Origin of the sequence: Mucilaginibacter straminoryzae (assembly GCF_022953055.1) — a bacterium.
GTDB lineage: Bacteria > Bacteroidota > Bacteroidia > Sphingobacteriales > Sphingobacteriaceae > Mucilaginibacter > Mucilaginibacter straminoryzae.
In genome coordinates this window covers 1-57,671 of sequence record NZ_JALJEJ010000014.1, presented here as the reverse complement: position 1 = coordinate 57,671, position 57,671 = coordinate 1, and the positions used below count along the sequence as shown (strand labels likewise).

Below are 57,671 nucleotides of genomic sequence, written 5' to 3'. Positions count from 1 at the left end.
GTAACTTCGCAAAACGTCAGGACGGTAACCCTAATACTCACGCTTTCGTAGCTTCTCCGGAGATTGTTACTGCGTTTGCTATTGCAGGTGATCTGACTTTCAATCCGCTGGTGGATACGCTAACTAACGAGAACGGCGAGCAGGTTAAACTGGAAGAGCCACTGGGCATTGAATTGCCGGTAAAAGGTTTCGCTGTGGAAGATGCAGGTTACCAGGCACCGGCTGAAGATGGCAGCAGCGTAACTGTACAGGTTAGCCCTACTTCATCACGCTTGCAACTGTTAGAACCATTCCCGGCTTGGGAGGGCACAGACCTTAGCGGTTTAAAACTGTTAATTAAAGCTAAGGGCAAGTGTACTACCGACCATATTTCTATGGCTGGCCCATGGTTGAAATTCCGTGGTCACCTGGATAATATCAGTAACAACATGCTGATCGGTGCGATCAACTATTTTAACAATACAGCAGATTCTGTTAAGAACCAATTAACAGGTGAGTATGGTCCGGTTCCGGCTACCCAACGCGATTATAAAGCAGCTGGCATCGGTTCAGTTGTAGTTGGTGACGAGAACTATGGTGAAGGTTCATCACGCGAGCACGCAGCGATGGAGCCACGTCACTTAGGTGTTCGTGCGATCCTGGTAAAATCATTTGCCCGTATCCACGAAACCAACCTGAAAAAACAAGGTATGCTGGCCATCACTTTTGCTGATCCGGCTGACTATGAGAAGGTTCAGGAGGATGATGTAATTGACATTACTGGTCTTACCACCTTTGCTCCGGGTAAACAATTAGGTGTTACCCTGAACCATAAAGATGGTTCTACAGACTCTTTTGCGGTTAACCATACTTACAATGCACAACAAATTGAGTGGTTTAAAGCAGGTGGTGCGTTAAACATCATCCGCAAGCAACAAGCTTAATTAAATCCCGGTTATCCGGATTGATATACTGAACGCCCTTGCTTTTGCAAGGGCGTTCTTGTTTTATTATGACCTCATATTTCTATCGCGCGACTGCATCGCGTGACGACTAAGTTGAAAAATTTTATTGTTAAATTAACGGTTAGGATTTCAGCGTTTTAAACGCGTGTCTACTTCTGCACGCGATGCAATCGCGCGCAAGTGAAAAAATTGAAGAATGCGCTTCTATATCTCTGTCGCGCGATTGTATCGCGTGACGACTAAGCTGAACAAATTTTATTGTTAAATTAACGATTAGGATTTCAGCGTTTTAAACGCGTGTCTACTTCTGCACGCGATGCAATCGCGCGCAAGTGAAATGGTTGGATTTTTTTTGCCATGCGATCGAATCGCGTGACGGCTAAGTTGAACAATTTTATTGTTAGATAGAGTTTTTTTTCGTTTAAAACGCGTGTCTACTTCTGCACGCGATGGAATCGCGCGCAAGTGGGTAGTTATATTTTTTCTATCTCTGTCGCGCGATTGCATCGCGTGACGACTAAGCCTTACAATTTTATTGTTACCTTCAATAAAACTTCAAACATTGTCGCACCAATACAAAGCCAGGAAGCCCGAAGAGATATACTTCGTGACGTTTACCATCATTGATTGGATTGATATCTTCACGCGTCCGCTATATAAACAAATCATCATTGATTCGTTAGACTTCTGTTGTAAGAATAAAGGATTGAATTTATACGCTTTTTGTTTGATGAGCAATCATCTTCATTTACTCGTGTCCGCCAAAGGGCACTACGCATTATCTGACATCATTAGAGATTTTAAAAAGTATACCAGCAAGAAAATTACCGAAGCAATTCAAAATGAAAATGAGAGCCGTAAAGCATGGCTTCTGAATGCCTTTTCTTTTCATGCGAGCTATAACAAGCGTTTTCAGGATTACAAGGTTTGGCAGGACGGCTATCATGCGGTAGAATGTGACAGTGCAGTTATTTTACAACAGAAGTTGGACTATATTCATCATAACCCTGTGCGTGCGCACATTGTTGCCGAGCCGCAACATTATTTGTACAGTTCTGCTGCTAATTACGCCGGAGAGGGCGGCTTGTTAGACGTACTAATAGCGATATAATCGCTTTACTTTTTCTGCACGCGATGCAGTCGCGCGCAAGTGAAAAAATTGAAGAATGCGCTTCTATCTCTGTTGCGCGATTGCATCGCTTGACGACTAAGCTTAAACAGATTCGTAATTGCAATAAACTCCTTTTTAACTCCTCTGCAATTATGAATTCAAAAGGCCCGTTATTTAGACAGACGTTCTTTTAAAAACTGCCCGGTATAAGATTTCTTCTGTTTAACCAAATCTTCGGGGACACCTTCAAAAACCAGTTGCCCACCGTTATCGCCGCCTTCGGGGCCGATGTCAATTACCCAATCTGCACATTTGATCACATCCATGTTGTGTTCAATCACGATAATGGTATTCCCCTGGTCGATCAGTGCTTCGAAGGATTTCAATAGTTTTTTGATATCCTCAAAGTGTAAGCCGGTGGTCGGTTCGTCAAATACGAACAGCGTTTTGCTGGTATTATTCCCTTTGATCAGGAATGATGCTAATTTGATCCGCTGCGCTTCGCCGCCAGATAATGTATTGGATGATTGGCCCAGCTGCACATAGCCCAATCCCACATCAACCAGTGGTTTCAGCTTGTTGATAATCTTTGCTTCTTTTTTAAAGAATTCAACGGCATCATCAATGGTCATATTTAACACATCAGAAACGTTTTTGTCTTGGTAAGTTACGTCAAGTACATTCTGCTTAAAACGTTTACCATTACACGCTTCGCAAGGCAGAAAGATATCCGCCATAAACTGCATTTCAATCTTTACCTCGCCTTCGCCCTGGCAAACATCGCAACGCCCGCCTTCTACGTTAAAGGAAAAAGCAGACGGCTTTAATCCGGCCCCCTTGGCGCCAGGTTGGGCAGCATATAGGTTGCGGATCTCGTCCCAGGCTTTTACGTAGGTAACCGGGTTAGAGCGCGAAGAACGTCCGATAGGGTTTTGATCCACCAGTTCTACCTGTTCTATCTTCGAGTAATCGCCTTCAATAGCGTCGTAAGAGCCTGTTTGTTCGCCGGTATAATTACCCAATACCTTTTGCAGGGCCGGGTGGAGTATGCGTTTTACCAGGCTGGTTTTACCCGATCCCGACACGCCGGTAACTGCAGTAAGCACACCAAGCGGGAACTTCACGTTAATATTCTTCAGGTTATTTTCGCGGGCGCCTTTAATCAGAATGCTATCGTGCCATTTGCGGCGGTGGGCAGGTATGGCAATCTCTTCTTTTCGGCTCAGGTATTTGCCGGTCAGGCTTTCATTGTCGGCAATAATTTCATCATAAGTGCCTGCAAAAATCAGGTTGCCACCGTGTGTGCCTGCCGCCGGTCCGATATCAATCAGGTGGTCTGCAGCCTGCATAATCTCTTCCTCGTGTTCCACCACTAACACCGTATTACCCACATCTCGAAGCGAACGCAATACGGTGATCAGTCGCTGCGTATCCCGTGGGTGCAGACCAATACTTGGTTCGTCCAGTACATAAACAGAACCAACTAAGCTGCTGCCAAGTGAGGTTGCCAGGTTGATGCGCTGCGATTCTCCACCAGATAGGGTGTTAGACAAGCGATTTAAGGTGAGGTAACTCAAACCAACATCATTCAAAAAGCTGATGCGGTTGGTTATTTCTGTCAGTAAACGGCGGGCAATCTTCTCGTCGTGCACATTCAGGTCAAGATTCTTGAAAAAATCAAGCGCTTTATCCAATGGCATCAGTACAATATCCGTAATGGACTTTTCACTCACCTTTACATAACTGGCATCTTTACGCAAGCGGCTGCCCTTACACTCGGGGCAGGTCGTTTTGCCACGATACCGCGACAGGATCACCCGATATTGGATCTTATAAGTCTGCTCTTCCAGTTCTTTAAAGAACTCGTCAAGCCCGCGGAAGTATTTGTTTCCCTTCCACAATAAGTCTTTTTGCTTATCGGTGAGCTGGCTATAAGGGCGATGGATGGGGAAGTCGAACTTAATGGCATTTTTTACCAGTTGGTCGTTCCATTCGCGCATCTTTTCGCTGCGCCACGGTGCAATCGCACCTTCATAAACAGTCTTGCTTTTATCAGGAATCACCAGGTCTTCGTCGATACCGATTACCTTGCCATAGCCTTCGCATTTCTTACAAGCACCATAAGGGTTGTTAAAGCTGAAGAAGTTTGGCGATGGCTCTTCAAAACGGATTCCGTCCAGCTCGAAGCGGTCACAAAAGAATGCTTCGGTTTCCTCGTCTACATCGGGAAGACGGTAGCGCACAAAACAATCGCCCTTGCCTTCAAAAAATGCAGTCTGGACGGAATCGCCCATGCGGCTTAATGTTTCATCGTCGGTATTAACAGTCAAACGGTCGACGATGATCCGCAACTGATCGTCTTCCGTTAAGGAATTATTCTCTATGGTCTCATCTTCAAGGATGCTTTCGATACGGTTCATCTGCCCGTTAAATTCAACGCGGACGAAGCCCTTCTGCATCAACACTGCCAGCTCTTCTTTTAAAGAACGGTTATTATGCGGGTGTAAGGGGCATAAAATAGTTGCCTGGGTTTCTACAGGAAGCCCGGTCAGAAAGTTGATGACATCTGTTACGGTATCTTTTTTTACCCGTCTGCCGGATACCGGCGATATAGTATGCCCAATACGCGAGAACAACAGCTTCAGGTAATCATAGATCTCTGTTGAAGTACCTACGGTAGAACGCGGGTTAGAAGTGATCACCTTCTGCTCGATGGCAATAGCCGGAGCGATACCGCGAATATAATCTACATCGGGCTTGTTCATCCGGCCTAAAAACTGCCGTGCGTAGGAAGATAAGCTTTCTACGTAACGACGCTGGCCTTCGGCGTAAAGGGTATCAAAAGCCAATGAAGACTTGCCAGACCCAGACATGCCGGTGATGACTACCAGCTTATTTTTAGGTATGGCTACGTCTATATTTTTAAGGTTATGTACGCGAGCGCCCTTAATTAATATATGGTGTTGCGGATCTTGTTCTGTTGCGTTGCTCATTTGTAAATTGACGTAAACAGGCTGCATTTGTTCACGTAATAACTTAAACTATTACGATGATAAACAGTCTATTAACTATCTGCTCTTTTTGGAAGTGCAAAAATCCTAAAACATTTAGCATTATCCAAACGTGGACGGCAAAATATGTTATAACAGATTTTTAAAATAATTTGTTTCTAAACGATTTATTTACCATATTTGGTATACGATTAAGGATTAAACAAGAGGAACCCCTATAGATTAGAACTTTTACTTAAACACATTATTGTTATTTAATTAAGTTTAAAGTAGTAGTTCTATGGATTTTCAAACGAAAAGTGATCAGGAATTAATCCATCTATATATTGCTGGTGAAGAGAGCGGTTTAGTGGAGCTGATTCGCAGATATCAATCAAAAATTTATACTTCAATTTATTTACTGGTAAAAGACCAATACCTGGCAGAAGATATTTTCCAGGATACTTTTATCAAAGTAATTAATACCCTTAAAGCCGGTAAATATAACGAGGAAGGCAAGTTCCTGCCATGGGTCACCCGTATTGGGCATAACCTGGTTATTGACCATTTCCGCCGCGAAAAACGTACGCCTTTAGTAAGCAATGGCGAAGACTTTGATATTTTTGAAGTGCTGGGCCATTACGACGAAAGTACCGAGGATAAAATGGTACGCGAGCAGACGCATAAGGATCTGAAATCATTGATCCACCTTTTACCTGCGGAGCAGAAAGAAGTGTTGATTATGCGTCACTATGGCGACCTTAGTTTTAAAGAGATTGCAGACATTACCGATGTGAGCATTAATACCGCATTGGGCCGTATGCGCTACGCGCTGAACAACCTGCGTAAAATGATGCAGACTAAAGAGTTGAGCCTGAAAAATTAGAGAAATTTTTTATTCTCTAAAATAATCTATTCGCGGTTGCGTTTGAAGTATAAACAAACTAAAACAGCGTATGGGTGAAACTTCTACAACTACTTTAACTGTAATCAATAACCAGGGCGAAATGGAAAAATTGAGTGTTACCGCAAACCTGGATGCTGATGAATTGATGTTCTATCATGCTATCCGTACAGATCTGGATAAAATGCAAGTGAAACCAAGTTTGCAGACTATCCACAACATCTTAAATTACTCCAAGCGCAAGCGTTAATGAAATAGCAGGAGCCCGCTACAGATAGTGGGCTCTTGCTATATTTGCACATGCTTAAACAGGAACGTTACCGCCTTTTTGTAGATTACTTTTCTAAACACCAGCCTAATGCGGTGACAGAGCTCCATTATTCAAATCCGTTTGAATTACTGGTGGCGGTTATCCTTTCGGCGCAATGTACCGATAAGCGGATCAACCAGATCACGCCTGCTTTATTTGAGCGTTTTCCTGATGCTGAATCGCTTTCGAAAGCATCGGTAGAAGAAGTGTTTGCTTACATCCGCAGCGTTAGCTATCCTAACAATAAAGCAAAGCATTTAGTGGGCATGGCCCAAATGCTGATGGGTAAATATAACGGTGAGGTACCTCCCGAGCATGCCGAACTGGTGAAGCTACCCGGTGTCGGGCGGAAGACTGCCAATGTGATCGTTTCCGTTATTTTTGATATCCCGGCCATTGCCGTAGATACCCACGTTTTCAGAGTGGCAAACCGGATTGGTTTAACCACTAATGCAAAAACACCTTTGGCGGTAGAGAAACAGTTGATCGAAAACTTGCCGAAGCAGACGCTTGGAGTAGCGCACCATTGGCTGATTCTACATGGCCGCTATATCTGCCTTGCGCGCCGTCCGAAGTGCGAGGTTTGCCCGCTTACCCATTTTTGCCGTTACTACCAACGTGCCAACACCACTACCGCACTACTAAGAGCTGCTGCTGCTGAACAGAAGAAGCTGAAAAATGCCAAAAAGAAAAAGCTGGACAAAGCGACAGATAAAGCCCTGAAAAAGATCAGCATAGACCCATCTCGACAGGCTGAATAATTTAGTCGATCAGGCAAAGCTGATAAAATCAATCGTCAACCTCATTTTTCTATTTTCTTGTTTAGCTTAAGAACTGTTATATCTTTGATTATAATAGTTTCTTAAAAGTTATTACCTCCAACTATAGATGGCCAAACTAAACCTGGATAAACAAGAGAGCGAGTTTTTAAACAAAGCCATCAATGTTTGGGAGCGCGACCAACTGATCGATCAACCTACGGCTGATCGGTTGCGACAGTCGTACGAAGTGAAGGGTTTCGACTGGATGCGTTTAGCCAAGTATTCTTTCTGGATAGCACTGGTTTGCGGCGGTGCCTCTTTCTGTTATTTGATTGCCAGCGATGCTGTGATCAAATGGCTGCAGAACCTGTATTACACGCCGGATATAATGATCAGTATTTTGTCCGCCGCGGCCGCCGTGCTGCTGTTTATCTGGGGCAGACGTTTGAAACGGAAGAACCCGGAAAGGATATTTAGTAATGAGGCAGTAATTTTTACTGGTGTATTGTTTACGGCCTGTTGCATTGCCTACCTGGGCAAATCGCTCGATAATGGTTCTGGCCATTACTCGCTGCTGTTCCTGCTGTCAGTTTTTGTTTATGCTGTTCTGGCCTGGAGGCTTGAATCGCGCCTGATCTGGTTATTCTCGCTGATCTCGTTAGGAAGCTGGTTTGGAACCGAAACAGGTTACCAGACACGCTGGGCCGACTATTTCCTGGGGATGAATTATCCTCTGCGCTTTGTGGTATTCGGACTGTTGCTGGTGGTGCTGTGCAGGCTGCTGAAAGAAAAAAAATGGTTCGGGTACTTCTATGAATTAACCTACGTAAGCGGTTTGCTTTATCTGTTCCTGTCGCTGTGGTTGCTGAGCATTTTTGGCAACTATGGTAATATGGATAGCTGGTGGAAGGTAAAACAGATCAGCCTGTTTTATTGGGGTATTATTTCAGCAGTAGTAGCGGGAGGATTTTTGCTTTATGGCTTGAAAACGAAAGATAGCATCGCGAGGGAGTTTGGTATTACCTTTTTGCTGATCTTTATTTACACCAAGTACTTCGAGTACTTCTGGGAACATACGAACAAAGCTTTGTTCTTTGCCATATTAGCGGCGTCGTTCTGGCTGATTGGCCGTAAGGCAGAAAAAATATGGAATATCAACAGTAAGGAGTAGCTATTGCCCTCCTTACTGTGATGATAAAAATCTTAAAAGATTCTCGTTTAAATTTTAATACGAAGCGCCAGGTTAAATACCCTGCCATCTATAGGCGCCCATAAAGGTTTGAAAACCGGGTGGGTGATGGTACCCGTATACAGGCTTTCATACCGCGACTGGCGGAAGTCGCCGATGTTCTCGCAGTTAAGTACCAGGCTTAACTTTTCGCCGAATTTACGTTCTACCATTCCGGCGAAGAATAGGAAGTTTTTCACCTTCTGGTTGTCATAAATGTACTGATTTGTTTCGTAGCTTTCTTCTACCCCAAACCGCCATTTGCCTTCTATCTCATAAGCTACTGTAGCGGCTATTTTGTTCTGCGGACTAAACGGCAGGTAAATGGTTTTATTAGTTTGCGCCTGTTTAGAAACCGTGTGGTTATAACCCAGGTACAGCTCTAACTCGTCGATCTTTAGCCGGACGTAGGTATCCGTCCCGGCCGAGTTAATGCGGTAGGCCGCATTATTCAAACTAACCGATCCGCCAGAACTAAGTACGGGGATCAAAGGATTATTGATACGGGTATAGTACAAGGCCTGATCAATGTCCAGTGTGGCTTCATCACTCAGTACCATGTGGTAATTTGCATCAAAGTTAACCCCGAATGAACGCTCGCTTTTCAGATTGCTGGTTACCGGCAGCAAGTTGCTAAAACCGCCTGCTAAGGTTTCAGGGATAAAAATGTTTGGTGCTTTATAGCCAAGCCCGCTACTCAAACGCATCGACAGCGAGGTTACCGGCTTGTATAAAAAGGCAATTCGCGGCAGCACAAACCAGCCAAAGGTATTATGATGATCAGCCCGAAGTCCTCCCTCTATCAGTAATTTCTCGTTCACGTGCAATCCGTCCTGCACAAAGGCACCCAGGGTGTGATAAGTATAATCGCTGATCGCGGTAGGGTCAGAGGCATTCTTACGAAAGTATTCACCGGTGTAATTTACGCCGGTTATCAGGTCGTTATGCTTCAGGTTCATCAGGTCTGATACCTCTGCGTAATCCAGCAACTGGTTACCATGGAAATGGAAGCCGTCGTCGTTACTGTTCAGGTTGTAATTGCTGGCGCTGCCCTTTACGTTCAGGTGGTGAATGCTATCCGGATTGTTCTGGTAATGGAAATCTACCGTGTTGCGGTATGATTTGTTGCTTTCGATATACTGGTGAATGTTATCTGCTTTACCATTGATCACCTGCATATCTCCGCCGATCCGGTTCTCATAACTCAAGGCATAACCTGCATCCAGCTTGCTTTTATCATTGATGTAATAGAAAAAGCGCGGGTGGATTACCGTTGAGTTTAACTTAGGGACATCAGAAAAGCCATCTTTATTCACGTCCACCTGGTTTTGTATTGTCTGCTGGGCAAGCATGGTCAGCCCGAATTTTCCGAAGCGTTGCGCGAAATAGCCATTGACGTTACTCTCTTTCAGGCTGGAATGATTAAGTGTGAAAGAAAGATCGCGCTGCGGGGTAGGAGTTTTCGAGATGAAGTTGATCAACCCCGCAATAGCACCACCGCCGTAAAGTGTGGACGATGAGCCTTTGATAATCTCGATCTGTTTTAAATCTAACGGTGGGATAGAGAGTACGCCGAAATTACCCGAAAACCCATCAAACAGGGGCAAGCCATCGCGGAGCAATTGGGTGTACCGGCCATCCAGCCCCTGCATACGGATGGTAGTATTACCCGTAGTTGCCGAAGTTTGCTGCACGTGGATAACGGAAAGATCGCCCAGGATGCTGGCCACGTTGCCGGGTTTGATCTGGTTCTCTTCATCCATTTCCTCCTGCCCTAATACCTCCACCTTCATGGGCAGGTCTTCAATTCTGGAATTGGTACGGGTTGATGAAACCACCACTTCTTCAATTGCATTCTGTGCGGCAGCTAATTTAACCTGGGAAGCTGCGTGGTCTTTCAGCGGGAAGCTGAGCGTTATTTGTTTTTGCTGATAACCGGTGTACGAGAAAACGATGGTCTGGCTGCCGGTGGGGATATTCCTTAAGATTAACTTGCCCTGCCCGTCTGATGCTGCCCCGATAGAGCTGTTTTTGATTCGTGCGCTTACGCCTGGTAAAGTTTCGTGGGTCGCGCTGTCTGTTACGATGGCTGTAAAAGTATGTTGCGCCAATGCTGCGTTGCCGCAAAGCAACAGCATTAGCCATAAAAATTTCTTCATGGATTTTTAAGTAGCTATTAAACTGATAAATTAATTACATCCGCTGCCAAGAGCGGTTCTTTCTGGGATTTTATCAGCAGGCTACCGGGGGGCGCAGCAATTCGCGGGTAAAAGGCTCGGGGGCAAAGCGGTCGTTAACCACCAGGTGTTTCTTAACAAATATTTTTACAGCTGGCTTTATAAAACCATGCTGTATCAGGATAACGTTGGCAAAGTTGGCCTGGTGCTGAAACTGGACGGTTTGATAAGGAATGGGTTTTCCTTTGTACATGTCACCGCCGGATAGCGCTTCTCCGTTAAGCAGGTAGTCTACCACGAAGTCAATAATGCCAACTTCTTTGGGGTCATCTATCCGGGTGTACTGCTGGTACATATCGTGCAAGTCTGCCATTAAAGCAAAATCGCCTTTTGGCAGCAGGGTACTGGCCAAAAAGAAATAAGTGCTTAAGAAAACAGCGATTGCCCGTTTACACATGCTGCAAAAATAAAAAATTAATGGGGCTTAAAGAAAAACAGGTAGATCAACTTGCCAATATGGTAAGCGGCAAATGAGAAAAATAAGATGGCGATACAAATATTAATCACCCGGGTGCTTAGCGCAAAGCGCTTTTTGATATATGCGGCAAACCGCGCGTACAGGAACAAGCAAAGGAAAGCCCCGGCGGCAGAACCCAAACTGAAAACAGCTAAAGCCATATTGCCGGTCAGGATCCATTCGTGGGTGATGACATAAGTACCTGCAATTAGCCAGAACGGAATCTGCATGGGGTTAATAAAGCCCAATAAAATCCCGTAACGAATGGTATCCTGGTTACTATAATTACTTTGGGGCGGTTTATTTCTTTTAAGCCAGGTAATGGTTCCCAGTATGGTGAACATCAGGAGCATTACAATATCGATGATCAGCGCCAGATGGATTTGCTTGTTCAACCACCGCGCTGCATTCATAATAAAGAAAGTGAAAAAGAATTCGATGCTCGAAAATGCGATGATAAATTGCAGGGCATGCTTCATGCCGCGGTTAATCGTGATCTGAACTAACGTAAGGTTGATATTGCCTGGAGGGATGTAGCCGATAAAGTTGGCTATTAATCCTATAAAAAAGGTTAGGAAGATCATCTGCTCAAAGTTAATCAGTCTTTTATATCTTTCATTAAAGAATATTTTTTATCAGTTGTTTTTGCCTTTTCTTTGCAGCAATATTTACAACCGCCCGATGTCTGATCTGAAAATAATATCGTTACTACCTGCTGCTACTGAAATTGTATGTGCCCTTGGTTTGCGTGAAAGCCTTGTCGGCCGTTCGCACGAGTGCGATTTTCCGGAAGATGTGAAGCTTTTGCCTGTTTGTACACATACCACGTTAAGCAACGAAATGAGCAGCGGCAATATAGATCGTGAAGTGAAGCAGCGGCTAAGCGAAGCGTTATCGATTTATGAGGTGGACCGTGAAGAAATTAAAAGTTTAAAACCTGATGTGGTGATTACACAGGCGCAGTGCGAAGTATGCGCCGTTTCATTGCCCGAAGTTGAAAAGGCATTGGGTGACGATTTAGGAAAAGACTCAAAAATTATATCGTTACAACCACAAAAACTGGCAGACATTTTAAGTGATATTACAACCGTAGCCTCGGCATTAGGGGTAAGCGAACGCGGAGCGCAATTACTGGAAGACCTGAACGAACGCATAGACCTGATCCGCCATAAGCTGAAGTTTATTGAAGCAAAACCGACCGTTGCTTGTATCGAATGGCTGGATCCGCTGATGGTTTCCGGTAACTGGGTGCCGGGCTTGGTGGAAATAGCAGGCGGAAAGCCGGTTTTAGCCGAAGAAGGTAAACACTCGCCTTATATAGATTGGACCGACATCCGGTTGGCAGACCCCGAAGTGCTGGTGGTAATGCCTTGCGGTTTTTCAGTAGAACGTACCCTTAAAGAAATTGACCTGCTATTAGCCCTCCCCGGATTTAACGATCTGCAGGCGGTTAAAAACAACCGGGTTTACATTGCGGATGGTAACCAGTATTTTAATCGCCCCGGCCCGCGCATTGTAGACTCCATAGAAATTCTGGCCGAGATAATTAACCCTAAACAGTTTATTTTCGGTTACGAAGGCCAGGGCTGGATTAAGTTTGGGGTGTGATTTGTTTGATTTCCCCTCTTGAGAGGGGTTTAGGGGTGTGTTTTATAATAACGTCTTATTTCTTTAATAAGAATTCGTTGATGACAATAAACGTAATCAGGCGAAGAAGATCCCTCGCTACTCTCGGGATGACACCATTTGGGAATCCTAAAACCTCACATTAAAACCCGCGTAATAATTCCGCAACGGTGCAGGATTATAATACCGGTTTCCAACTGCATTTAAATCATTACCCAGGCTATAATGTCTATTCAATAAATTATCACCGCCGACATAAATCTCTACCCGGTATTTCTTACCTGACAAGCAAGTCCACATCAGTTTGGCTTGTAAAAGATGGTAGCCGGAGGCAAAAGCGCTGTTAGCATCGTTAAGCGGTAGTTTAGCCGTATAGTTGTATTGCAAAAAGGTGCTTATCCGTTCCGGGAATAAGAATTGCACGCTGCTAATGCTGGTGGTGCGTGGTACACCCGTCAGCCTGTTATTGCTATAATTATTTCCGCCCACGTTATAACTGCCAAACTTAAAAGGGCTATACGTAAAAGCCTCGTTTAACTGTAATCCCCGGATGAAAGTGGTACTGTTTTGTGGTAGCACCCAGTACGTGCCGTAAAATTCAAATCCCGGCTGGCGTGTAGTCCCGGCGTTCACGTAGTATTCCGTTTCATCGGGGTGAAGCTGGCGAACAATGGCATCGTTCACCCGGTAATAAAATACAGAGGCATCAAATAAAAAGCGGTCATAAGCGTCACGCAGGCGAAAACCAGTTTCATAATTGGTGCCTGTTTGTGCGTTCAGGTCTGTGTTGATCACATTGTCTGTGGGCCTCACTTCTGCGGTGGTAGGGGTAGAGTAACCGCGACTAACCGATGTCCGCCAGATAAAATTCTGCGTGATCTGGTACGATAGTGCCACACGCGGCATCAATTCGGGCGAAAAATCACGATTGGTAAAATTGATCTGCCTGATAGGATAGTTGTTCTGGAAACGATAGCTGTAATAATTAAGGCTAAGCGCCGCCTCTGCATACAGGTTTTTCAAAATGGTGGCCGTGTACCGCGCAAAGAAAACGTGCTGATCGGTGTTAACTTCATCCAGGGTCTGCGGGTTTCCTTTTACACCCGCCAGGTTATCGTAGTTGTTGATGTCTGAATACGTTTTCTGCCACTCTAAGCCCACGTTTACTTTCCAATTTAACGGGTTTTCTTTTGCGGCATTCCATTCCAGGTAGGTGCGCAAGCCCAGGCTGTTTTCTTTTCGCTGTTCGTAGTTGGTAATAAACGGATTGGCGAAATCTACATGGTTTCCGAATACACTGATCACATGTTTCAGTCGGTTATTCAACTGGCTGGAATTAGAAATGCCTCCGTAAAGGATTTTGGTAGATATACCGATATTCTGCTGGATAGCGCTTGGCAGGGTAGCCGTTGCCGGTCGCGATGCCTGCGGATTATTGCGGTATTGGGCTAACGTTAAACCGCCCGGGGTCTGGTAATTTAGATCGCTGTAGAAGCTAAAAAACTTTAACTGGCTATTTGGCCGGTACTGCCACTGGTCGGCCACTTGCAGGTAAGTGCGCCGCATATAGCTATGATCGCGGTAGCCGTCATAGCTTTGAAAGGCCTGGTTAATGCTCAATAAGTTATTATTGAACTTTTGCTGAACCGCAGCTTGCTGATGAAGCAAACCGTACGAGCCGCCGTTTAACCCGAAGCTATAGCCGGTGCTATCTTTAATTGGAGGTACGGCGTTAATGACAACCACACCGCCAGAGTTTGCGCCAAACAGGCTGCCATCTGGCCCTTTAAGAATTTCCAATCCCTTAACGGCATTAAAGTCGATGGTGTTTAAATAAGTATTTCCACCAGCATCGGTCAAAGGAAATTCGTCCACATAAACCTTTACATCACGTACGCCAAACGGCGAGCGAAGCAGGCTCCCCCTAATCGAAAGCCGGTAGCTGCCGGGTGTGCGTTCCTCCATACGTACCCCTGCAACCGTATTCAGCGTGCTTACGAGCGAGAGTTCTGGCTGAAGCTTAATTTGCTGTTGGGTGATCACGCTGACCGAAGCCGGAACGTTAAGCATCGGCCTACGGTCAAGGTAGCCACGCACCTCTACAGTACCGAGGGTATGGGTTTGTTTGTCAGCTGTAGTATCTTTCGTTTGCGCTGATGCAAAAAGGTTAACTACCAGTAGTAGTGCTAAAAAAGTGAAACGTTTAATCATGGGGTAGCCTTAAACCTTTAAAAATCTTTCCAGCTGTTCGTCTACAAACCTGGTTGTATCTGGTTGCGTGAAATTCCCCTCTGCGTCTAAATCCTTATGCACTGCCGGGATATGGATACGGTTAGGGTGTACGTGTAGGTTAATGTAATTGCAAACGCCGGTAAAGTGTTCTACCCCGCGGATGTTGCCGTATTTGCCCGAGGATACGCCCACAAGCAGGGCTTTCTTGTCATAAAAACTTTGCGGAAAATCGCAGGCATCTATAAAAACTTTCAGCACGCCGGGGAAGCTGCCGTTATATTCAGGGATGATGAAAATGAACTTTTCGGTGTCGGTTACTAATTTCTGGATCGGCTTAAAGGCTTCGCTGCGGGCACCATACATATCAGTTTTAATTACATCATGCGGAAGGTCTATCAGCGACAGCAGTGTTGCTTCCACACCCTTTTCTGCCAGCTTTCGCTGATAATACCGGGCCACTTTTAACGTTGAACTTCCTGGCCTGTTAGTTGATGCAACTATGGTTATCATTTAAAGGATTGTTTGTAAGTTAGAGTACCGGAATCACGGGCTAATTGTTTAAATTTGTATCTTAGCCGCCGGTTTAAACAGAGCGAAATTATAAATATTTTATTTGTATTTCTGCCAGCTTCCCCGGTGTGTTTGTAGTTAAATTGATTATTGATAATGAGTAAGATTATTGCTTTGGCCAACCAAAAAGGCGGTGTAGGTAAAACCACGTCTTCTATTAACCTTGCGGCAAGTTTAGCTGTACTGGAATATAAAACCTTATTGGTCGATGCAGATCCGCAGGCCAACTCTACCTCGGGGATAGGGTATGATCCGCGTACCATAAAAAACAGCATTTACGAATGTATCATTAACCAGGTAGATCCGCACGAGGCCATCCAGAAGACTGATACCCCCAACCTCGACCTGCTACCGGCCCACATAGACCTGGTAGGTGCCGAGATTGAGATGATTAACCTGGAAGGCCGTGAGTACAAGATGAAGGAAGTGCTGGAGAAAGTAAATGCCGAGTATGATTTTATCATTATCGATTGTTCGCCTTCGCTTGGTTTAATTACCATTAATGCACTTACTGCTGCTAACTCGGTTATTATCCCGGTACAGTGCGAGTACTTTGCATTAGAGGGCTTAGGTAAGCTGCTAAATACGATAAAAATTGTGCAAAGCCGTCTGAATACCAAATTGGATATCGAAGGGATTTTGCTGACGATGTATGATGTTCGCCTGCGCCTTTCTAACCAGGTGGTAGAAGAAGTGCGTACGCACTTTGAAGACCTTGTTTTTGAAACCATTATCCAGCGCAATACCCGTTTAAGCGAAGCACCAAGTTTTGGTGTCTCTGTAATTATGCACGATGCGAATAGCAAAGGCGCTATTAATTATTTAAACCTGGCCCGCGAGATATTACGCAAAAATAACATTGTTAAAGAAGGAAGCCCGGTAACTACAGAAACGGTATAAGAAAAGAATGAGCGCAGACAAAAAAAGGGCTTTAGGGAAAGGATTAAGCGCCCTGCTTAATGATAGTGCAGACGTGATGCCGGCAAGGCAGACATCTAACGGGATGGTGAGCGATAGCAATGCTTCTTCATCACCAGCGAGTGGTATTTATGAAATTAATATTAATGAAATTGAAGTAAACCCGTTTCAGCCGCGGACAGAGTTTGATGAGGAAGCGCTGAAAGAGCTTTCAGAATCTATACGCTTGCAGGGGCTCATCCAGCCGATTACTGTTCGTAAAGCAGGTAACCATCATTACCAACTGATCTCTGGTGAGCGCCGGTTACGCGCGTCTAAACTGGCAGGTTTAAAGAATATTCCGGCTTACGTGCGTACCGCGAACGACCAGCAGATGCTGGAAATGGCGCTGATAGAAAATATCCAGCGCGAAAACCTGAATGCCATTGAGGTGGCCCTAAGTTTTCAGCGGATGATAGACGAATGTAATCTGAAGCAGGACGAACTGGGCGAGCGTGTAAGCAAAAACCGTTCGACCGTTACCAATTATCTTCGTTTACTAAAGTTGCCGCCTGCGATTCAAGCTTCAATCCGCGACGGGCAGATCAGCATGGGGCATGCAAAAGCCCTGATCACAATAAATGATCCCGCCGCGCAGTTATATCTGCACCAGCAGATTATCGAGCAGGGTTTGTCTGTACGTAAGGTAGAAGAACTGGCGCGCGACCTGCAAAAGGCGTCAGAGAAAAAGGATAAAAAAGCGAAACCTGCAGAAGGGTTATCATTCCAGATGCAAAAGATACAGGACGATCTGGCTTCTAAATTCAGTACCCGCGTGCAGATAAAGGTGAATGATAAGGGTAAAGGAGCAATCGAAATTCCTTTCCTCTCGCCTGACGACCTGCACCGAATCTTAGAAATGCTGGACTGGTAAATATGCGCACCTGGATTTTATGTTTACTTTTTGCTGCCCTTGAAACTAAAGCTATCGCTCAACGCGCAGATACGGTTACTACGAAGAACCGCCGCGACAGCCTGACAAGGGTAAGTGATTCGTTAAAGTCTAAGCCTTTCCGGCCGACGGCAAAAGTTAAAAGAAGTAACCTGCGCTTTCAGCCGGATAGCACCCACAGCCCCCATAAAGCGGTGATGCGCTCGCTGATCTTACCGGGTTGGGGGCAGGTTTATAACCGCGAATGGTATTATGTGCCGGTTTATTATACCGGCTTTGTACTGCTGGGCCTTGCAATAGAATTCAACAACCGTTATTATCATAAATATCTTAACGAAGCTCGTTTGCAGCAATCTGGGCAGCCCGCCTCAGCAGAGTTTAAGAACTACACGGGTGGTTACCAGCAGTTTTTTGATGCCGCCGCCGCCAATCAGCGTAACTTTCAATTAAGTATTTTAGGTGTTGTTGGGGTATGGGGAATTAATTGCGTTCATGCTTACATCAGTGCGAAATTCATCCATTCCTACAGCATAGATAACAACCTGTCTATCCGGGTTACACCTGATTTGATTCAGCAACCCGTTTACGCACTTAATTACGGAACCTTTACACCGGGCGTTAGAATAACCATGGCGCTTAAATAAGAAATTTAAAATTATCACTAAATGAAAATCGCTTTATCTGGTTACGGCAAAATGGGTAAGATCATCGAGAAGATGGCCCTTGACCGTAAGCATGAAATCGTACTGATCATTGATCAGGATAACCAACATGAAATGACGCCCGAAAATTTGCGCCAGGCAGATGTGGTGATCGAGTTCAGCACGCCTCATTCTGTTTTAGCTAACATTCAGAAATGTTTTGAGGCTGGTGTCCCGGTGGTGGTAGGTACTACCGGTTGGTACGAACAGATGGAGCAGATTAAGCAGCAATGCCTGGATAACGGCAATGCATTTTTATGGGCATCAAACTTTAGTGTGGGAGTAAATATCTTCTTCCATGTAAATAAAATGCTGGCGAAGATCATGAACCGCTACCCGTATTACGAGGTGCAGGTAGAAGAGATCCACCATACCCAAAAGTTGGACGCGCCAAGTGGTACAGCAATTACCATTGCCGAGGGGATTTTAGATAACCTGGAGAATAAGAAAGGCTGGAAGAATGTACTTACCAATGATGGTGCCGAAGAGCCTTATACCGTAAAACCAGATGAACTGCTGATTGAATCCTTAAGGATTGAAAACGTACCCGGCACGCATACCGTAGTTTATGATTCTGAGGTTGATAGCATAGAGTTTAAGCATACTGCGCATAACCGTAACGGTTTTGCGCTTGGCGCGGTACTGGCTGCCGAGTGGCTGCAGGGCAAGCAAGGCTTTTATTCGGCCCAGGACATGTTTAACTTTAACGTTTAATAATTATCTTGCCCGCCAATAAGTAAAAAATGAACTGGAAATTCTGGAGAAGAAAAGATAAAGAAGGCAAAAAGAAGAGCGCTACCCGTGAATGGGTGGACGCCATTGTTTTCGCCGTAATTGCCGCTACTTTAATCCGTACGCTATTTATTGAAGCGTATACCATCCCCACACCTTCAATGGAAAGCTCGCTGCTGGTTGGCGATTTTTTGTTTGTAAGTAAGGTGAACTACGGCGCACGTACACCGATGACACCCGTAGCTTTCCCATTTGCGCATCACACCATGCCGCTGATCGGTACAAAAGCATACTGGGACGGTATCAAGCTGCCCTATTATCGTTTGCCGGGATTAAGTGAAGTGAAAAAAGGTGACGTAGTGGTATTTAACTACCCAATGGAGGCCGATTCGCCGTTTTATCGCCCCGTTGATAAGCGTGAAAATTACATCAAACGATGTCAGGGTACACCCGGCGATACGCTATCTCTTGCAGATGCGCAGGTGTTTGTAAATGGTAAAGCAGCACCAAACCCGCCAGCAGGTCAGACTTCGTACATGGTGCAGACCAATGGCATGGAGATCAATCCTGAAATTGCTACCGAACTCCATTTGTCTGACATTCAGCAGATGACCAATACCGATTATATTATGAATATGACGGCACAGTCTGCAGCTACGCTGAAAACCTATTCTAATATTAAGTCCATCAAACCCAATAATGAGCTGAAGGGCGTGACCAACCTGGAGGTGTTCCCGCATGACGCACGTTACAAATGGAACGTAGATAACTACGGCCCGATCATTATCCCTAAAAAAGGCTGGACCGTAACTTTAGATACCCTGAACTTGCCGCTATACCGCCGAGCAATTGAGGTATATGAGAATAATAAGATAGCCGTAAATGGTGCAGATATCACCATCAACGGGCAGAAGACCAATAAGTATACCTTTAAAATGAACTACTATTGGATGATGGGCGATAACCGTCATAACTCTTTAGACTCGCGTTTCTGGGGTTTTGTGCCGGAAGACCATATCGTAGGTAAGGCGTTATTTATCTGGATGAGCTGGGACGATAATGCTTCTTTCATTCACAAGATCCGCTGGAGCCGCTTATTCAGGGGGATTCATTAAATTCTGAAATATAATATACGATCAAAGCCCTTTCTGAAAAGCAAGGGCTTTTTCCGTTATAGAAGTAGGTATTTAATGTTGTTATCGCGCGCAAGTGGATTAGTGTAGCGTTCGGACCGTGCGATTCCTTCCCTTGGGAAGGAGCAGGAAGGGGTATGACAAATAACACCCCTAACATCCAAATAAAGTAACTACCTATCTAGATATCTATCGCGCGCATTTGCAATGCGTGCGTAACAGTTAAGAACGATTGAATCGTTCATTATTTTCTGCACGCGTTATAAACGCGCGCAAGTGGTAGGCTAGCGACTGCTAAGGTTATGCCGTTAATTACAAATCATCACTGCTATCGTTCACTATCTCCAATAGTTCCCGCAGTTCTGAAACCTTTTCGGTTGAGCCTAACTGCTCATATGCGCTAATGAGATTACGCAATATGCGGCGGATGATATCTGCATTGGAGCAGGGTTCGTAAAACTGCTTCTCTGCCTGCAGGTTTAGCTGCTTTAAAAACAGATCTACATCGCGCCGACCGAAGATAAATCCCTTATTAAATGCATTGATATAAAATAGGATACCGCTTTCAAATTCACTTTCCTGGCTTTCGTCGAGATAAGCAAGGATAAAGTGTTGTGGCAGGTTAACACCGTAGACTGGGATATCCAGCTTTTGTGCAATGATCGAGTAGATAATGGCCAGCGAGATCTGGTTACCCTTTCGCGATTCCAGCACCTGGCTCAGGTAGCTATTTTGCGGGTCCTGGTGATTGGTCTTATTGCCGGCGAAACCATAAACATTATAAAAAATATGGTTCATCAGTTTAATCTGCTCCACCGGACTGGTTTCATAATGCATCTGCATCCACACCTCACGCTTGATGTCTTCGATCTGGTTAATCACCTTTTGCTCGTCCAGGTCGGGATATTGGTATTTATTAATAATCAGGACGCCCTGTAGCAAGTCGAATCCTCCGCTCTGATACCATAAAGCCAGATCGTTTTTTACGATACCGAACTGGATCTCATGGACAATATCGGCTATCCTTTCCTGAAGGATCGGGTCAAAGGCTTGTTCCCAGGCCGACTCCAGGTGATCGACAGCCTCGCCGCCGTAGGATAGCAGCTTATCATGCACATGGCTGTATATTTCCTGGTCGGGATCGTCTAATAGTTTAATTAAGGAGTTTATTTCTGTCGGGTTTATCATTTCTGCTAATCCTTTGTATAATTTTACAGCCATGTTGAGATGGCAATTCGCGAAAGATTACCTGCTGCACCGGTTCAGCGCAAAAAACAGGCATGGCTTGCATTCGCCATTTGTTTACCGGCTGGTTGATGAAGTAATTTACGACTTTAGCCCGAAAAAAGTATACACCGAAGTTGAAAATCTAAGAAATCAACTTCTGAATGACGATCGCACCATCACCGTAACCGATCTGGGCGCCGGTTCACATGTAAATAATAACAAGCAGAAGCAAGTTAAGCAGATTGCTAAAAACGCATTAAAACCGCCAAAGCTGGCGCAGCTGATTTACCGATTAGCCGCAGATCTTCAGCCAAAGACAATCATTGAATTAGGTACCTGTTTAGGTACTACTTCGCTTTATTTACAAAAGGCTGCGCCTGAAGCAAAGGTATATACGATGGAAGGTTGCCCGCAAACCGCCGCGGTAGCAGCAGAGGGTTTTAGAAAGTCAGGCGGAGAAAGCATCGAACTGATTACCGGCAATTTTAACGATACGCTGCCCGGTTTGATTAACAGCCTGCCGCAGCTCGATTTTGTGTACGTAGATGGTAACCATCAGCGCGACGCGACACTAAACTATTTCAACTGGTGCCTGCCAAAGGTACATGAGAATGCGCTGCTCATCTTCGATGATATTTACTGGAGCGAGGGAATGAAAGAGGCCTGGGCAGAAATTAAAGCACACCCGCAGGTAACCGTTACGGTCGACTTATTCTGGATTGGCTTAGTTTACTTCCGCAAAGGGCAAGTAAAAGAAGATTTTAAGATTAAGGTTTGAGCCCCTCCCAACCCTCCCCGAAAGGGAGGGCTACCCGGAATTTGTTTTAATGCTTTCTCATCTTCAAATTTTCAAATCATCAAATTGAAGTAACTTCACATCATTAGAACGATTCTCCCAAGCCCAGATACAATCCGCTTTGGCGTTTTTCACCGGGGCGCTTTTCGCCGAAGCCATAGTCCACGCGCATGCTTAGGCCTTTTTCCACGTCAAAGAAGTAACGGACACCGCCACCGTAGTTGGGTTTAAGATCGTTAAAGCTGAAAGAGTTATTGAATACCGCTCCCGTTCCTACAAAACCATTTAGGCCAAAACGATCGCTTAGCCGGTAGCGCAATTCAGTTTGCCCGGCAACAAGGTTCCGGTCGCGGTAACGGCCGTTGTAATAGCCGCGCATCATCTCGTCGTTACCAAGGGTAGGCATCAGGTAAAATGGCGAGCGGCCACCAGTCAGGTTTTGGTCCTGAATATCCAGTCCGAGTACAAACTTTTTACTAAGCGAAAAAAACTGCGAATATTCAATATTGAAGAAGCCACCCCGGTAGCTGTTGTTACCAAACATACCCTGCATCAGGTTGTAATAGCTAGTAATAATCATCCCGCTGGTGGTGTAGGTGTTATTGTTGCGGCTATCGTAAATAAAATTTGGCGCGGCGTAAATGGTGCTGCCACCAGTGCGGTCTTCTACCCGCGGGTCTGATGTAAAAATGCCGCCCGTTTCATGGTCGTGGAAACTGTAGTTGAACCCACCGAGCGTTAAGCCGGCATAAATGTATTTGCCGAATCGTTTTTCGGTTTCGAAGCTCAGCCTGAAACGTTTTTGCCCCAGTTTGTCTTCATTAGCTTTTAGAGTGTTGTTGCCGATGCCATAAAAATTTGCAGGGAAGTTGATAAAGCTGACGGCAGCTGTATAGTGCCACTTGTTTTGCGGCGTCCAGTAGCTGCTGCTCAGGCTCAGGCGCTCCTGGCCTTTGGTGGTAATAGTAGCATAACCGAAAACATTGGACACACGGGTGCCTTTATTTAACGTATCGGTATAGAAGGAATATAATACAGATCCCCCGACTTCGATGCCGGTTTCAGGTGCAGAGCCCAATACCGGTAAAGGGAAAACACTGCTGCGTTTGCTGCTGTCTTTTTCGAACAACATGCGGCGTATAAAACGAGGGGTAAATTTTGGTAGCCAGGTTTGTGCAAGCGCCGGTGTGAAAGGGCTGAGCAGTAAAACCAGGAGCAATAACTTCTTCATGGATGCGGTTGATGCGCAAAGAAAGCAAAATTTAGCCTAAAAACCGGGTAGCGGAAATTGAACATCCGTTAACAACAAGGGGAATGCTGCTTTGCATTCCCCTTGTCGTAAAATCAGATATAAAGATTCAGCAATCGCTGCTGTAATGTTTTAACTACTTGTGGCTCTTTGATGATGAGCTTGATTTGTTGTGACTTTTGTTTTCAGACTTTTTCTCGTCTTTGTTGTCCATCATCTTTTTGTTGTTTTCCTTGCCATGATTGGCGTTTTTAGTAGTTGCCATAACTGTAATAATTAAGTTAATAATCGGTTAATTAACTATTATTTAACTTTTGTAACTTGTAAAGGTTTGCAAAAAGCTATTCATTTTAGGAGTAACCGGAAGATGGGAGCAGGCTGACAATCCTTCACAAAAGCCACGATAATAAACTTTATCTTTGCAGTTAGGATAAACATCAGTACAGACAGCAAAAGTGGAACAAGTAACAGCAGAACAGGGTTTTAAGAACTACAACAATTACGGCGCATGGTTGCGGAAAAAATATAACGGTCAGCGTGTTTTTAAAGTAATTGTTGATGGCGGCTTTACCTGCCCCAACCGTGACGGATCTAAAGGTTACGGCGGCTGTACGTATTGCAATGTGGATTCTTTTACGCCTTCAGTATCGCGTAAAAACCCTTCCCTGCGCGAACAGGTGATTCAGGGTATGGAACGTGCCAGGAAGGGTAATAAAGCAGATAAGTTCATTATCTATTTTCAGCCTAATACCAATACCTATGCGCCAACGCATTATCTGAAGATGCTGTATGACGAAGCGCTGAGCATTAACACCGAAGATATCGTCGGCCTTTCTGTAGGTACCCGCCCGGATTGTATCGATGCAGAAAAGATCGCTTTGCTGGAAAGTTATACAGATCGTTTTGATGTCGACCTGGAAATGGGGATGGAATCGATTTATAATGATACCTTGAACCAGATTAACCGCGGATGCTCGCACGAGGATTTGTTGAGAGCTTTAGAACTGACTAAAAACAGTAAGCTTGACACCTGCGTGCATACCATTTTTGGTTTCCCCTGGGAGACAAAAGAGATGATGCTGCGCTATGCAGATGAAATTAATCGCCACGAACAGATCAAGTTTGTGAAATTCCATCACCTCCATATTGTAGAAGGATCGGTAATGGGCGTTAAATACAAGCGCGAGCCGTTTAAGCTCTTCAGCCTGGAAGAGTATGCCGATTTTCTTTGCGAACTGCTGCCCTTTGTGCGCCCGGATGTGGTGATCCAGCGCCTGTTCGGTATATCTGATTGGGATTTATTAATTGCACCTAACTGGGGATTAAAAAAATCCGAAATCCAGTATTTCATAGACAAACGTATTGCCGACCGCGGCGTTATACAAGGCTCTGCCCTGTAATTTTTAACGTTTGGTAAATAGTTTGTATCTTTTCAGGATAAAAAGTAATTCTAATTATTTTTAAATCTATCACTGTTTTGTCCCAAAAGTCTTTACAGAACTATATACCTGCGCTAACCGGGGTACGTGCATTAGCTGCTTACCTGGTTTTCATCTCGCATTATGAGTATGCGTTTGATGAGAATTTTCCCCAACTTGTGAAAAGATATCTACAAGAGTTTCACATCGGCGTGACGATATTCTTCGTGCTCTCCGGGTTTCTGATTGCATTCAGGTATTATAATAATTTTCATTTAACGAAAGGCTGGTTTAAGCAATACTTAAAGAACCGGGTGGCGCGGATTTACCCCATGTACTTTCTGCTCACTATCGGCGCATTTGTGTACTATTACTTTACGGGTGATAAAACCATTACAGCAGGCTTTCCCTATCCGTTTACATTGCTGCTAATGAACATCACGTTTGTTCGCGGTTTCTTTGATAGCCTACGCTTTACAGGCATTGCGCAGGGGTGGTCTTTAACGGTAGAAGAGTGTTTTTACTTCTCGGCGCCTTTTATCTTCCTGATCGCAAAAAAATATAACAAGTTTTACATACAACCCTTGCTGATTACGGGTTTCGGTGCTTTGCTGGTGTTGATCTTCAGAAATGTAGACTGGTATGGCTTCTTCGGAAACTTCACCTTCATGATGGTGTATACCTTTCTTGGGCGATGTTTCGAGTTTTTTGTGGGTATTCAACTAGCTTTGCTGGTACATAAGCGTGGGTTACAGCGCACCAACAAGGTGCCGTTTACCTATATCGGTTTTATCTTAGTTCTGCTTTGCCCATTAGCAATGGCCATGCTACCGATTCCGAAAGGTTGGACAGCCGGCTTGCACCATCCGCTGGGCATCATCACCAACAACTATATCCTGGCAACATCAATCGTTTTGTTTTTCTATGGCTTGCTAAGTGAAACTACCATCTTGAAAAAGATCCTTTCTAATAAGTTTGTAGAATTGTTGGGCAAAAGCTCCTACATTTTTTACCTGATCCATCTGGGTTATATGTACCACTATATTCACGAAGGGATGAATACGTTGAACGATAAGGTATTTGAATGGTACGACAAGTGGGGGGTAGACTGGCATTCGCCTTTTGAGTATGATAACCTTAACTTATTGTATGCTTTTATCGTATTAAATGCAATTTCTATACTATTATTTAAAACCATTGAGGAGCCGTTAAATCATTACATACGGAAGTCGGATTTTTTAATAAAGAGCAGAAAAGCGTAATTTTAATTTAATAAAACCAGTTTTACATGCCAACCAAAAACATAAACCCTATCGTCGTAAAAATACTTGCCATAGTTTTCGTTAGCTGCACCTTCTTGGGCCAACAGGCGCATGCTGGTGCCTGGCCGGTTCGTCCGGGTAAGGTATTGGTTTCGCTTACGGGCAGCTATTTTAAAGCCAGCCGTTTGTGGGATCGCAAAGGGAAAAGTTCTGCCTATGCCGATAGCGGCTCTTTTAACTCTAAGGGGCTTTACCTGTACAGCGAAATTGGCGCTTCAAGGGTATTCACGGTGATTGTTTCCGTGCCCTATGTGTCTAACACGTATTCAGATACCCGCGGAAAATCTACCCAGTCCAGTTTTGGTGATGCCGAAGTAGGCGGACGTGTTTACCTGGCTAACATCAATTTTAAATTCTATTTTGCTATTCAGGGTACTGTGATTGTGCCTTTATATTCAGACTCGCCAACCCAGAACGTGGGTTACCAATCACTTGGTACCGACCTCAGACTGGTAGGTTCGGGCAGTGGTAGTCTTGGTGGGGACAAATCATGTTATTATACCATCGAGATCGGCGGCCGCCAGTACGCCACAGGTAACGGCCCGTTCCAGCTAAGGTCGACAGTGTCTTACGGTATCAACCTGGATAAAAAGGACCAACTTGCCTTCTCGGGTTCAGGCGTGTTGTCGCAAAGTTCTGATAAGGCTTTTCGTGGAAACCTTTCGCAGAATAAAGATTTCTCGTACGTGCAGGCTTCAATAAGTGCGGGCCGTAGTTTCACCAAGAATTTTTCGGTTTTCCTGGCCTATAATCAATTTGTAGTAGGTAGAAATACGGGTATCGGTTCCAATGTTTCGCTGTCGCTCATCAATAAGTTTTAACTACGGTTAAGTAATGTATAACGGTTATCTGAAGATATTCTATCAAACCCTATTTTTTATACTGATTGTAAGTTCGGCCCCGTCCTTTGCAAAAGAGGGTAAAAACGTTAAGAACACGACACAGGTCGAAGACGATGTGGTGTTCACGGCGGAACCGGAGAAAAAGGAAGCCATTTTTGAAAGCCACGAAAAAATCGTTTACAATGTAAACGTGAGGAATAATCTTGGCGAAGAGCAGGCGGGTAAGGTTGGTTATGTACTGCTCGACCTGCAGGATAAGGTGATCAAACAGGATGGGATAGATGTAAAGGTTGGCAAAAAAACAGATAAAAACTTTACATTAAAAATCCCTGCCCAGTCGCCCGGGTTTTACAAAGTACAATTAACCATTAACGTAACGGATTATGACGATACCATTCGCCGTGTAGTGGGTGTCGATCCTAAAAAGATTAAATCAGAAACTTCCAAGCCCGGAGATTTTGACCAGTTCTGGCAAAATGCACGCGATACGCTTGCGATGATCCCCATGGAGGCAAAAGTGATTCCTCAGCCTGCGCTTGATCGCGACAATTCTAACTGTTACCTGGTTGAGCTTAAATCATACGAGCATTATACTATCCGCGGGTGGCTAACCCTGCCGAAAGACCGTACCAAGCGCGAGAAGCTGCCAGTATGGTTCATTCTTCCGGGGTACGGGCCACGAGGCGTTAAACCCATCTACGGCGATGACCTCGCCATATTCTGCTTAAATGTGCGCGGTGTAGGCAATAGTAAGGATAAAATTAACCCTACAGAAGAAGGATATGTGACCACCAATATCGAAAACCGGTATAAGTACATTTACCGGGGTGTGATTATGGATTGTCTTCGCGGGCTGGATTTCATTGCCTCACGGCCGGATTTCGATCTTAATAATATCCTCTGCTCCGGCGCAAGTATGGGCGGTTACCTGGCTATTGCTACCAGCAGCCTGGACAAGCGGGTGAAACTATGTTCAGCCAACAACCCTGTTTTTAGTGATTACCGTTCGTTGATGGGCAGTAAAGAGTGGCCCATGAAAAGCTTTGTGAAATATACTTCGCAAAAGCGGATTCCACTGAGCCGGGTAATGAATAACCTGGATTATTATGACCTGAAGAACTTTGCGCCGAATATGAAATGTAAGTCGTTGGTGGGTATCGGCCTTTTAGATAATCTGGCCCCGCCTTACAACCAGTATGTGATGATCAACAGCCTGACGAATAAGAACAAGCTGTTTGTGTACCCTAACCTGGCGCACGAGGTTCCGGAACAGATCTACAAATATCTGAGTAATTGGATGATGGACGAATTTGGAATGTTTTAACTTAAGCAATGCCCTTAAATCATAGAACTATTTCTTGCTTAATATTTCTATATATGCTGTTATGCGGCGTGAGGGTTGATGCGCAGGTTTTTCACCAGGAGGATATGGAGGTTACCGCCCATCCTGAAGAAAAGAGCGGGTTGTTTGAAGGGGGCAAAAAGGTGGTATATCAAGTGGATATCAAGAATAACCTTGATGAACGCCAGAAGGGCAAACTGGGTTATACCATTATATCTGCACAAAACAAGGTGGTAAGCCAGGATGCAATTGATATCGATATCCGCAAGAAGACGTCTAAAAGCTATACCTTGTCCATGCCCTCGCAGTCTGCGGGTTTTTACAAGGTCAATTTTTCGGTTAACGTAACAGATTACGACGATACCGTTCGTAGGGCATTTGGCGTAAACGTTTCTAAAATTGCATCAGAAACAGCTAAACCAAGCGATTTTGACCAGTTCTGGAACAATGCCAAAGATACTTTAGCCCGGCAGCCGATGGAAGCGAAGGTGACGCTGCAACCTCATATGGAACAGAACGATATCAACTGTTACCTGGTCGAAATAAAGTCTTACGGAGGCGTAACGGTCCGCGGATGGCTTACCCTGCCCAAAGACAGGGGAAAGCGCGAACGCTTGCCGGTGTGGGTGATTTTTCCGGGCTATGGGCCTGAAGGGATCAAGCCAAATTTCGATTCGCCCAACCTGGCCGTTTTCTGTTTTAACTTTCGTGGCGTTGGCAACAGCCGAGACAAGATTGCGCCGACCAAGGATACCTACCTGATGTACGGGGCAGAGAACCGGTACAAGTATCTTTTCAGGGGCGTGATCATGGATTGCATCCGGGCGATTGACTTTGTAGCATCGCGGCCGGAAATTGATGCCAACAGTATCCTGGTTTCCGGCGCCAGTATGGGCGGCTATCTATCCCTGGTAACTGCAAGTTTGGATGAAAGGGTAACATTATGCTCGGCCAATAATCCCGTTTTTAGCGATTACCGAACCCTGCTTGAAGATAAAGAATGGCCTTTCCGGGACTATGTTACCAAGTTTTTGGTGCAGAAGCGTGTGCCTATAAAAAGGGTGATGGATAACATGGATTATTACGACCTAAAGAACTTCGTTTCGAAAATGAAGTGCCGTACGCTGATCGGGATGGGGTTATTGGATAACCTTTCGCCGCCCTATACGTTATACCAGGCAATCAATAATCTTAAAAATAAATATAAACTTTTTGTATACCCCGAACTGGCACACGAGGTGCCCAAAGAGAATTACGTGTATTTGAGCCATTGGATGATGGACGAGTTTGGGATCTTTTAATTTGGTGATAGCGACATGAAGGGCGTTTTATTATTTTTTTGTTTATGGCTTGCCGCGACATTAACAGTGTCAGCGAACAGCAACCGGGCAGATAAAAAAGCTCCGGTTGGAAAGTCTGTTTCCTTACTCGAAGATGATATTACCTTTGAAGCCGAGCCCGGCAAAAAAGATGCTTTGTTTGACGAGAACGAAAAGATAGTTTATAAAGTCAGCATTAGAAACAACACCCAGGATAAGCAAACCGGTAGCGTTGGGTACACCATCTTAAGTAATAATGGCGATAAAGTGATCAGCCAGAAATCTGTTGAGGTAACACTGAAAAAAGACGATTCGAAAAGCGTTACCTTATCCATGCCTGCCCAGGAAGCTGGTTTTTACAAGCTGAACCTCACCATCAACGTAACTGATTATGATGACACCATACGCCGGGTTTTTGGTGTAAGCCCTAAAAAGATAAGGTCTACCACAGAAAAACCTGCGGATTTTGATGTGTTTTGGCGCGATGCCCGTGATTCGCTTGCACGTGTTCCCATGGAAGCCAAGGTAACCCTGATGCCGAATATGGAAAAGGGGAATACCAGTTGTTACCTGGTCGAGATGAAGTCATACGACAACCTTCTGGTTCGCGGGTGGCTTACCATTGCAAAGAACCGCAAACCCGGTGATAAATTCCCCGTTTGGCTGGTGGTTCCCGGCTATGGCGGTACTGGGGTGAAACCAATTTATGGTTCTACAGAGCTCGCCGTTTTTGCATTTAACTGCCGCGGCCAGGGGAACAGTAAAGATAAGATTAACCCAACGAAAGAAGGGTACCTCACCACCGGGATCGAAAGCCGGTATAAGTACATCTATCGCGGGGCTATTATGGACTGTATCAGGGCAGTGGATTTTATTTTCTCCCGTCCCGAACTCGACTCTAAGAATATCATTATTTCCGGCGGAAGTATGGGTGGTTATCTGGCCATTGCAACGGCAAGTTTAGATAAGCGCATCAAATTATGCTCGGCCAATAACCCGGTATTTTGCAGCTACCGCGACCTGGTAGGTAACAAAGACTGGCCCATGAGCGATTTCATGAAGTACAGTAAAGCGCGCCGCCTGCCTTTAGAAAAGATCCTGAAAACGCTGGACTATTACGACCTGAAGTATTTCTCCCCAAACCTGACCTGCCCTTCACTAATCGGGATCAGTTTATTGGATAACCTGGCCCCGCCTTACAACGAATATGTAATGCTCAACAACATCAAGGCGAAGTATAAATTGTTTGTGTACCCTAACCTTGGGCACGAAGTGCCGCCACCGCTCTTTACTTACCTGAGTAACTGGATGATGGACGAGTTCGGCATGTTCTGACGTCCCGGGAATTCACAAGCTGGTTATTGTTAATTACAAATCTTTAAAACCTGCCCTTATTTTATCAGTTATACAAAAAACTAATTAAAAGTTAAATTTACTGGACCGTCCGGGTAAATTAACCTTGGTTTTTACTAAACTGATCATACGATGAGGAGCAAATTCATGTTTACCACCGGGATAGAAAATAGCTATCCCACCATAAATATTGATGGTAAGAAGTTTCGTGTAGACGAAATGGAAAAGACTTTTTTTTACGACCGCTGGAAAGAAGACTTTGCCTTGGTGAATGAAATGGGTATCGAGTTTTTACGCTACGGTCCACCATATTATCGTACGCATGTTGCACCCGGTACGTATGATTGGGAGTTTACCGACCAGACGATGCAAGAGCTTCGCGAGCGTAACATTACCCCTTTGATAGACCTTTGCCACTTTGGCGTTCCGGATTGGGTAGGCGATTTTCAGAACAAAGACTGGCCACACTATTTTGCCGAGTATGCGCGCGAATTTGCGCTACGCTACCCTGATGTAACGTTCTATACGCCTATCAATGAGATCTTTATCGCTGCTACTTTTTCTGCTTACTACGGCTGGTGGAATGAATGCCTGAGCAGCGATGCCTCTTTCGTAAATGCGTTGAATAATATTTGCAAGGCCAACGTAATGGCTATGCAGGAGATTTTGAAGGTAAACCCCGATGTTACTTTCATCCAAAGCGAATCATCCGAATATTTTCACCCCGAAGATCCTTCCTGCAGACCGCTTGCAGATTTTTTGAACGAGAAAAGGTTCCTCTCGCTCGATCTTTCTTACGGTCACCCTGTAAGCGTGAATATGTTTCGCTACCTGATGGACTATGGTATGTCTGAGGCAGATTACGATTGGTACCTGCACAATAAAGTGAGGGCGAAGTGCATTATGGGGAATGATTATTATGTAACGAATGAGCACTTAGTACACCCCGACGGTACAACTTCGGCATCGGGTGAAATCTTCGGCTACTACGTCATAACCCGGCAGTATTACAACCGTTACAGGTTACCGGTAATGCATACCGAGACTAACATTCTGGAACCGCATGCGGTTGACTGGCTAAAAAAGGGCTGGGCGAACCTCTACCGCTTTAAACAGGATGGCTTCCCGATCATCGGTTATACATGGTACAGCCTGATTGACCAGGTAGATTGGGACTCGGCCCTCCGTAACAATGCGGGCAATGTAAATGCCCTCGGCCTGTATGATATGGATAGGAAAATCCGCCCGGTTGGTGAGGCCTACAAACATCTGATAAACGTTTGGCGACCGATACTGGCAGAAGAAAGTTTCGGCCTGCAGATGTACCTGTAATGTTGAATTTCGGATTGATGATATATGCTGTAGAGACGCGATACTTCGCGTCTTTTTCGTATAGCCGTTAAATATTTGCGGACATAGCATGGAGGTCAGTTTGTTAATATCCCTGCAAGGATCGCCACACTCCTTCGGAGTTCGCGATGACAATATCAATAGAATTAGAAATAAGCGTGTGTCTTTGCGAGCGTAGCGCGGCAATCTCTTAATATTCAGTCATGCTGGTGTTGTTTACTAGGCTCACGAGAAATTTAATTGTTGCTAACAATACCAATAATGGCGTAAGAGAATCCCGTTATCGTCATTGCGATACGCCAACGGCGGAGAAGCAATCCCAAAGCGTGCAAAGCTTATTGGTGATTGCTTCGTTCCTCGCAATGACGTGACGAGCCTTACAGATGCTTCGATAAGCTTAGCATGACAACTTCTAAGGAGCCCTTATCATGCCTGAATCACCAAGAAGATGACAACATTATAAACGAATGAACATTGGAAGATGACTAATGACTATTGACCAATGATTATTTATATTTGAATCCTTAACTCGAACTATGTCTGACGAAAAGATCATATTCTCGATGGCAGGGGTAAGCAAAATTTACCCGCCACAGAAACAAGTATTAAAAAATATTTATCTCTCTTTCTTTTACGGTGCCAAGATCGGTGTGATCGGTTTAAACGGCTCCGGTAAGTCTTCATTACTGAAGATTATCGCCGGGCTGGATAAATCATTCCAGGGCGAAGTGGTATTCTCGCCAGGCTATTCGGTAGGTTACCTGGCGCAGGAGCCGGAGCTGGACCCGAACAAAACGGTGAAAGAAGTGGTGGAAGAAGGCGTTGCAGAGATTACCGCGATCCTGAAGGAGTATGAGGAGATTAACGAAAAATTTGGTCTGCCTGAATACTATGAGGATGCGGATGCCATGGAAAAGCTGATGAACCGCCAGGGAGAACTGCAGGACAAAATTGATGCCGTTAATGCCTGGGAGATTGATACCAAGCTGGAGCGCGCGATGGATGCACTGCGTTGCCCCGATCCCGATGCAAAAATAGCAGTGCTTTCGGGTGGTGAGCGCCGCCGTGTGGCTTTGTGCCGTCTGTTATTGCAGGAACCGGATGTGTTACTGCTGGACGAGCCTACCAACCACCTGGATGCGGAATCAATCGACTGGCTGGAGCAGCACCTGAAACAATATAAAGGAACTGTAATTGCCGTAACCCACGACCGTTACTTCCTGGATAATGTGGCCGGATGGATCCTGGAGCTTGACCGCGGTGAGGGTATTCCATGGAAAGGCAATTACTCTTCGTGGTTAGACCAGAAAGCGAAGCGTTTAGCGCAAGAAGAGAAAACCGAAAGCAAACGCCAGAAAACATTAGAGCGCGAGCTGGAGTGGGTACGTATGGCGCCTAAAGCCCGCCACGCAAAAGGTAAAGCCCGTTTGGCGAACTATGAAAAATTAGCCGCAGAGGAAGGTAAGGAGAAAGAAGATAAACTGGAACTGTTTATTCCGCCGGGCCCACGTTTGGGTAATGTGGTGATAGAAGCGACAAATATTACCAAAGCTTACGGCGATAAAGTACTGTTTGAAAACCTCACCTTCTCGCTACCACCTGCCGGTATCGTAGGTATTATCGGTCCGAATGGTGCGGGTAAAACTACGTTGTTCAGGTTAATTACGGGACAGGAAACACCTGATGCCGGTTCGTTCAGGGTAGGGGATACCGTTGCGTTGGGTTATGTAGACCAGATGCATGACGATCTTAACCCCGAGAAATCTGTTTGGGAAAACATTACCGACGGTTTGGATAACATGATGCTGGGTAACCGTAGTATTAACTCGCGTGCATATGTATCCAAGTTCAACTTTAACGGCGCAGATCAGCAGAAGAAGATCGGTGTATTGTCTGGCGGTGAGCGTAATCGTGTGCACCTGGCAATCACGCTGAAAAAGGGATCGAACGTCTTGTTGCTGGATGAGCCTACCAACGATATCGACGTGAACACCTTACGTGCTTTGGAAGAAGCGTTAGAGAACTTTGCCGGTTGCGCTGTAGTGATCAGTCACGACCGCTGGTTCCTCGACCGGATCTGTACGCACATCCTGGCGTTCGAAGGTGATTCGCAAGTATATTTCTTTGAAGGTAATTACAGCGATTACGAAGAGAACCGTAAGAAACGTTTGGGTGATGTAGCGCCTAAACGGATCAGGTATAAAAAACTGGTAGGATAAATCAAATGCAAAAATGGCCATTTAGTACAGTGGCCATTTTTGTTTAATGTCTTAATTTTTTAAGCGACAGCAACTGGGTTTTCAAAACCATTACCCACACCTTTAGGGTTAGGGCCGTACTTATTGATACCTGGCTGGCTACCTGCAAAAAGCAACCATAAAACATAGAACGGAATGAATTGATACCAGCCGGAATTGCCCAAGTCATGACAACGCTTGGCATTTTGCGCAATGCCAAACCAAAGCATGGCAGGCACAGCTAATAGCCACGCTGGAGAACCGCCGGAGAAAACTGCCATAATTGCAAATACAATAACAGCTGCATAAACAAAAAAAGAAAGGAAATACTCGGTGCGGCGGATACGTCCTTTGGTGGAGAAAGGTTTTTTAAACATTGTGTTTATATTTAAGGTTTACATAAAGTTAAACCTTTATTTTATAATTCCAAAAATTTTAGCAAAACTTTTTTTTAGTAAATCTTTTGCGATATGTGGAAAAAAACGAATTATAAAATGAAACTACCTTTGTCTTTTTGTTTTTTAGAAAGTAGGGACGAACCACATTTTTAAGGCTGTGGCTCTCATAGAGATATATCGCAAAGCTATGGGATTGAATGCCCGTAATAAAATGCCTTGTTTGATGTTTAGCTTTATTTACGCTATTGCTCTTTTTTATATCCCTTGTGCAGGATCAGGAATGCTGCGCGTTCTTCTTTATGAAAGGGTATGTTCCAGTTACCCTGATAGCTAATCTTGGCCGGTAATAATTCACCGCCATAGTAATTCAGTTCAAGGTTCATCTGTACATTAAAATCGAAGAACATATTGCTGTACTTCATATCAATATAACGCCCCAGTATTTGAAACGTGCGGGTATCAAAAATGGTGGTCATCTCTTTGATCATTACGTCGTCTTCACTGGTGCTTGGCTTACGGATCACTTTAAAGCGATAAACAGGAATGGAGTCGAGATAAGTGCCACGCGCGAATTGATAGAAGTAATAATCTTTCAGATCATCAGAAAAGATCTCTGTTTTACCGCTGATGAACGGGATGCCTTTAACCTTGGTTCCCGGCCGGAAGATCAGCGTTTTCAGTTTGTCTTTGTAGCTTTCGTTTTTTCCGCCGGTTCCGGGTAAGGCCTCGCCCTTCATAAAGTCGGAATTATAGGCATTCTGGAAAATATAGTCGAACATCTCTACAGTGTATAACTGATATTTGCCATTCTTTTTGTATACGTTCCCGCTATCCTGTTTGGCTAATACCTCAATAAAATGCTTGCCGTTTTTATCTCCGTGATGCAATTTACGGTAGATCTTGCCTTCAACTTTGTTCTTCTTGTCGAAAGTGAAAATCCGGTTCTCAGCTGTAAAGTCATAACCTTTCATGTTATGAAACGCTTTATAGAAGCTGGTATCGGCAAGTACTGCGTCGATAAAGTCCTGCACATTAAGCTTGTGCGACTTGATGTTCACCAGGTTCGAATCAATCACAACGGATTTGATCGTATCCGGGTTAAACCGCGGTATCTGTTGCCCGAACGACGTAATTGTTATTGCCATAAAGGCAACAAGCAATGCCAGTTTTCTCATGCTTAGTTGCCGAGCTGTTTAAGGGCGATGTAAGCCATCAAACCGGTACTGTGCTGCAGGGCAGATTCTTCGATATCAAAAGTTGGTGTATGCACGGCAGAAGTAATTCCGCGTGCTTCATTACGGGTACCCAGGCGGTAAAAACAACTGTCTGCCACCTGTGAGTAGTAAGCAAAATCTTCACCCGCCATCCAAATGTCAAGGTCAATTACGTTTTCTTTACCCAGATACTGTTCCGCAAAGCCTTTTACATTGGCGGTTAGTTTCTCCTCATTGATCAGGTATGGGTAACCCTTCATAATGTTGAATTCGCACTTTGCACCCATAGCCTCTGCAATACCTTCGGCCATTTTTTTCATACGAATGTGCGCATTAGCACGCCATTTTTCATCCATCGTACGGAAAGTGCCTTCCAGGTAAACTTCGTTCGGGATAACGTTTGTAGCGCCGTTGGCAATTACCTTACCGAACGACAGTACAGAAGGGTTTTTGGGATCAGCAAAACGGCTGATCACTTGCTGCAAGGCGGTTAAAATATGCGCGGTGATAATCACCGGGTCTACATTCTGTTGCGGTTGCGCACCATGGCCGCCCTTACCAATCACCTTCACATAGATCTCGTCTGTAGAAGCCATATATTTACCGGCGCGGAACCCCACCTTACCGGCTTCAATTAATGGCATTACGTGCTGGCCGATCACAGCCTGCGGCTTCGGGTTTTCCAACACGCCCTGCTGGATCATCAGGTTAGCACCGCCTGGCAACTTTTCTTCAGCCGGTTGAAAGATCAACTTTATTGTACCTCCAAACTGGTCTTTCATTTGCGAAAGAATGTGAGCAGTACCCAACAGGGAAGAAGTATGCGCATCGTGCCCGCAAGCGTGCATCACGCCAAAGTTTTGCGATTTATAGGGTACGTCATTCGCCTCGGTAATCGGCAGTGCGTCCATATCTGCACGTAGGGCTACTACTTTGTCAGATGGTTTGGTTCCTTTAATCAGGCCAACTAAACCGTTATCTGCCATGCGGACATACGGAATTTCCAGTTCGTCTAAACGTGCCGAAACATAAGCTGAAGTTTGCACTTCCTGGAAAGATAATTCTGGGTGGGTATGTAAATGGCGGCGGTGGCCTACAACGTCAGTATAAATGTCCTGAGCGAGTTGCTGTATGCGTTCTTTAATCATTGTGGCGTATCAGTATCCAGTTTGGGTGGATTAATCTTTTCTGAAATAATAAACATCAGGGGGAACCAGGGCTTCAGTTCGTAAAGCATCTTCTGCGCTTCCAGGCGGGTGCGGAAATCGCCTATTCTAACCTTGAAGTTAGGCTCGTGGTAGCTGATGTAGGTACGGATGTCCGGGTATTTATCCTGAAACTTGGCTTGTGCTTTAAAAGCCTGGTTACGGTCAGACCCGCTGAAGATCTGCACGCGGTAACCGTTTGAAGAAAACCCGGTGGTGGTACCGGTACCGCTTTTGGCAGTAGCGTATCTACGCGCAATCAGGGTGTCAATGCGGGAATCTTTAATTACCTCTACCTTGCCTCGCGGCGTGGTTTGGGCGAAGGAGGGGAACGGTAATAGCATAGCAAGAAAAATAATCGCCTTTAAAGGCTGAAACATGGTATTCTTCTTTGCTTTTTTCATCTGTTACTAAAACTGTAAACGTCATTGCGAGGTACGAAGCAATCTTTTTATCAAAGGATAATTTTGGGGTGATTGCTTCACTGCATTCGCAATGACGATTAATATAAGTTCAAATAAAGCCATCCTAAACTTAGTGAAGAATCTTCTTTATGAAGATTAACACATCAAGAAGATTCTTCGTTGGCACTCAGAATGACAAATCTTTTATAGCTGTCTTTTCTTATGCCTCGCCGACGCCGTGGCAGTTTTTATACTTTTTGCCACTACCGCATGGACAAGGATCATTACGACCGATCTTTTGCTCTACGCGTACAGGTTGTGCTTTCGGCATTTCAGGCATGTCTGCCAGTTCTACGCCTCCGTTGTCTGTTGCCAGTTCGGGCTTTGAAGTACGCATCTGGCGCATATCTGTACGTGGCTGAGGAGCCGCTTCGCGGATTTCTTCAGGTGCCTGTTGAACAGGGATGCCACCGCGGAACAGGAAGCTAACAATCTCTTTATTTACATTGGCCAGCATTTGGCGGAATAGTTCAAAAGCTTCGAACTTGTAAACCAGCAATGGGTCTTTCTGCTCGTAAACGGCATTCTGTACAGATTGCTTCAACTCGTCCATTTCACGCAGGTGCTCTTTCCAGGCATCGTCGATCAGGGCAAGGGTAACGTTCTTCTCGAACGATTTGAAAACTTCCAGCCCGTGATTTTCAATTGCCTTCTTTAAAGGAACAGCTACCTGTATACCATGGATGCCATCGGTAAACGGAACGATGATGTTCTCTACATATTCGCCGCGCGTTTCATAAACATCTTTCAGTACAGGGTAGGCCTGCTCTGCAATTGCCTGCTGCTTGCGATGATAGAAATCAGTCACCTCGCCAAAAACACGATCTGTTAACTGGGCGATGTTCGATCCGCCAAATTCATTCTGGTCAAGTTCGATATCGACAGAGAACAAACGGATAATCTCTAATTTAAACCCGTCATAGTTGTTTTCTTCTTTGTACTGGGTAACTACATCTTCAATTACGTCGAAGATGGTATTGCTTAAATCCACATCTAAACGCTCGCCGAACAAGGCATTTTTACGTTTAGCATAGATCACCGTACGCTGCGAGTTCATCACGTCGTCATACTCCAGCAAGCGTTTACGGATACCGAAGTTGTTCTCTTCTACCTTCTTCTGCGCACGCTCGATAGATTTGGTGATCATTGAGTGCTGGATCACTTCACCCTCCTCGATACCCATACGCACCATCAGGCTTGAGATACGCTCTGAACCGAATAAACGCATCAGGTTATCCTCTAACGATACGAAGAACTGTGAAGAACCCGGGTCGCCCTGACGACCGGCACGACCGCGTAACTGGCGGTCAACACGGCGCGATTCGTGGCGTTCTGTACCTACAATGGCTAAACCGCCTGCCTCTTTAACACCAGGGCCAAGCTTGATATCCGTACCACGGCCTGCCATGTTGGTGGCAATGGTTACCGTACCTGCTTTACCAGCTTCGGCAACAATATCTGCCTCTTTCTGGTGCATTTTTGCGTTCAGTACGTTATGTTTAATGCCGCGTAGTTTCAGCATGCGGCTTAATAATTCTGAAATTTCTACCGAAGTAGTACCCACCAGTACCGGGCGGCCAGCCTGGGTTAACTTTACAATTTCGTCAGCTACCGCGTTATACTTTTCGCGCATGGTGCGGTATACCAGATCCTGGCGGTCGTCGCGTTCTGCCTTGCGGTTAGTTGGTATTTCAACAACGTCCAGCTTATAAATTTCCCAGAACTCACCAGCTTCTGTAATTGCGGTACCCGTCATACCACAAAGCTTGTGGTACATCCGGAAGTAGTTTTGCAGGGTAATGGTAGCGAAGGTTTGGGTTGCATCTTCCACCTTTACGTTTTCCTTCGCCTCGATAGCCTGGTGCAAACCATCTGAATAGCGGCGACCATCCAACACGCGGCCGGTCTGCTCATCGACAATTTTAACCTTTCCTTCATCAAGGATATACTCTACGTCTTTCTCGAACAGGGTATAGGCCTTCAGTAACTGATTAACTGAGTGTATACGTTCTGACTTGATCGAAAAATCGCGCATCAGTTCGTCTTTACGGGCCACTTTTTCTTCAGTGCTCAGAGTAGATTTCTCAATTTCGGCTACCTCGCTGCCTACATCAGGCATTACAAAGAAGTGAGGGTCTTCACCAGAAGCGGTGATCAGTTCGATACCTTTTTCAGTTAATTCAACCGAATTGTTCTTCTCATCTATAACGAAGTACAATTCAGCATCAACCTTTGGCATTTCTTTGCCCTGATCCTGCATGTAATAGTTCTCTGTTTTTTGCAGCAGCGTTTTATTAGCGCCTTCGCTCAGGAACTTAATTAATGCTTTATTTTTTGGCAAACCACGGTGAGCGCGAAGCAAAGCTAAACCACCTTCATCCACACCGGTTTTACCCTCGGCAATTTGTTTTTTAGCCTCATTCAAGGCTTGGTTAATGTATGATTTCTGAACGTCTACTAAGCGTTGGATCCGTGGTTTCAACTGATAAAACTCATGCTCGTCACCGCGAGGGATCGGGCCAGAGATAATCAACGGCGTACGGGCATCATCCACCAATACAGAGTCAACCTCATCCACCATGGCAAAGTGCAATTTGCGTTGCACCAGCTCTTCTGGTGTGCGGGTCATATTATCGCGCAGGTAATCAAAGCCAAATTCGTTATTGGTACCGAAGGTAATATCGGCCAGGTAAGCCTGACGGCGTTCTTCAGAGTTTGGTTCGTGCTTGTCTATACAATCTACACGTAAGCCGTGGAACTCATACAGAGGGCCCATCCATTCCGAGTCACGACGTGCCAGGTAATCATTCACGGTTACAATATGTACGCCTTGACCGGCAATTGCATTCAGGTAAGCGGGCAGGGTAGCCACTAACGTTTTACCTTCACCGGTAGCCATCTCGGCAATTTTACCCTGGTGCAGTACAATACCACCGATCAGCTGCACATCATAGTGTACCATATCCCAGGTAACTTCGTTTCCGGCAGCTAACCATGTGTTATGGTGAATGGCTTTATCGCCTTGTATCTTTACGTTTGATTTGCGGCCGGCTAAGTTGTGGTCGAAATCGTTCGCGGTAACTTCAATGGTTTTATTGTTGGCAAAACGGCGGGCCGTTTCTTTCACAACCGCAAAAGCTTCTGGCAGAATATCCATCAGGATTACTTCCAGCTCTTTATTACGGTCTTTTTCAAGTTTATCTATTTGGGAGTAGATCTCTACTTTCTGGTTCACGTCCATGTCAGGATTGGATTCTACCTGTTCACGTGCAGACGCGATCTCGCTATCTATACCTGCCAGGCCCTGCTTAATCCGCTCTTTAAAGTCAGCAGTTTTGGCACGAAGGTCGTCATGGCTGATATTTTCAAGTTTAGCAAATTCAGCTTTGATCTTTTCGACCAAAGGTTGAATGCTTTTTAAGTCTCTTTCCGATTTGTTACCGAAAAGTTTACTGATAAATCCTAACATGCTAATAGTCTATAATCCTAATCAACGCAACAATTACGCCATCAGGCCCGCTAAGGCCATTATGGCAGTTACGAAGGTACGATTTTATTTTTAATCGGTGTCCGGTTGCCAGTTTTCAGTTGCGTGTGCCCGATAAAATCTCGCACCTGAACACTCGCTCCTCGAACCAAAAAACGCTATCTTTACCCCCAATATGAATATCCTTCTTATCGGTTCCGGCGGACGCGAGAGCGCCTTTGCCTGGAAGTTGACTCAAAGCCCTTTATGCAGCCAGCTTTTTATTGCTCCGGGTAATCCGGGTACTGCTGCTTACGGTACCAATGTAAATATTAAGGTAACTGATTTTGAAGCTATTAAACAATTGGCTTTAGAGCAAGGTATAGACCTGGTTGTGGTTGGCCCAGAAGAGCCGCTGGTAAAAGGTATCCATGATTTTTTCCTTGCCGATGAGCAACTGAAAGGTATCCCGGTTGTCGGGCCACAGCAGGAAGGTGCGAAGCTGGAAGGCAGCAAAGACTTCTCTAAGCAGTTTATGAACCGCCATGGTATCCCAACTGCGGCTTCCCATACATTTACGCGCGAGACCTTGCAGGACGGACTGACGTATCTGGCCAGCGAGGGTCTGCCTGTAGTGTTAAAAGCCGACGGATTGGCAGCAGGCAAAGGCGTTTTGATCTGCACCACCTTGCAGGAAGCAGAAACCGAACTGGTAGAAATGCTTACGAATGCCAAATTTGGTGAAGCCAGCAATAAGGTAGTAGTAGAACAGTTTCTGCAAGGGATAGAACTTTCTGTATTTGTATTAACAGACGGTAACAGCTATAAAGTTTTACCCGAAGCGAAGGATTACAAGCGTATTGGCGAGGGCGATACCGGTTTAAATACGGGTGGTATGGGTTCTGTTTCGCCCGTCCCGTTTGCGGATCCCGATTTTATGCAAAAAGTAGAGCAACGCGTTATCATCCCTACTGTTGAAGGTTTAAAGAAAGATAGCATCCCTTATAAAGGGTTTATTTTCATCGGGCTGATGAATTGTGCAGGCGATCCTTACGTAATTGAATATAACTGCCGTATGGGCGACCCGGAGACGGAAAGCGTACTGCCAAGGATCTCATCGGATTTGGTAGAATTGATGAAAGGGGCAGCTGAAGGTAACCTGGCTGAAAAGGAATTAGTAATAGCAGACCAGGTGGCGGCAACGGTGGTTTGTGTGGCTGGTGGTTACCCAGGCGAATACCTTAAAGATAAAAAAATATCAGGTTTGGAAAATGTTCGCGGCAGTATGGTTTTCCATGCAGGCACGTATCAGGATGGCGAAGAAATTAAAACATCGGGCGGCCGTGTACTGGCGGTGACCTCTTTACAGCAAGATCTGTTCACTGCATTGCAGCAGGCAACCCTGGATGCCAGCCGTATTTATTACGACGGAAAGTACTTTAGAAAAGATATTGGTTTCGACCTGATCTAAGACGATAATTCAACCCCTCCCGAAAAGAGGGGTTTGTTATTAGCGGGCTATCAGGGCTTGCAAAACATTATTAACTTTATACGTTTTATAACTAAATCAAACACATCAGCCTCTCATGACTCAATTTAGCAAAATACTGATCGGGATAGATAACAGCAAATATGCAGAGCACGCCGCTAAGCAAGGATTTGATCTGGCCAGAACGTTTAACGCAACTGTTGGCTTAGTACATATTGTAGAGCCTGTTTTTGTGCCAAATACAAATGTTGATACGACGATGGGTATGCCTTTAGAACCAACGCTAAGCCCGGTTGTAGAAATGGAAATGCTGGACGCGCAGAATAAGGCGTCAGATAATATTATCGACAAAACAATTGCCCAATATGGCGAAGGTATCGAGGTGACCCATTTTAAAGATTATGGTGATACGGCCGATGGTATTTTAAACTGTGCAAAAGAGTTCCACGCCGACCTGATTGTGATTGGTACGCATAGCCGCTCTGGTTTCGACAGGTTATTAATGGGCAGTGTTGCAGAACACGTGGTACGCCATGCAAATGTGCCTGTTTTGGTAGTGCCATTTGTGGAGTAGTTGTTAGTTATTATATAATTAGGTTATTAATAAAATTCGATTTTGATAACCTAATAACCCAATACACTTAATAACCAGTTCCTAATACAGCAGCCTGAATTTAATGGTGTGCTCAATGCTTTTTAGCTTGTCCAGCACCTCGGTATCGTAACCAGCATCAACATCGGTAATTACATAACCAATTTGCGGGTTGGTTACCAGGAATTCGCCCGAAATGTTAATGTTATGCTGCGCAAAAACATCATTGATTTTTGCCAGGATACCCGGCCTATTTTTATGGATATGGATTAACCTGTGCGCGTTGTTCACCCGTGGTGGCTGCAGATCTGGGAAGTTACAGCTCATGTGCGTTTTTCCCTCGTTCATAAAGGCAATTACCCGTTTAGGGATAAAGTCCACATTACGGGGATTATATTTCGGGTCGTCAAAAATGATCACGCCATTTTCGCAAGCCATATCAGCCAGTTTACGATTGGCTACCCGGCCGAATATACCAATTACCTTTAATCTTGGCGCGGCCTGCAATTGTTCTACTGTCGGTTGCTGATCTTCTGCACAAAGCAATACACCTGCTTCTTCTAAATACTTTTGTTCGATGTTTTGTTTATGGCGAATATTGTAGCCCTCTTTCTGCATTTGCAAAACGGCTTCTTCATCAATTTCGCCCACAATTAAACATTTGATACGGTTTTTAGGATAGGAGATCGCCCTGGGCAAGCGGTTAATGTATAAGAATTCATCGAAGCTTGGCGTGATGTGATCTGCCTTTTCTGTTACCGATTTGCGTTCGATATTCTCGGTATAAGCAAAGAACTTTTTAATCAGGCCGGATTCCTTCAACTGGAAATCAGAATAACCATCACCAATACCAAAAATGTCACCGGGCAAGTTCAGTTGTTTTAATAGCTTTACTTTGCCGCCTTCCTGCGAAAGCGGGTTCTCCCTGTCGTAGCCTATGATGTTATCCTGATCATCAAAAATGAAAGTATTCGCGTAGATGTTTTCTTTTTTGATGTGATACTCGCTCACAACCGGCGTGATAAATTCCTTAAAACCACCGGATACGATTAAAACCTCATCCTGGTGATTTTTAAAAAACATGCTGTTGCGCGAAAAAGAAGTAGACACTTTTTTGCGTAAATGCCGCACCAGTTGTTTTAAATGCTCGCGGTTCGCTTCCAGTAGTTTAACCCGTCCTTCCAGACTGTCTGTAAACGAGAGTTTGCCTTCCATGGCCGCGTTGGTAAGGTCTTCAATCTGTTTATAGATCTTTTCGCGGTTAGGATTATCCTTTAATGAGATGCGGGCCAGTTCGTCGAGCGCCTCTACCTGTGTGAATGTACTGTCGAAATCGATGATATAATACTGACCCATAAGCAAACTTTAAACCTGATGCGCAAAAATGCAATTGTTGAGGGGTTTCTGAAAGTTTTTTTGAAACTACATGCCAGCGGCCTGAAATCAAAAAGCCCTTCCATTGCTGAAAGGGCTCCTGATGTTTATTTAAAGAAGGTCTGCAATTATTTAGACTCTTCTTCTTCCTTTGGCTTATCGGCCTGGCCGCCTGATTTTGCCGAGATCTTGATTTCGTCTGCTTCCTTATTGTAATCTACTTCCATGGTATCACCTTCAGCAAGCTCCCCTTTTAGGATCTCTTCTGCAATCGGGTCTTCCAGGTATTTCTGGATGGCCCTCTTCAGCGGACGCGCACCAAACTGTGAGTCGTAGCCTTTCTCTGCGATAAACTCTTTTGCGTTATCTGTAAGCTCGATTTTGTAGCCCAAAGATTGGATACGACCGAATAAGCTTTTCAGTTCGATGTCGATAATCTGGAAGATATCTTCTTTTGTTAAAGAATTGAACACGATCACGTCGTCGATACGGTTCAGGAATTCCGGAGCGAAAGCACGTTTTAATGCGTTCTCGATCACGCCTCTTGAATGTGCATCAGCCTGGTTTACTTTAGCAGCAGTGCTGAAACCAACACCCTGGCCAAAGTCTTTCAACTGGCGTGCACCGATGTTAGAGGTCATGATGATGATGGTATTCCTGAAGTCTACCTTGCGGCCTAATGAATCTGTCAGCTGGCCTTCATCCAACACCTGTAACAGGATGTTGAAGACATCAGGGTGAGCTTTTTCGATCTCGTCTAACAGTACAACGGCATAAGGTTTACGACGTACTTTTTCAGTCAGTTGTCCGCCTTCTTCGTAACCTACATATCCCGGAGGCGCACCCACTAAGCGTGACACGGCAAATTTCTCCATGTACTCGCTCATGTCAATCTGGATCAGCGCATCCTCAGTGTCGAACATAAAGCGGGCAAGTTCTTTAGCCAGTTCTGTTTTACCCACACCGGTTGGGCCTAAGAAGATGAAAGAACCAATCGGCTTTTTAGGATCTTTCAATCCGGCACGTGTACGTTGGATGGCTTTGGTCAATTTCTTGATCGCCTCGTCCTGACCAATGATCTTACCCTGGATAGCGGTAGTCATGTTCAGCAGTTTCTGGCTGTCTGCCTGACCAACTTTTTGCACCGGGATACCGGTCATCATCGCTACCACTTCAGCAACGTTATCTTCGCTTACAGTGTAACGTTTAGATTTGGTTTCAGCTTCCCATACGCCTTTCGCTTGTTCCAGTTCTTCTAACAGATGTTTTTCGGTATCGCGCAGTTTAGCAGCTTCTTCGTATTTCTGGCTGCGGACAACGCGGTTCTTTTCAACCTTGATCTGTTCTATCTTTTGTTCAATATCCAGGATGTTCTGCGGAACGTGGATATTGGTTAAGTGCACACGTGAACCTGCTTCGTCCAAAGCGTCAATCGCTTTATCCGGTAAGAAGCGGTCTGTAATGTAACGTGCAGTTAAAGCAACGCACGCTTTGATCGCATCTTCAGTATAAGTTACACCATGGTGCTCTTCGTATTTTTCTTTTATGCGGTTCAAGATCTCGATAGTTTCATCAGGTGTAGCAGGTTCTACCATTACCTTTTGGAAACGACGATCCAGGGCGCCGTCTTTTTCAATATACTGACGGTACTCATCTAATGTGGTAGCGCCGATACATTGAATTTCGCCCCTTGCCAAAGCAGGTTTGAACATGTTAGAGGCATCAAGCGAGCCTGAAGCACCCCCTGCACCTACAATGGTATGGATCTCGTCGATAAACAGGATCACGTCCGGAGATTTTTCCAGTTCGTTCATCACTGCTTTCATGCGCTCTTCAAACTGACCGCGGTATTTGGTACCTGCAACCAGTGAAGCCAGATCTAAAGTAACCACACGTTTGTTGAACAATACACGTGATACTTTACGTTGAACAATGCGTAAGGCTAAACCTTCGGCGATGGCAGATTTACCAACACCTGGTTCACCGATCAGGATTGGGTTATTCTTTTTACGACGGGAAAGGATCTGAGACACACGCTCAATTTCTTTCTCGCGGCCAACGATCGGGTCTAAACGGCCTTCTTCTGCAGCTTTAGTCAAATCGCGACCGAAGTTGTCCAGAACGGGGGTTTTAGATTTAATGTCAGATACCTTCTTAGGCTGGCTAAATGATTCTTCTTCTTTGAAATCGTCATCGCCGCCGGTTGAAGAGCCCGGCATTTCGTCGGTAATATTATTTTTATGAGCTTCTACTTCGCCCTTAAAAATTTCATAGTTAACGTGGAACTGCATCAGTATCTGTGAGGCAATGTTATCCTCGTCGCGAAGGATAGACAGCAACAGGTGTTCTGTACCAATCACATCGCTTTTAAATATTTTGGCTTCCAGATAAGTGATCTTTAATACTTTTTCGGCTTGTTTAGTTAACGGGATGCTGCCAATGTGCACATTAGTTCCGGATGTGCCTTTAACCGCATCTTCCACCGCCCGGCGCAACCTGGATGTATCAACATTAAGCCCTTTGAGCAATTTGATAGCTATCCCATCGCCATCGCGGATGAGCCCAAGTAGCAGATGCTCTGTCCCGATATAGTCGTGTCCGAGGCGTAAAGCTTCTTCCCTGCTATATGAGATTACATCTTTTACCCGCGGCGAAAATTTTGCTTCCATATAATACCTTTCAGATTAATTGTAAATGCGCTGATGTTTGTTTGTTAAAACTACCTTCAGCTACAGTTGTGTTATAATTACAACAATATTGCCAACTTTTTGATTTGCCAGGTTGCTTACTCACAACGGCAGGCAATCTATTAATTATTGCATAAAAAAGATAATTTTTAACCTTTCAATGCGCTTTTTTTTAATTGTTAGAGCTGATGTAAGGTTAAATAGTTTATTGGACACTGCCGAAAAAAAATTATACTTAATTATACAAGCAATTTCGTCATTATTAATGACAATAAGACATACCGCTTTGTTGCGCGTCCCACAAATTAAATATACGAGGATTAGTACCGCGAGGGTTGCGCGTTTGGTAAAAAACTTGTAAAATAATTATAGTGAGCGTATTACTTCACTGGTTTAAACTCGCCGAAAAGTTCGATAACAGCCTTTTCGCGGTATTTGAATATATCAGCAATGCGCTTCTTAACCATCAGCATATTTGCAATACTTCCAAGCGGGCCGTAACCAACAGCATAGGTTAAAATATCCGTCATGTGTACGCCGCCAGGTATTTCCTCGAAATGGTGTTCATGGTGCCATAGGGCGAAGGGGCCAAGCCGCTGGTCATCCACAAAAAAGTTGGGTTCCTGTACGTGGGTGATCTCTGTCACCCAGTTCATCTTCACATTCAACAGTGGCGATACCTTGTAGGTAATGATCATACCCGGATACATCACCGTGTTTTCGTCATAATCAGAAGTGACAATAAACTTCATGTTCGGCGGAGTGATCTTGCCGAGATTAAGCGGGGAAGAGAAAAATTTCCAGGCTTCAGCCATACTCACCGGTATATTCTGATGCCATTTTTGCTGATAACTTTTCACGTACAGCTAACAAAAGTAGCCGTTCTGAGTTTTGAACGGAAATAAATTTAAGCTTTACTGCACAATTTTATTAGCGCAGTAAGAACTTGCAAAAGCTTCGGGTTTGGCTTTGAATACAAAACCCATGCTTAAGATATAGCCCATGGCTTCGTGCAGCGCCTGGTTAGATTTAAACATCGGGTTGGTATTAATGTCTGCATGCACCTCCAGGTCTACATCATATAGGTCCAGCAGATCGCAAAGCTTGTAAGCAATGTCAATGGATTTTTGTACTTCCGTAAGCATGCGCTCCTTAATGCTCATCTTCTGCGAAGTGCGTTCCTGGTGGATGTACATGAAACCGCCACGCTGCTCGCGCAGAAAGACGATGACGGTGGCAAAGTCGGTTACATTACCTTTCACCTGCGAATCTGTACCGATACATACTTTTAGCTTGTTGCCGAGATTGGTTTCGCGCTCGATCACCTTCTCCACTTCTTCGATTACGGGCGTTTGCAGTATTTCACCGCTAAATTTTCTCCAGGTCATAAAACTTGTTTTTAAGTTGAATTTTTGCGACCAATAGCAGAGGTCTTATAAAAGTAGCTAATAACTTTTCATATAAACGTGAAGCACCGGTTATTTATTTGTTAACACTAAGCTAATTATCAACACTTTAAGCTCTTTTGTGTTCTGAAAAACGCGTTTGCTTTAGTGTTAACACTTTTCCATATTTACCGCATATACTTAAAGACATTTTTATAACATGAAAATCAAACCAATTATCTGGCTTGCTTTACCTGTTGCACTCAGTGCTGCATGTAATACCAAACAGGGCCAGAAAGCCGATGACGCCCCTAAACGGACGGTGTTTTTTGATAAAGCCGGTATGGATACGACCGTTAAGCCAGGCGATAACTTTTTTGAATATGCCAATGGTACCTGGTACAAGAAAACGCAGATCCCTGCATCTGAGAGGGGATGGGGATCTTTCTATACCTTATATGACGATAACCAGAAGAACCTGCACAAAATTTTAGAGGAGCTTACCAAGCAGGACAACAGTAAAGGCAGCAAGGAACAGAAAGTGGCAGACCTTTACCTGAGCGGTATGGATACCGTTGCTATGGAAAAAGTAGGCGCTGCACCTCTAAAGCCGTTGCTGGCAGAGATTGACCAGATTAAAGACGGTAAGCAACTGCTGCAATTTTCGGCAGACCAGTACAAGAAAAATGGCGAAGGCTTTTTGTTAGGCTTTTATGTTGGCCCGGATGATAAGAACAGCACCAAGAATATGGCGCAGTTTGGGCAGGCCGGTTTAACTTTACCTAATAAGGAGTATTATACCAAGACCGATCCAGAAAGTGTAAAGATCCGTGCGGAGTTTGTAAAATATATTACCAAGTTGTTTACGCTTGCGGGTGTGGACCAAGCAACGGCTGCAAAGAATGCGGACCAGATCCTGAAACTGGAAACTACTATTGCACAGTCACACTCTACACCGGTTGAACTGCGCGACCCGGTGAAGAACTATAATAAGTTTGCGGTTAGCGATATTCAAAAGAAAACGCCGAATATCGACTTTAAAGATATCTTCGGACGTATGGGCGTAAAGACCGATACCATCCTGGTAGGTCAGCCTAAATATTATGTTTCTTTAAGCGAACTGCTTAAAAGCCAACCGATTGATACCTGGAAAACCGAAGTAAAATTTGTGGCACTTACTCGTTCTGCACCTTATCTGAGCAAAGACTTCCGCCAGGCGCACTTCGACTTCTTTAACACTGTATTATCCGGCCAGAAGAAACAGAAAGAACGCTGGAAAACCATGATCTCGACCGTTGATGGTGGATTAGGCGAACTGCTGGGCCAGCTTTATGTAGAGAAATATTTCACGCCAGAGGCCAAGCAGCGCATGCAGGATTTGGTGAATAACCTGCAGAAGGTTTACCGTTCACGTATCCAACGCCTGGACTGGATGAGCAAAGAAACCAAAGAAAAAGCTTTGGCTAAACTGGATGCCTTTACCAAAAAGATTGGCTACCCGGATAAATGGAAAACTTATGACGACGTAGAGATCAGCCGCGGCAACTTCTACCAGAACGTTCAGGCTATCAACCGTCATGATTATAACGAGCAACTGAAAAAGATTGATAAGCCGGTTGACAAAACAGAATGGGGTATGACACCGCCTACTGTTAATGCTTATTACAATCCAAGCTTTAACGAGATTGTGTTCCCTGCAGGTATTCTGCAGTTCCCATTCTTTGATAAAGATGCCGACGATGCCATTAACTATGGTGCAATCGGCGCGGTAATCGGCCACGAAATGACCCACGGTTTTGACGATCAGGGTAGCCAGTACGACAAGGATGGTAACCTGAAAATGTGGTGGACAAAAGAGGATGAAGCCCGTTTCAAAGCTAAGACCGCAGCTATTGCGAAACAGTATGATCAGTACACCGTGTTGAACGGCCTGCACGTAAATGGTAACCTTACTTTAGGCGAAAACATTGCGGATAATGGTGGCATCGCCATCGCTTATGAAGCGTTTAAAAACACCAAGCAAGGTAAAACTCAGGACAAGATCGACGGCTTTACGCCAGATCAGCGCTTCTTCCTGTCATTTGCGCAGGTATGGCGTATTAAAGACCAGGATGCTTTCCTGCGGATGCGTATAAGCGTAGACCCGCACTCGCCAGAGATGTACCGTACCAACGGCCCACTGTCTAACACTGATGCGTGGTACCAGGCTTTTGGTATTAAACAAGGCGATAAGTTATACAAACCGGCAGACCAGCGTACCAAGATCTGGTAAGCGTTCACCGTCTGAAAACAAAAAGGAGCTGCTTCGATATGAGGCAGCTCCTTTTTTATGTGCGCTGTTTTTAAATTAAAACTCTGCGTTTTTAGGGAAACGAGGGAAAGGAATCACATCGCGGATGTTGCCCATGCCTGTTACAAACAATACCAAACGCTCGAAACCTAAGCCGAAGCCAGCATGCGGGCAACTGCCAAAGCGGCGGGTATCCAGGTACCACCAAAGCTCTTCTGCCGGTATTCCCATTTCGGCCATGCGTTGTTCCAGTTTTTCCAAACGTTCTTCACGTTGCGAACCACCTACAATTTCACCAATGCCCGGGAAAAGGATGTCCATGGCGCGTACGGTCTTACCATCGTCGTTCTGGCGCATGTAAAATGCTTTGATCTCTTTCGGGTAATCCGTCAGGATCACCGGCTTCTTAAAGTGTTTCTCTACCAGGTAACGTTCGTGCTCAGATTGCAGGTCGGCGCCCCAGCCTTCAATCAGGTACTGGAATTTCTTTTTCTTGTTCGGGGTAGATTCTTTCAGGATATCAATTGCTTCGGTATAAGTTAACCGTTCAAAGCTGTTATCCAGGCAGAACTGTAATTTATCCAGCAAGCTCATTTCGCTGCGCTCGTTCTGCGGTTTAGATTTTTCCTCTTCCTGCAAACGCTGGCTTAAAAACTCCAGGTCTTCACGGTTATTTTCAAGCGCGTAGCTGATCACATATTTCAGTAACCCTTCGGCCAGATCCATATTATCTTCCAGATCGTAAAAAGCCATTTCGGGTTCAATCATCCAGAACTCTGCCAGGTGGCGGGTAGTATTGGAATTTTCAGCACGGAATGTTGGGCCAAACGTATAAATGTCGCTTAACGCCATGGCGCCCAATTCGCCCTCTAACTGGCCGGATACGGTCAGGTTAGTAGCCTTGCCAAAGAAGTCTTGCTTATAGTCAATCTCGCCGCTTTCGGTACGTGGCGGGTTGGCAATATCAAAGTTGGTTACTTTAAATGCTTCGCCTGCGCCTTCCGCGTCAGAAGCGGTGATAACAGGGGTGTGCAGGTAAACAAAACCTTTCTCCTGTAAGAATTTATGCACGGCAAAAGCCAGGCTGTTACGCACCCGGAAGATCGCGCCAAAGGTGTTGGTGCGGAAACGCAGGTGGGCAATTTCGCGCAGAAACTCCAGGCTATGCTTTTTAGGCTGTAGTGGGTATTTCTCAGGGTCGCTGTCACCAAGGATCTCTACCTCTGTAGCTTTTATTTCTACTTTTTGGCCTTTACCTAATGATGCTACCAACTGGCCCACAACTTTCAACGATGCACCGGTGGTAATTCGCTTTAGTAAAGCTTCGTCTGTATTCTCAAAATCGACGACAATCTGGATGTTATTATTGGTAGAGCCATCATTTAAAGCAATAAACTGATTGTTACGGAAGGTACGAACCCAACCCATAACGGTAACCTGAATGTCTGTTTGTGTACTTTCTAATAATGCTTTAATTTTTGTTCGTTTGCTCATAGCCAATAAAAATTGTGAACGCCAAATTTAGTGATAATTGAAATATGTGTGATTAAATTATCTTCAGTGCAAATAAATTAACGTGTTTACTTGTTTATAATTATGTTCAAGGATGATACAGCGCGGTAAATTAATGTTTCTGATAACGGTTTTGTGCTTGTTATTCACAACCGCATGCAGGCAGCATGATATTGCCCTGGAAAAAGTAAGCCATACCTCTGAGTACCTTTATTGCGATAAGGTTTTTGCCGAAAAGCGTAAGCATATTGTCGAGCTTAATGAGATTCTGGTGCAAACCGGCACCATAGATACGCTGGAAGATACCCTTGCACGGGCTGCCGTCATTCACGTAAAGGGGAAGGAACTGATGTTGAACCTGGTTAAAGCCAGCCATAATGGTGACGATTTTGAAGAGCATTATGTAGGCGGGGGCTATCAGCTCGATTTAAAATACCGGCATAAAGATGAGTACAACAGTGTAAATTATTATGGCTAATGCACCGTGAGCGAAGGGGTGAAGAAAACAGAATTTGCTATTGAAGGCGTAAATAATACCCTCTGATTATTTACTTAGCATCGCATCGCTCTTGAAAGCCGCGACAATTTCGTTAATGGTTTCTTTGATGGGCTTAAACTCAATACCAATTGCTTTCCTGATCTTGCTATTATCATAGTTCTGCACAACCGATGCTGACTGGGCTGCGATTTTATCCAGCGCAGGTGCTTTGCCCGTTATGGAACTGATTAACGCAGCACCCCGCCATGCCAGCGAGAGCATCCAGGGTTTAGCCTCTGTTTTAGGGGAAGGGGTGCCAAATTGAGCGGCAATATAATTTAGCAGGTCTTTATAAGGCCAGTTTTCTGCGTTGATGATAAAGCGTTCGGCGGTAATATCACTGTTCATCAAAGCGATCATGCATTTAGTCACGTCTGCCACGTCCACTAGTCCGCAACTGCCAGAAGTGTAAAATTTTAAACCCTGGCGTACTTTGTCAAAGATCTGCCCGCTGCCGTCTGCACCGGCAGATGCGCCGATAATTATGGATGGGTTTACAATCACGGCATCCAAACCTTCAGCAATACCTCGCCACACTTCCATTTCGCTTTCCAGCTTTGAAATGGCGTAGCCGTTTTCCGTCGGCGTTTCTTCAATAAAATGCTTTTCAGTGATCAGCTCATCGTCCTTCGCCTGCCCGATTGCTGCGATAGAACTGACATGAACTACCCGCGCACCGGTTTCCATGCAAATGTTCACCAGGTTGGCAGTACCGGTCACATTGGTGTAGATCATTTGCTGTTTATCAGCCTCGCGGAACGATACCCAAGCGGCGCAATGGTATACCTGCGTAACGCCTTCCAGTGAGATTTCCATAGCCGTAAGGTCGGTGATATCGGCCTCTACCCATTCAATTAAATGGGCATAGGGCGCTAGCGAGGACGGTATAACAGAAGACGCCCGTTTGGTACACCTTACGGCGAGGTTTTGCCCGGCAAGCTGTTTTACCAGCTCTGCGCCTACAAATCCTGTTGCCCCGGTTACCAATATCATCTTTGCTATTTTTTAAGAAAACAGTGCAAATTAATTGAATTAAATTGATATTTGGCCTGCGAAACTATGTCTTTAGCCGATTTCCTCACACCGATAGATATGAGCCGTATTGCTCCGCAAAACGGTTTTAATGCCAGTCAGCTGGGGCATAAGATAGCCGCTTATACCGATCAGTTCCCAGATCTGGAAGAAGGCGGTTACCATATGGCGATTATTGGGGTGAAGGAAGACCGCCACGCGGTTAATAATTCTGGTTGTGCAGAAGCGCCGGATTTTGTTCGCGAAAAATTGTACCAACTGTACGAAGGCGACTTTGCTTCGAAGATAGCAGACCTGGGCAATATCCGCCGTGGCGCTGCGCTGACAGATACTTATGCGGCGTTAAAAGTGGTTGCGGAGGAATTGATCAAAAGCGACATTATCCCGGTAATTATTGGCGGCGGGCAGGATTTAACCTATGCGCAGTTTACCGCTTACGAGCAGCTGGAGCAGAAGGTAGACCTGGTGATCATCGATCAGTCTTTTGACCTCGAAGATGATTTTGAACGCAACGAAGGGGAAACCACCTCTAACTCTTTCCTGAGCAAAATATTCCTCCACGAACCTAACTACCTTTTCAATTTCAGTAACCTGGGTTATCAAACCTATCTCACCAGCCAGGAAAGCCTGCGGGTAATGGATAAGTTGTTGTTTGATGTGCACCGGTTGGGTGAACTAAGCGGGCAGATTGCCGTTGCCGAACCGGTAATCCGTAATGCCAACATGCTCAGCTTTGATATTGGCGCCATCCGGAGTTCTGACGCCATGGGTAACGCCAATGCCACGCCAAACGGTTTTTATGGCGAAGAGGCTTGCCAGATATGCCGTTACGCAGGTTATAATGATAAACTAACCTCGATTGGTTTTTACGAATACAATCCCGCTTATGATGTAAACGGGCAGACTGCAATTCTGCTGGCGCAAATGATCTGGTATTTTATCGAAGGGTTTTATAACCGCAAGAGCGATTTTCCGCTGAACCCTAAATCGCAATACCTGATCTATAAAACCACCCTGACGCATGACGAGCATGAGGTGGTATTTGTGAAAAGCAAAAAGTCTGACCGCTGGTGGATGCAGGTACCTTATCCTGCAGGCGGCTCTTTAAACGAGCGTTACCACCTGGTTCCCTGTAGCTATGACGACTATATGACGGCGGTGAACGGCGAAATGCCCGACCTATGGTGGCGTACCTATCAAAAATTAAACTAATCGGATACGTATTTCGTATAAAAAGCGTTGTATCTTTCTATTCATTTTTCCCACTAATGAGAAAACTATTATTATATGCGGCCTTGCTGTCGCCTATGGCTTTAATGGCCCAAGCACCTGTTCCGCAAAACCCTACTTTCACCCTTAAAAGTACGTTATCTAAAATAGATAAGCCGACTAAGGTTTACCTGCTGTATCGTGCAGGCGCGAACAACTTTATCGATTCGGTATATACTGCCAATGGGGCTTTCACTTTTACGGGTCCAATCCAAACGCCTACCAACGCGATAATGGTAGTAGACCATCAGAATATCGGGTTTTCTAAGTTAGACCGTTCTGCAGATGCCCTGAGCTTCTACCTGGAGCGGGGCGAGATTACCGTTAACGGTACGGATTCGATCGCGAAGGCACAAATTATAGGCTCGCCGATCAATGCCGAGAACATTAAGCTAACCGCTGTTCTAAAGCCGATTAATGAAAAAGCAGAACAGATCTATAAAGAAGCTGCTGCAGCTACACCCGTTGTGCAGACGACGGCAGAATTCCGTAACGGCATACAGGCTAAGCTGAAAACCTTACAGACCCAGCGCGAGCAGGCGTTAAAGGATTTTATTGAGACGCATCCAAAAAGCTATCTGAGCTTAATGGCTTTAAGCTCATTAGGAGGCCCCTCTGCCGATCCGCAAATGTTGCTGACGCTATTTAATAAATTGGATGTATCTGTACAGTCTACCGAGCCAGGGATGCAGTTGCGCCGTTCTATTACGGAATTAACTGCAACGGCTATCGGCGCAGCCGCGCCTGATTTTACCCAGCCGGATGCCGAAGGGAAAATGGTCAAACTGTCTTCATTCAAAGGTAAATATGTACTGATAGATTTTTGGGCATCGTGGTGCGGCCCTTGCCGCGAAGAAAACCCGAACGTGGTAAAGGCTTACAATAAATATAAGGTAAAGAACTTTACTATTCTGGGCGTATCGCTTGATCGTCCGAACGGGAAGAACGACTGGCTGAACGCCATTAAGAACGACGGCCTGGCCTGGACACAGGTATCAGACCTGAAGTTCTGGCAAAATGAAGCCGCGATGATGTATGGCGTTCGTGCTATCCCGCAAAACTTTCTGATTGATCCGGATGGTAAAATCATTGCGAAAAACCTGCGCGGCGAAGACCTGGAAAATAAGCTGTCAGAGATTTTTGGTAAGATCTAAGCTGATTTTCATACATTTGAGAAAATCTGATCACGAATTCATGAAAAAACTCTTATACACCGCACTGATTGCGCTGCCAGCCGCAGGCTTTGCCCAGACCGGAAATTTTGTTGTAAAAGGAAAGATAGGCAATTTCAATGCCCCTGCAAAGGTATACCTGAGTTATGGTGCCAATGGTAAAAGCTATAAAGATTCTGCCGTTGTTAAGAATGGCGAGTTTGAATTTAAAGGTGCCGCCGTGCTTGAGCAACCTGCCCAGGCAACCTTATTCCTGAACCCTAAAGGTGATGGTGTTCATCCGCCGTATGACTATACCGAGTTTTATTTAGAAAAAGGTACTACGGTGATCAACAGTCCGGATGTGGCCGTAAATGCTAAAGCTACCGGTACCAAGATCAGCGAGGATTATGCGGCATACAAGAAAACCATCGAGCCTGCAACCAAAGAGTATGAAGTATTAAACGAAAAGGCAAAAGCTGCCGGCGACAACCCTTCAGAAGCGGTAAAGGCAGAGCTGGAAGCTACCGAAAAAAGTATCGAGCGTCACGAAAATGAGCTGAGTAAAAAGTTCATTAAAGAACACCCGGCGTCACTCGTAAGTTTAAACGCCTTACGCAATTACACTTACAGTGCAGATTACAGAGATGTGGAGCCTTTATTCCACAGTTTAAGTCCTGAATTGCAAAATAGCCCTTCGGGAAAGAAATATGCAGAACAGCTTTCTAAACTAAAAACCGTTGCCTATGGTGCCGTTGCGCCTGAATTTGCACAGGCAGATACTTCAGGTAATATGGTGAAGCTATCGTCTTTCCGTGGAAAATATGTATTGGTTGACTTCTGGGCATCATGGTGCGGCCCTTGCCGCCAGGAAAACCCTAATGTGGTAAAAGCTTTCAACCAGTTTAAAGACAAGAACTTTACCATCCTGAGCGTTTCGCTGGACCGTCCTAACGCAAAAGATAAATGGCTGGCTGCAATCCACAAAGATGGCCTGGCATGGACCCATGTTTCCGACTTGAAATTCTGGCAGAACGAAGCTGCGCAGCTTTACGGTGTGCAAGCTATTCCGCAAAACTTCCTGTTAGATCCTGAAGGCCGTATCATTGGCAAAAACCTTCGCGGAGCAGATCTGGCTGCAAAGCTTTCAGAAATCTTTAACAAAGGCAAAGAGAAAACGGAATAATCGACCTCCGTAAAATATGAGAAAGCCTTTCTGTTCAATAGCAGAAAGGCTTTTTGTTTCTGAAAGTAAATAGCAAAGTATACAATCCATCGTGGTTAAAAGAATTTTTTCTACGTGCTCATAGGCAACAACCGTTGGTTCCTGATGGATTAAATCAGTTTTATTTCCGACCTCTAAGG

Annotated in this window: 49 protein-coding genes (1 of these 49 running past the window's edge); 28 read left to right on the top strand and 21 right to left on the bottom strand. The window is 45.0% G+C overall.

What is annotated here, in order from left to right:
* On the top strand, positions 1–923 hold the end of the coding sequence (locus MUY27_RS19530; protein ID WP_245132976.1) for an aconitate hydratase. 1,342 nt of this gene lie to the left of the window's left edge; 923 of the gene's 2,265 nt are visible here — the last part of the coding sequence; the start codon falls outside the window, past its left edge; its stop codon occupies positions 921–923.
* 556 nt (positions 924–1,479) lie between these two features.
* On the top strand, positions 1,480–2,055 hold the full coding sequence (locus MUY27_RS19525) for an REP-associated tyrosine transposase (protein WP_420846912.1): 576 nt from the start codon (positions 1,480–1,482) through the stop codon (positions 2,053–2,055).
* A gap of 170 nt (positions 2,056–2,225) precedes the next feature.
* Here the strand turns inward: MUY27_RS19525 and uvrA are convergent, their stop codons facing one another.
* Positions 2,226–5,048, bottom strand: a complete 2,823-nt coding sequence (uvrA, locus tag MUY27_RS19520; protein ID WP_245132974.1) for an excinuclease ABC subunit UvrA — start codon at positions 5,046–5,048, stop codon at positions 2,226–2,228.
* Between the two features lie 298 nt (positions 5,049–5,346).
* Between uvrA and MUY27_RS19515 the strand changes: the two genes are divergently transcribed.
* From MUY27_RS19515 to MUY27_RS19500, 4 genes are all read left to right on the top strand, one after another.
* Positions 5,347–5,931: an RNA polymerase sigma factor gene (locus MUY27_RS19515; RefSeq protein ID WP_245132973.1), complete on the top strand. Its 585-nt coding sequence runs from the start codon at positions 5,347–5,349 to the stop codon at positions 5,929–5,931.
* Between the two features lie 70 nt (positions 5,932–6,001).
* A complete protein-coding gene (locus MUY27_RS19510; RefSeq protein ID WP_245132970.1) occupies positions 6,002–6,199 on the top strand; it encodes a hypothetical protein in 198 nt (65 codons plus the stop codon).
* 50 nt (positions 6,200–6,249) lie between these two features.
* Positions 6,250–7,020, top strand: coding sequence for an endonuclease III (gene nth / locus MUY27_RS19505; protein ID WP_245132968.1), 771 nt, complete (start codon positions 6,250–6,252; stop codon positions 7,018–7,020).
* A gap of 127 nt (positions 7,021–7,147) precedes the next feature.
* The gene (locus tag MUY27_RS19500) at positions 7,148–8,191 is read left to right on the top strand and encodes a DUF2157 domain-containing protein (RefSeq protein WP_245132966.1); all 1,044 of its coding nucleotides are present in this window, start codon (positions 7,148–7,150) and stop codon (positions 8,189–8,191) included.
* 47 nt (positions 8,192–8,238) lie between these two features.
* Here the strand turns inward: MUY27_RS19500 and MUY27_RS19495 are convergent, their stop codons facing one another.
* The 3 genes from MUY27_RS19495 to MUY27_RS19485 form a co-directional block, all read right to left on the bottom strand.
* Positions 8,239–10,407 carry a TonB-dependent receptor gene (locus MUY27_RS19495; protein ID WP_245132965.1) on the bottom strand — a complete coding sequence of 723 codons (2,169 nt, stop codon included), beginning with the start codon at positions 10,405–10,407 and terminating at the stop codon, positions 8,239–8,241.
* Positions 10,408–10,480: 73 nt separating this feature from the next.
* Positions 10,481–10,882, bottom strand: coding sequence for a hypothetical protein (locus MUY27_RS19490; RefSeq protein WP_245132962.1), 402 nt, complete (start codon positions 10,880–10,882; stop codon positions 10,481–10,483).
* Positions 10,883–10,899: 17 nt separating this feature from the next.
* Complete coding sequence (locus tag MUY27_RS19485; RefSeq protein ID WP_245132960.1) at positions 10,900–11,526, bottom strand: LysE family transporter; 627 nt, start codon at positions 11,524–11,526, stop codon at positions 10,900–10,902.
* 97 nt (positions 11,527–11,623) lie between these two features.
* Here MUY27_RS19485 and MUY27_RS19480 point away from each other — a divergent pair, with 97 nt between their 5' ends.
* Entirely contained in the window at positions 11,624–12,550 is a 927-nt protein-coding gene (locus MUY27_RS19480) for a cobalamin-binding protein (RefSeq protein ID WP_245132959.1), read from the top strand.
* Between the two features lie 147 nt (positions 12,551–12,697).
* Here MUY27_RS19480 and MUY27_RS19475 read toward each other — a convergent pair whose 3' ends face one another.
* Both MUY27_RS19475 and MUY27_RS19470 read right to left on the bottom strand, forming a co-directional pair.
* Positions 12,698–14,779 carry a TonB-dependent receptor gene (locus MUY27_RS19475; protein ID WP_245132957.1) on the bottom strand — a complete coding sequence of 694 codons (2,082 nt, stop codon included), beginning with the start codon at positions 14,777–14,779 and terminating at the stop codon, positions 12,698–12,700.
* A gap of 9 nt (positions 14,780–14,788) precedes the next feature.
* Entirely contained in the window at positions 14,789–15,310 is a 522-nt protein-coding gene (locus MUY27_RS19470) for an NADPH-dependent FMN reductase (protein ID WP_245132955.1), read from the bottom strand.
* A gap of 156 nt (positions 15,311–15,466) precedes the next feature.
* On the opposite strand from MUY27_RS19470, the gene MUY27_RS19465 reads away from it, so the two are divergent.
* From MUY27_RS19465 to lepB, 5 genes are read left to right on the top strand one after another with little or no spacing between them, the layout of a single operon-like run.
* Positions 15,467–16,270: a ParA family protein gene (locus MUY27_RS19465; RefSeq protein ID WP_245132953.1), complete on the top strand. Its 804-nt coding sequence runs from the start codon at positions 15,467–15,469 to the stop codon at positions 16,268–16,270.
* A gap of 7 nt (positions 16,271–16,277) precedes the next feature.
* Positions 16,278–17,201 (top strand): ParB/RepB/Spo0J family partition protein, encoded by a 924-nt coding sequence (locus MUY27_RS19460; protein ID WP_245132951.1) that lies wholly within the window; start codon positions 16,278–16,280, stop codon positions 17,199–17,201.
* Between the two features lie 2 nt (positions 17,202–17,203).
* The gene (locus MUY27_RS19455; RefSeq protein ID WP_245132950.1) at positions 17,204–17,863 is read left to right on the top strand and encodes a DUF5683 domain-containing protein; all 660 of its coding nucleotides are present in this window, start codon (positions 17,204–17,206) and stop codon (positions 17,861–17,863) included.
* A gap of 21 nt (positions 17,864–17,884) precedes the next feature.
* Positions 17,885–18,634, top strand: a complete 750-nt coding sequence (gene dapB / locus MUY27_RS19450) for a 4-hydroxy-tetrahydrodipicolinate reductase (RefSeq protein ID WP_245132948.1) — start codon at positions 17,885–17,887, stop codon at positions 18,632–18,634.
* A 29-nt stretch (positions 18,635–18,663) separates the two neighbouring features.
* Entirely contained in the window at positions 18,664–19,767 is a 1,104-nt protein-coding gene (gene lepB, locus MUY27_RS19445; protein ID WP_245132943.1) for a signal peptidase I, read from the top strand.
* Positions 19,768–20,097: 330 nt separating this feature from the next.
* Here lepB and MUY27_RS19440 read toward each other — a convergent pair whose 3' ends face one another.
* On the bottom strand, positions 20,098–20,973 hold the full coding sequence (locus MUY27_RS19440) for a transglutaminase-like domain-containing protein (RefSeq protein ID WP_245133022.1): 876 nt from the start codon (positions 20,971–20,973) through the stop codon (positions 20,098–20,100).
* A gap of 31 nt (positions 20,974–21,004) precedes the next feature.
* On the opposite strand from MUY27_RS19440, the gene MUY27_RS19435 reads away from it, so the two are divergent.
* Positions 21,005–21,790, top strand: coding sequence for an O-methyltransferase (locus MUY27_RS19435; protein WP_245132940.1), 786 nt, complete (start codon positions 21,005–21,007; stop codon positions 21,788–21,790).
* A 103-nt stretch (positions 21,791–21,893) separates the two neighbouring features.
* Here the strand turns inward: MUY27_RS19435 and MUY27_RS19430 are convergent, their stop codons facing one another.
* Together MUY27_RS19430 and MUY27_RS20600 are read right to left on the bottom strand one after the other, a co-directional pair.
* A complete protein-coding gene (locus MUY27_RS19430; protein ID WP_245132937.1) occupies positions 21,894–23,039 on the bottom strand; it encodes a BamA/TamA family outer membrane protein in 1,146 nt (381 codons plus the stop codon).
* Between the two features lie 154 nt (positions 23,040–23,193).
* Positions 23,194–23,322: a hypothetical protein gene (locus MUY27_RS20600; protein WP_262918363.1), complete on the bottom strand. Its 129-nt coding sequence runs from the start codon at positions 23,320–23,322 to the stop codon at positions 23,194–23,196.
* 190 nt (positions 23,323–23,512) lie between these two features.
* Here MUY27_RS20600 and mnmL point away from each other — a divergent pair, with 190 nt between their 5' ends.
* The 8 genes from mnmL (at position 23,513) to ettA (ending at position 34,222) form a co-directional block, all read left to right on the top strand.
* Positions 23,513–24,457: a tRNA modification radical SAM protein MnmL/YtqA gene (gene mnmL, locus MUY27_RS19425; RefSeq protein ID WP_245132935.1), complete on the top strand. Its 945-nt coding sequence runs from the start codon at positions 23,513–23,515 to the stop codon at positions 24,455–24,457.
* Positions 24,458–24,534: 77 nt separating this feature from the next.
* Positions 24,535–25,737 (top strand): acyltransferase family protein, encoded by a 1,203-nt coding sequence (locus MUY27_RS19420; RefSeq protein ID WP_245132933.1) that lies wholly within the window; start codon positions 24,535–24,537, stop codon positions 25,735–25,737.
* A gap of 26 nt (positions 25,738–25,763) precedes the next feature.
* Complete coding sequence (locus MUY27_RS19415; protein ID WP_245132931.1) at positions 25,764–26,618, top strand: hypothetical protein; 855 nt, start codon at positions 25,764–25,766, stop codon at positions 26,616–26,618.
* Between the two features lie 13 nt (positions 26,619–26,631).
* Positions 26,632–27,963 (top strand): acetylxylan esterase, encoded by a 1,332-nt coding sequence (locus tag MUY27_RS19410; protein ID WP_245132929.1) that lies wholly within the window; start codon positions 26,632–26,634, stop codon positions 27,961–27,963.
* Positions 27,964–28,016: 53 nt separating this feature from the next.
* A complete protein-coding gene (locus MUY27_RS19405) occupies positions 28,017–29,282 on the top strand; it encodes an acetylxylan esterase (RefSeq protein ID WP_245132927.1) in 1,266 nt (421 codons plus the stop codon).
* A 66-nt stretch (positions 29,283–29,348) separates the two neighbouring features.
* Complete coding sequence (locus MUY27_RS19400; protein ID WP_245132925.1) at positions 29,349–30,635, top strand: acetylxylan esterase; 1,287 nt, start codon at positions 29,349–29,351, stop codon at positions 30,633–30,635.
* Between the two features lie 150 nt (positions 30,636–30,785).
* Positions 30,786–31,985 (top strand): family 1 glycosylhydrolase, encoded by a 1,200-nt coding sequence (locus MUY27_RS19395; protein ID WP_245132923.1) that lies wholly within the window; start codon positions 30,786–30,788, stop codon positions 31,983–31,985.
* A 554-nt stretch (positions 31,986–32,539) separates the two neighbouring features.
* Positions 32,540–34,222, top strand: coding sequence for an energy-dependent translational throttle protein EttA (ettA, locus tag MUY27_RS19390; RefSeq protein ID WP_245132922.1), 1,683 nt, complete (start codon positions 32,540–32,542; stop codon positions 34,220–34,222).
* 59 nt (positions 34,223–34,281) lie between these two features.
* On the opposite strand, the gene MUY27_RS19385 is transcribed toward ettA, so the two are convergent.
* From MUY27_RS19385 to secA, 5 genes are all read right to left on the bottom strand, one after another.
* Entirely contained in the window at positions 34,282–34,617 is a 336-nt protein-coding gene (locus MUY27_RS19385; RefSeq protein WP_245132920.1) for a DUF805 domain-containing protein, read from the bottom strand.
* A gap of 263 nt (positions 34,618–34,880) precedes the next feature.
* A complete protein-coding gene (locus MUY27_RS19380) occupies positions 34,881–35,813 on the bottom strand; it encodes a hypothetical protein (protein ID WP_245132918.1) in 933 nt (310 codons plus the stop codon).
* Positions 35,814–35,815: 2 nt separating this feature from the next.
* Complete coding sequence (locus tag MUY27_RS19375) at positions 35,816–37,000, bottom strand: M20 metallopeptidase family protein (protein WP_245132916.1); 1,185 nt, start codon at positions 36,998–37,000, stop codon at positions 35,816–35,818.
* Positions 36,997–37,461: an SPOR domain-containing protein gene (locus tag MUY27_RS19370; RefSeq protein ID WP_245132914.1), complete on the bottom strand. Its 465-nt coding sequence runs from the start codon at positions 37,459–37,461 to the stop codon at positions 36,997–36,999. The genes MUY27_RS19375 and MUY27_RS19370 overlap by 4 nt, the downstream gene beginning before the upstream one ends.
* Before the next feature lie 220 nt (positions 37,462–37,681).
* Positions 37,682–40,990, bottom strand: coding sequence for a preprotein translocase subunit SecA (gene secA / locus MUY27_RS19365; protein WP_245132912.1), 3,309 nt, complete (start codon positions 40,988–40,990; stop codon positions 37,682–37,684).
* A 193-nt stretch (positions 40,991–41,183) separates the two neighbouring features.
* Between secA and purD the strand changes: the two genes are divergently transcribed.
* A complete protein-coding gene (gene purD / locus MUY27_RS19360; protein WP_245132911.1) occupies positions 41,184–42,458 on the top strand; it encodes a phosphoribosylamine--glycine ligase in 1,275 nt (424 codons plus the stop codon).
* A 115-nt stretch (positions 42,459–42,573) separates the two neighbouring features.
* Positions 42,574–43,050, top strand: coding sequence for a universal stress protein (locus MUY27_RS19355; protein WP_245132910.1), 477 nt, complete (start codon positions 42,574–42,576; stop codon positions 43,048–43,050).
* Between the two features lie 81 nt (positions 43,051–43,131).
* Here the strand turns inward: MUY27_RS19355 and MUY27_RS19350 are convergent, their stop codons facing one another.
* From MUY27_RS19350 to MUY27_RS19335, 4 genes are all read right to left on the bottom strand, one after another.
* A complete protein-coding gene (locus tag MUY27_RS19350) occupies positions 43,132–44,424 on the bottom strand; it encodes an HAD-IB family phosphatase (protein ID WP_245132908.1) in 1,293 nt (430 codons plus the stop codon).
* 146 nt (positions 44,425–44,570) lie between these two features.
* Positions 44,571–47,111 (bottom strand): ATP-dependent Clp protease ATP-binding subunit, encoded by a 2,541-nt coding sequence (locus tag MUY27_RS19345; RefSeq protein ID WP_245132900.1) that lies wholly within the window; start codon positions 47,109–47,111, stop codon positions 44,571–44,573.
* Between the two features lie 398 nt (positions 47,112–47,509).
* Complete coding sequence (locus tag MUY27_RS19340) at positions 47,510–47,989, bottom strand: SRPBCC family protein (RefSeq protein ID WP_245132899.1); 480 nt, start codon at positions 47,987–47,989, stop codon at positions 47,510–47,512.
* Positions 47,990–48,043: 54 nt separating this feature from the next.
* Positions 48,044–48,517, bottom strand: coding sequence for a ribonuclease H-like YkuK family protein (locus MUY27_RS19335; RefSeq protein ID WP_245132897.1), 474 nt, complete (start codon positions 48,515–48,517; stop codon positions 48,044–48,046).
* A 217-nt stretch (positions 48,518–48,734) separates the two neighbouring features.
* Here MUY27_RS19335 and MUY27_RS19330 point away from each other — a divergent pair, with 217 nt between their 5' ends.
* Positions 48,735–50,786, top strand: coding sequence for a M13 family metallopeptidase (locus MUY27_RS19330; protein ID WP_245132895.1), 2,052 nt, complete (start codon positions 48,735–48,737; stop codon positions 50,784–50,786).
* A 75-nt stretch (positions 50,787–50,861) separates the two neighbouring features.
* Here MUY27_RS19330 and asnS read toward each other — a convergent pair whose 3' ends face one another.
* Entirely contained in the window at positions 50,862–52,298 is a 1,437-nt protein-coding gene (asnS, locus tag MUY27_RS19325) for an asparagine--tRNA ligase (protein WP_245132894.1), read from the bottom strand.
* Between the two features lie 157 nt (positions 52,299–52,455).
* Here asnS and MUY27_RS19320 point away from each other — a divergent pair, with 157 nt between their 5' ends.
* Complete coding sequence (locus MUY27_RS19320) at positions 52,456–52,794, top strand: hypothetical protein (protein ID WP_245132888.1); 339 nt, start codon at positions 52,456–52,458, stop codon at positions 52,792–52,794.
* A gap of 66 nt (positions 52,795–52,860) precedes the next feature.
* On the opposite strand, the gene MUY27_RS19315 is transcribed toward MUY27_RS19320, so the two are convergent.
* Positions 52,861–53,847: an NAD-dependent epimerase/dehydratase family protein gene (locus MUY27_RS19315; protein ID WP_245132886.1), complete on the bottom strand. Its 987-nt coding sequence runs from the start codon at positions 53,845–53,847 to the stop codon at positions 52,861–52,863.
* A 66-nt stretch (positions 53,848–53,913) separates the two neighbouring features.
* Here MUY27_RS19315 and MUY27_RS19310 point away from each other — a divergent pair, with 66 nt between their 5' ends.
* Genes MUY27_RS19310 through MUY27_RS19300 form a run of 3 tightly spaced genes read left to right on the top strand, consistent with a single transcriptional unit; the run spans position 53,914 to position 57,492 of the window.
* Positions 53,914–55,098, top strand: a complete 1,185-nt coding sequence (locus tag MUY27_RS19310) for a formimidoylglutamase (protein ID WP_245132884.1) — start codon at positions 53,914–53,916, stop codon at positions 55,096–55,098.
* A gap of 56 nt (positions 55,099–55,154) precedes the next feature.
* Positions 55,155–56,309 (top strand): TlpA disulfide reductase family protein, encoded by a 1,155-nt coding sequence (locus tag MUY27_RS19305; protein ID WP_245132883.1) that lies wholly within the window; start codon positions 55,155–55,157, stop codon positions 56,307–56,309.
* 40 nt (positions 56,310–56,349) lie between these two features.
* Positions 56,350–57,492 (top strand): TlpA disulfide reductase family protein, encoded by a 1,143-nt coding sequence (locus tag MUY27_RS19300; protein ID WP_245132880.1) that lies wholly within the window; start codon positions 56,350–56,352, stop codon positions 57,490–57,492.
* Here the strand turns inward: MUY27_RS19300 and MUY27_RS19295 are convergent.
* Positions 57,454–57,671: hypothetical protein (locus MUY27_RS19295; protein ID WP_245132878.1), on the bottom strand; the 218-nt coding region annotated here is incomplete at its 5' end. The genes MUY27_RS19300 and MUY27_RS19295 overlap by 39 nt on opposite strands.

What these genes read in the sequence shown, in the direction of transcription:
- MUY27_RS19395 (WP_245132923.1), top strand. Translation starts at nt 30,786, where the DNA reads ATGAGGAGCAAATTCATGTTTACCACCGGGATAGAAAATAGCTATCCC.
- MUY27_RS19350 (WP_245132908.1), bottom strand. Translation starts at nt 44,424, where the DNA reads ATGGGTCAGTATTATATCATCGATTTCGACAGTACATTCACACAGGTA.
- MUY27_RS19315 (WP_245132886.1), bottom strand. Translation starts at nt 53,847, where the DNA reads ATGATATTGGTAACCGGGGCAACAGGATTTGTAGGCGCAGAGCTGGTA.
- MUY27_RS19470 (WP_245132955.1), bottom strand. Translation starts at nt 15,310, where the DNA reads ATGATAACCATAGTTGCATCAACTAACAGGCCAGGAAGTTCAACGTTA.
- MUY27_RS20600 (WP_262918363.1), bottom strand. Translation starts at nt 23,322, where the DNA reads ATGGCAACTACTAAAAACGCCAATCATGGCAAGGAAAACAACAAAAAG.
- MUY27_RS19480 (WP_245132959.1), top strand. Translation starts at nt 11,624, where the DNA reads ATGTCTGATCTGAAAATAATATCGTTACTACCTGCTGCTACTGAAATT.
- MUY27_RS19335 (WP_245132897.1), bottom strand. Translation starts at nt 48,517, where the DNA reads ATGACCTGGAGAAAATTTAGCGGTGAAATACTGCAAACGCCCGTAATC.
- MUY27_RS19385 (WP_245132920.1), bottom strand. Translation starts at nt 34,617, where the DNA reads ATGTTTAAAAAACCTTTCTCCACCAAAGGACGTATCCGCCGCACCGAG.
- dapB (WP_245132948.1), top strand. Translation starts at nt 17,885, where the DNA reads ATGAAAATCGCTTTATCTGGTTACGGCAAAATGGGTAAGATCATCGAG.
- MUY27_RS19405 (WP_245132927.1), top strand. Translation starts at nt 28,017, where the DNA reads ATGCTGTTATGCGGCGTGAGGGTTGATGCGCAGGTTTTTCACCAGGAG.
- MUY27_RS19300 (WP_245132880.1), top strand. Translation starts at nt 56,350, where the DNA reads ATGAAAAAACTCTTATACACCGCACTGATTGCGCTGCCAGCCGCAGGC.
- MUY27_RS19475 (WP_245132957.1), bottom strand. Translation starts at nt 14,779, where the DNA reads ATGATTAAACGTTTCACTTTTTTAGCACTACTACTGGTAGTTAACCTT.
- MUY27_RS19490 (WP_245132962.1), bottom strand. Translation starts at nt 10,882, where the DNA reads ATGTGTAAACGGGCAATCGCTGTTTTCTTAAGCACTTATTTCTTTTTG.
- MUY27_RS19500 (WP_245132966.1), top strand. Translation starts at nt 7,148, where the DNA reads ATGGCCAAACTAAACCTGGATAAACAAGAGAGCGAGTTTTTAAACAAA.
- ettA (WP_245132922.1), top strand. Translation starts at nt 32,540, where the DNA reads ATGTCTGACGAAAAGATCATATTCTCGATGGCAGGGGTAAGCAAAATT.
- MUY27_RS19305 (WP_245132883.1), top strand. Translation starts at nt 55,155, where the DNA reads ATGAGAAAACTATTATTATATGCGGCCTTGCTGTCGCCTATGGCTTTA.
- uvrA (WP_245132974.1), bottom strand. Translation starts at nt 5,048, where the DNA reads ATGAGCAACGCAACAGAACAAGATCCGCAACACCATATATTAATTAAG.
- nth (WP_245132968.1), top strand. Translation starts at nt 6,250, where the DNA reads ATGCTTAAACAGGAACGTTACCGCCTTTTTGTAGATTACTTTTCTAAA.
- MUY27_RS19375 (WP_245132916.1), bottom strand. Translation starts at nt 37,000, where the DNA reads ATGATTAAAGAACGCATACAGCAACTCGCTCAGGACATTTATACTGAC.
- MUY27_RS19440 (WP_245133022.1), bottom strand. Translation starts at nt 20,973, where the DNA reads ATGATAAACCCGACAGAAATAAACTCCTTAATTAAACTATTAGACGAT.
- MUY27_RS19370 (WP_245132914.1), bottom strand. Translation starts at nt 37,461, where the DNA reads ATGAAAAAAGCAAAGAAGAATACCATGTTTCAGCCTTTAAAGGCGATT.
- asnS (WP_245132894.1), bottom strand. Translation starts at nt 52,298, where the DNA reads ATGAGCAAACGAACAAAAATTAAAGCATTATTAGAAAGTACACAAACA.
- MUY27_RS19510 (WP_245132970.1), top strand. Translation starts at nt 6,002, where the DNA reads ATGGGTGAAACTTCTACAACTACTTTAACTGTAATCAATAACCAGGGC.
- lepB (WP_245132943.1), top strand. Translation starts at nt 18,664, where the DNA reads ATGAACTGGAAATTCTGGAGAAGAAAAGATAAAGAAGGCAAAAAGAAG.
- MUY27_RS19485 (WP_245132960.1), bottom strand. Translation starts at nt 11,526, where the DNA reads ATGATCTTCCTAACCTTTTTTATAGGATTAATAGCCAACTTTATCGGC.
- MUY27_RS19330 (WP_245132895.1), top strand. Translation starts at nt 48,735, where the DNA reads ATGAAAATCAAACCAATTATCTGGCTTGCTTTACCTGTTGCACTCAGT.
- purD (WP_245132911.1), top strand. Translation starts at nt 41,184, where the DNA reads ATGAATATCCTTCTTATCGGTTCCGGCGGACGCGAGAGCGCCTTTGCC.
- MUY27_RS19380 (WP_245132918.1), bottom strand. Translation starts at nt 35,813, where the DNA reads ATGAGAAAACTGGCATTGCTTGTTGCCTTTATGGCAATAACAATTACG.
- MUY27_RS19460 (WP_245132951.1), top strand. Translation starts at nt 16,278, where the DNA reads ATGAGCGCAGACAAAAAAAGGGCTTTAGGGAAAGGATTAAGCGCCCTG.
- MUY27_RS19310 (WP_245132884.1), top strand. Translation starts at nt 53,914, where the DNA reads ATGTCTTTAGCCGATTTCCTCACACCGATAGATATGAGCCGTATTGCT.
- MUY27_RS19430 (WP_245132937.1), bottom strand. Translation starts at nt 23,039, where the DNA reads ATGAAGAAGTTATTGCTCCTGGTTTTACTGCTCAGCCCTTTCACACCG.
- MUY27_RS19465 (WP_245132953.1), top strand. Translation starts at nt 15,467, where the DNA reads ATGAGTAAGATTATTGCTTTGGCCAACCAAAAAGGCGGTGTAGGTAAA.
- MUY27_RS19345 (WP_245132900.1), bottom strand. Translation starts at nt 47,111, where the DNA reads ATGGAAGCAAAATTTTCGCCGCGGGTAAAAGATGTAATCTCATATAGC.
- secA (WP_245132912.1), bottom strand. Translation starts at nt 40,990, where the DNA reads ATGTTAGGATTTATCAGTAAACTTTTCGGTAACAAATCGGAAAGAGAC.
- MUY27_RS19455 (WP_245132950.1), top strand. Translation starts at nt 17,204, where the DNA reads ATGCGCACCTGGATTTTATGTTTACTTTTTGCTGCCCTTGAAACTAAA.
- MUY27_RS19515 (WP_245132973.1), top strand. Translation starts at nt 5,347, where the DNA reads ATGGATTTTCAAACGAAAAGTGATCAGGAATTAATCCATCTATATATT.
- MUY27_RS19355 (WP_245132910.1), top strand. Translation starts at nt 42,574, where the DNA reads ATGACTCAATTTAGCAAAATACTGATCGGGATAGATAACAGCAAATAT.
- MUY27_RS19410 (WP_245132929.1), top strand. Translation starts at nt 26,632, where the DNA reads ATGTATAACGGTTATCTGAAGATATTCTATCAAACCCTATTTTTTATA.
- MUY27_RS19435 (WP_245132940.1), top strand. Translation starts at nt 21,005, where the DNA reads ATGTTGAGATGGCAATTCGCGAAAGATTACCTGCTGCACCGGTTCAGC.
- MUY27_RS19415 (WP_245132931.1), top strand. Translation starts at nt 25,764, where the DNA reads ATGCCAACCAAAAACATAAACCCTATCGTCGTAAAAATACTTGCCATA.
- MUY27_RS19495 (WP_245132965.1), bottom strand. Translation starts at nt 10,407, where the DNA reads ATGAAGAAATTTTTATGGCTAATGCTGTTGCTTTGCGGCAACGCAGCA.